The organism is Anaerovibrio lipolyticus (genome assembly GCF_021531495.1).
Lineage (GTDB): Bacteria > Bacillota > Negativicutes > Selenomonadales > Selenomonadaceae > Anaerovibrio.
The window spans coordinates 1-56177 of sequence record NZ_JADYTY010000013.1 but is presented as its reverse complement, the minus strand read 5'-3'; the positions used below and the strand labels follow the sequence as shown (position 1 = coordinate 56177).

The following is a 56177-nucleotide window of genomic DNA, read 5'->3' as shown; positions in this document are numbered from 1 at the left end:
TTGAGGAAGAAATGCTTGCAGTACTTACTGCATAAAGGTTCGCCGGGTGTTCAACTTATTATTGCAATTCGGGTAGAAAAGAACCTGCCTAAAATGAAAAACAGAGGCAAATTTTCCTTAGCTATATTTCCTCAAACATTTTTCGCACTGAGGGAGCGTTTTTGGTCAGCTTCTTGATGCTCAAATCCTCCGCCTTATTGTTGGCCAACCGTAACTGGTTTTCAGAAGAAAGTAACGCATCCTTGGTCTTTTGCAAATGGGTGATGGTTTTGTCTATTTCATCTATGGCTGTTTTGAATTTTTTGCTGGCAATTTCATAATTGCGGCCAAAGCCCTGCTTAAAGGCATTCATATTTTCCTCAAAATGGGCTATATCCAGCTGCTGATTCTTGGCTGCTTCCAGCTCCTGACGATATTTTAGACTATTCAGAGCTGCATTCCGCAACAGAGTAATCATAGGGATAAAAAACTGGGGACGAATTACATACATTTTTTCGTAGCGATAGGAAACATCCACAATACCATTGTTGTATAATTCATTGTCCATTTCCAACAGGGATACCAGAACTGCATATTCACATTTCTTTTCCCGGCGATCCTTATCCAGCTCCTTGAAAAAATCCTCATTTTTATGCTTGGTGGCAGTTTCATCCATCTCGTTTTTCATTTCAAACATAATGGAAATAAATTCTGTGCCTTCCACACTTTCCCGGAAGATAAAATCCCCCTTGCTGCCACTTTTGGCATCATTATCCTTCTCAAAATAGGCTGTCGGAAAGGCCGTCATCCGCAGGGAATTAAACTGTGTCAGGCAATGCTGTTCCAGACTTTCTCCCACCATTTTGGTGGACTGACGAGCCTTGAAATCCTTGTAGTAATCAATCTGCTCGTCCTTTTCCTTTAGTTGCTCATCCTTATGTTTCAGCTTGGCCTCATATTCCCGTTTCAAGGATTCCTCTCCTAGCTGTCTTTCCGTATCCTTATTAGATAATTGATCTTTAAGACGGATAATTTCTGTATTCTTCTCTGCCAATTCCTTATCTTTTAACTGCCGTGCTTCGGAAACTGCCATCTTTTTCTCATTTTCGCCATTAGCAAGTTGTGCTTGCAGTTTTGCAATTTCTTTATCTTGCTCCATGTTCTTAGCAATATAATCCGCCTTTAGAGCATTGATTTCATCGTTTTTTTGTGAAATTTCCTTTTCCTTTGCATTTACAGCTTCTGACACTGCCAAATTCCTAGATATTTCATTGTTCTTAATGCAGGCCTCTAATTCCTGTATTTTTTTATCCTTTTCGGACAGCTCTGAATCCTTGGCCGAAAGAGCTTTATCTAATTGATTTTTCTGTTCCAGTCGAACTAAATCCAAATCCTTTTGTTGGGCGTCTTTCAGCTCTTCCTCTCTTTTTTGTAGTTCCTTGGCAAATTCTTTATCCCGAACCTGCTTCACAATATTAGCATAGCCAGACTCATCAACCACAAAAACCTCGCCACATTTTGGGCATTTAATCTCCTGCATCTCCCCACCTCCTAATTTAATAACTAACAAAAAAATGTTTAACACCATTTATGTAGATTATACTGCATCATTTCTGGATAGAATATATACACAATATTGATTCATGCTAATACCTTCTCTTTGAGAATGCTCTGCCAGTGATCTGTGCAGGCTTCTAGGAATTCTTAATTTAAACTGCCCTGAATAGTCTTTCAGACTGTCTGGCTCTCTGATAACTGTTTTTTCTTGTTGTCAATTAAGTCTCTTGATATTATCACCTCATCCAAAACGCAATTTTACTATTTTATTCTGTACCTATGTAATAAACTTAACATATTCTGTGTTATCTACTGCACTAAATATTGTATAATTAAATGTCCTGTATCTTTGATAAATTAACTATATCATTTTTTATAATCAAATTGTGTTATTTCCAATATATAATTATATACTAACTTACATAAAAACTCTGTTCTTTTTGCAATATTAAATTCTTTATTCTTATATCTTTTGGTAATACCCCTAGCCGTAGCAAAATCCGAATTTTCATAAATTTTATACTTTTCTTCCAGTCTCTTATTATCACACTTAGTATTCAATTTCATTTCCAATGGTATTAAATTACCAATATGTGCATTTTCTTCACTTTCAGAGTCAGGTAAAATATGTTCAATGGTAAATTCTGGTATTTCAAATTTTTGCGACATATATTTTTCTATTATCTCAAGTGTAATCTGAACTCTATGCTTGTTTTTATTACCTTTAAACATCTCGGAATGATTTGACCAGCCTAAATTACGAAATGAATTTAAAAACCAGTCATAATTTGGAATCTTCCCTTTCAAAGTATGACCAAATTCTTTCAGATTATCATAAGAATAATTGTTTTCTAAAATAACAGCATATTTATATATTACATCTTGCAATTTATTTGATTTCTCCTCACCAATCAACGTGTAACATACAAAGAAATTGTATATAAATTTTAACGACTGTTCATATAACGATTCTGATAAATTCCCTAATTCTTTTTGATGTAATAAGCTTAATACTACAGGTCGAAATTGTTCTTGCCTCTTTTTCTTAAAAAATGAAAATACCTCATATTCTATTTCCGTACAATTTTTATCTTCTCCTTGAATTTGAGGATTCACAAATTTCAAATAGTATTCTGATTTAAGTTTTATGTCATTTAATAACGCATTTATATCTGAACCTTTAGTATTTTTATATATTATTCGATAATCTGAATCCTTATCTCCTTGAGCTTTTCCAAAGCGATGCCTTGCATAATGACTTATATACCTTTTGTAATAATTTCCTAACTTTAATTCCATTTCTTCCCATTTTGTTTTTGCTATATCTCTTCTATCCACAGGTTGAATGTATCTCATTATATAGTTTTTTAATAACTCATGATCCTCTAATTCTTGTCCTCTTGCATTTAATATTTCAAAAATAGTGTATGAATCTTCTTCTGAGGTAGAGACAATGCAAACAATTGTCATATTAATAATAGCATTACGTATTTCTAACAATTTGTTAGTATGGTCATTACTATTTTCACATATTCGTTTTATTTCATTATAATAATATTTCAAAGCGTCACCTAAAATTTTATCTTTCTTTTTTGATAAAATTTTTGTATCTACAAAAGCGGCCATTGTCTGGTTTGTAATTATTTTTTTCTCCTCAATTCCTTCAATTAAATTTACCAATGAAATATGATAATCAGACACAATAATTGGCCTCTTTTGATTTCGATTATTCTTAACTCTTATATAGTCTAATGTACCATAATAATCATCATCCATTCCATATTCCACTAATAATTTCATTATTGCAATTAATGCTAGAGCAATAGTTGTTATTCGCTGTTGACCATCTATAATTGTATAATAATCTAATCCATCTTTTTTCCCTTTGTTCTCTAAAACTATACTTCCCATAAAATGGGGTGTAACATCTTTTCTACATGAAAATACAACATCTTCAAGTAATTCTTTCCAATTATTTTCTGTCCACACATATTTTCTTTGATTTCTAGGAATATCAAATACCACTCTATTCAATATTTCACCTATTTGTTTATCATGTGCATCAAAAGACATTTCTTTTCCTCCTTAAATAAACACCTTTTTCATTACTCCATTTTCCATATCATCAATACTATAAATAGTGTCCATAACCTCAAATGTTTCTCGCAAATTGCCTCTAGCACTCTTCCAGCCAATTCCATCTGTAAACCAAACAAATGTAAATCCATCTATTGTATCTGCTTCCTGCGAAAGCATCTTATAACTTCTTGCCGTTTCATTTAACTTTGAACCACCACTCTCATAGAAATTGGTTTCAATTGCATATATCATCTTATCCGTCTTAATCACAAAATCAAATCTCTTTGTTGCTTTCCCCTGATTCGAAAGTGCTGATAAATCAATATTCCATTTGACTTCAATGTCCTTCAGATACATTTCTTTAAAATAATTTACATCCTTTTTAAATCCTGCTGCCACGATGTATTTTTCAACCAGATTCTCCATCTGATGACCACTACGATTTTTACGACCATTAGAGTCCAGACCAGTTTCAATACCTAATGCATAGTCAACTAGGTTATTCACAATATGATTTGCAATCATATCAAACAATCCAGTCTTACGCATAAATACCTTGTACTGCTCCACGCTGTAGTTCATCTGCTTGAAATTATATAGAAATGCCCCTTCCTCATCCTGTGCATAAATCTCATTTCCACGAACTGCAAGCAATAATGGAATGCATTTTAATGTTTCTGGATACTTGGTTATAATTTTTTCCAAACTCATTTTCTATGTTTTTAGAACCGATTAATGAATTCAGAATGTTAAGCTCTACCTTAATTTCATCGATATTCTTAATTACCTTTGCAAAATCTATGTAATAATCATAGATTGATATACTTGGTCTGAATTTACTCATCCATTCATCAAAATATCTCATCTATCAATGCTCCTTTATAGTAATATCTATTTTATCTTCAGAAAATTTCCAAATTGCCTTACATGGATTGTACGAACCATCCTCAGCTATTAATTAAGATTTCTTATACAAATCTGTTACACCTGCAAGATATCCTCTATTCTTTGCTACCGTTAATTCTTTAGGTGACAGACCATTAAATATCACTTTAACTTTATGTACGTCTTCTGGTAACCGATTTGTAATAGCTTTTGGTAATCTTAATATTCTTGCTCGAATGTCATTAGCCGAAATCTGTTTATCCACAACCAGCTTAATCTCTTCGTTTTCTTCAGCGTTTGTTCTATCTTCTTTTACTAAATCATCTGTTTCATCTTTTAATGCATCCATTACATCTTTACTGAATACAGGTGTAAATACAAAACCAATCTCGTTATCAATGCAACTTTCAACAAGTGATTTTACATCTATAAGTATTATCAGACGTGATGAATCTGCTTCTATAAATTTTTCTGTCTTTTTTGAGTAACTTGCAGTTGTTATAAATATCCCTTTACTGCCTGATGGCATCACACCTCTAAGCGCCCTAACTTTTTCAATAGGAATCGTAGTTCCTGGTTTATTTTTCTTTGCCTGAACAAAATAATCAACAGCATCCGCCCCATCAAAACCACCAACACCATATCTTACAGCCTCTAAATCAATTCCACCATCTGAAGAGCGCTGTGTGACACTAACCTCATCTAAACCAATCTTTTCAAGATACACTTTTAAAAAATTACCCGAATACATATTCGCTTTTGAAATAACCATAAAACTGTTCCAAAAATTCACTTATCTTTTCATTCGATATTTCAATATTCTTTCTCACTTTCTAGTACCTTCTCCAATCTTCTCTTAGATATCTCTAAGTATTCTTCACTGACATCAATTCCTATAAACTTTCGTCCGAATCTTACTGTCTCCACCCCTGTGGTTCCTGAACCACAGAACGGATCTAATATAACCTGTCCCTCTTCCGTAGATGCCAATACTATTCTTTCCAGCAAATATTCCGGCTTTTGTGTTGGATGCTTTCCTTCTCTTTTTTCAGAAGGTTTTGTCAGTGTTCCTGTCCATACATCCTTCATCTGCTTGCCGCCATTCATTTCCTTCATTTTATGATAGTCAAAAAAATAACGAGACTTCTTGTCATTCTTCTTTGCCCATAAAATTGTTTCCGTAGAATGCGTAAAGCATCGACATGCTAAATTTGGTGGTGGATTGGTTTTCTGCCATATTATATTGTTGATTATTTTAAAATCTTCCTGCTCTAGTGCCATCCCAATAGAATATATATTATGCAATGTTCCCGATATCCATATTGTGCCATTTGGTTTTAAAACTTTCTTACATAAATTAATCCATTTTCTGTTAAACTTATGTTTTTCTTCAATGCTGGTTCCATTATCCGAAAGCCTATCCCATGAGCCTTTATTTACTGAAACCATTTTTCCACCCTGGCATGTAATACCATTGTTACTTAAAAAATATGGCGGATCAGCAAATATCATATCTACAGATTCTCTTTTCATCTTTACCAGAATCTTAAAGATATCACCTAATATTAATTGTGATTTTTCTGCTTCGTAGTATAATGGCACTTTCTCAATAAATAAGTTATCCATTACCCAACTCCTTTTACCACATAATGATACACGGTGTTATGATCATGAGTAATTGCATATAATTACTTCTTCACCAACTCTATTAGATGCATCCGAATTAATCATGCGCTTAACGCTTACAATATCTATTCTATACCCCTTGTTACCATATAACTCATTAATCAAATCTGTATTATGATTTGTAAGCATACAATAGCAACCTCTGGCTGTTAATTCATCAAATAGTTTTGCAAGGCGTTTATGACTTTCTATATCGAAGCCCTCTTTAGTATAGGATTCAAACGATGTAGGGTTTAATGGTGCATATGGGCTATCAATAAATACGAAATCTCCCCCCTTAGCCTCTTTACAAGCAACTTCAAAATCTCCATCCATAATTTTTACACTCTGTAAATACTCAGAAATTTCCATAATAAGATTTTCATCAACAGAAACTCTACGGCTATTATTATACGGAACATTGAACAGCCCCTTGCCATTTACACGATACAAGCCATTAAAGCAGTGTTTATTTATAAATACAAACAATGCCGCCAACTCTACATCAAACTCCGTCTTCATCAATTTGTCATTGTAATGCTCTCTGAGAAAATAATAATATTCCTTACCGTCCTCCCACATTTCATTGTCCAGCTTCTTTATAGCCTTCAAGAATACTTCTGGTGCATTACAAATCTGCCTATAAGCATTGATCAATGCTTTGTTTATATCATTTATCAGCGCATTTTCAGGTAACAATGCAAATGTTACTGCACCTCCACCTACAAATGGCTCAAAATAATTATTGTATTTTTCAGGCATTCTCTCCTTTATCTGAGTCAATAACTGACGTTTGCCACCAGCCCATTTCACAAATGGAGCAATACTTGAATTACTCATTTATATGTCCTCTTTTCTATGTATGATCAATCTCGTTGGAATACAAATATATATTCATGTGCCAATAGGAGAAAACTATTGCTTCTTTTCTCCCAATAATCCATGGAATGACAATTATGTTGCTCCTTGATAATAATTTCTTTATTAACAAAACCCTCTTGCAAAAAGCATTCCATAGTACGAAATCCTAATGGGATAACCTTCCCGTGTTTTCTTATATCGCCAATCATAATAGCGCATATTTTTCCTTTTTTCAATACACGAAAAGATTCTTTCGCCACTTTCTTCATCTCTGCCAAAAATTCATCTACACCAAGCAGTGAAACATCCCCTTCTATTCCTTTACTGTATTTAATAATATTAGCATAAGGCGGATGGGTACAGATAAAATCTATATGGTTATCCTTGATGAAATGTAATTCCGTAGCACTGCCATTTCGCATAAATATTTTTGAATTTGATTGACATTGAAATTGTAAATTTCTTGCTGAAATTGAAACTGCTTGCGGATTAATATCAATCCCTACTGCATTGCGTCTCAGTAGCTTTGCCTCAACCAAGGTGGTTCCACTACCCATAAATTGATCCAAAATCCACTCGCCAGGATTAGAATAACGAAGTATCAAATTTCTGGGTACATATGGTGACCAATTTCCACGGTACTTTCCTGAATGTGTTGCCCAACTACCTCTGTCCGGAAACGACCAGACTGTCTTTGATTCAAGTTTAAAATTATTGGGATGTAAAAGTATAAGCCATTCCTCCCTCAAATGTTCATCGTTTCATACTATTCTTCTTTCACAATAAGTGAATTTATATAAATATCTTCTTATGAGATAATATTCACAAATAGTGAAAGAGGTGTTTGTATGTATTTCAGCAATGATGCTAGCCTATATAGTACTATAGGTGCGAATATAAAGCATTATAGAGAACAAGCAAACTTAACACAAGTACAACTTGCGGAACAAACAAAAATTAGCATTAGCTACCTTTCTAAAATTGAAGCCGAAGGATGCCATAAAAGTTTGTCCATATCCATTTTAAATCAGATTGCAAATGTACTTGATGTTGATATTGCCGAATTTTTCAAGGAGGTGTCCGATTGATGAAACTTATCGAAGCACAAACTAGAATAGAAAAACTTGCTTATGTCCCGTTCAAAGAATACCTATTGCCCAACCAAGTTCAAGATGCCATGATGAAAATCAATAAGGGAAAAACAGGACAATTATTGGAGCTTACTATTGGATTAGAGCTTTCCAATACACCTCTTGATTTTGAAGATGGAGAATTGAAAACCAACAAATGTGACCGATCAGGCAAACCTTTAGAAACAATGTTTATTACACAAATCGCCTCCATTATCGATGAATTACTAGCTAAGCGCAAATTTCAAGAGACTAAATTATATAAAAAATTTCAACGTTTGCTATACGTCCCGATCAGCAAAGATGGAAATCCAGAAGATTGGATGTATCTACCTCCTATTCAGATTGACTTATCTTTACCAAAATATCAATTTCTTGCCCAGCAACTTGAATCAGACTACTATGACATATGTGACCAGTTAAATCAACAATTATCGGAATCAAACAGATCAACTTTGCATACTGCAAGTGGTAAATTCATTCAAATTCGTACAAAGGATTCCAAACCATATCATCCTATATTTTCCAATATTTACAAACGCGAAATATCAGATAAAAACCGTGCATTTTATTTTAAGAAAGAATTTATGAAATATATTACCGAAATCTCCCACCACCTATAGAGGTAAGGAATATAAAACACCTCGTTATACCTATTTTTCTAAAAAATCCCTATAAAGTCCATAAATACAGACTTTATAGGGATTTTGTGCTATTTACTCAAACTCAATAGTTGCTGGTGGTTTGCTGGTGCAATCGTACATTACGCGATTGACGCCCTTTACCTCGTTGACAATACGGTTAGTTACCTTGTGGAGTACCTCCCAAGGCAGCTGAGCGCTTTCAGCTGTCATAAAGTCGCTGGTCATTACAGCTCGCAGGGCAATAGCGTAGTCATAGGTACGGAAATCACCCATAACCCCTACAGAACGCATATTGGTCAGGGCTGCAAAATACTGGCCCAGATCCTTATCCACACCAGCCTTGGCTACCTCCTCGCGATAGATAGCATCTGCTTCCTGAACAATCTTTACCTTTTCTGCAGTTACTTCACCGATAATGCGGATACCCAAGCCTGGACCTGGGAATGGCTGGCGATTTACCAAATAATCTGGAATACCCAGCTCACGGCCAGCCTTTCTTACCTCATCCTTAAACAAAAGACGCAAAGGCTCTACGATTTCCTTGAAATCCACAAAATCAGGCAGACCGCCTACATTATGGTGGGACTTGATTACAGCAGATTTACCCAAACCACTTTCGATAACGTCTGGATAAATAGTGCCCTGTACCAGGAAGTCTACGGCACCAATCTTCTTGGCTTCTTCCTCAAATACGCGAATAAACTCCTCACCGATAATCTTACGCTTCTGCTCAGGCTCTGTTACACCCTTCAGTTTTTCATAGAATCTATCCTGTACGTTAACCCGGATAAAATTCAGATCATAAGGGCCTTCTGGGCCAAATACAGCCTCAACCTGATCCCCCTCATCCTTACGGAGAAGTCCATGATCTACAAATACGCAGGTGAGCTGCTTGCCAATAGCCTTAGACATAAGAACTGCGGCTACAGAGGAATCAACGCCACCGGACAGAGCACACAGAGCCTTGCCGTCGCCAATCTTTTCCTTTAGCTGCTGAATGGTAGACTCCACAAAGGAATCCATTCGCCAGTCCCCAGCACATTTACATACATTGTAGACAAAATTGCTCAGCATCTTGGAGCCCTCTACAGTATGCAATACCTCTGGATGGAACTGCACTGCATATAGTCCCTCTGCCTCGTTTTCCATAGCTGCCACAGGACATACAGGAGTGCTGGCGGTTACGCTAAAGCCCTCAGGAGCCTGAGAAATATAATCAGTATGACTCATCCAGCAGATAGTTTCCTCAGAAACATCCTGAAAGAGCTTGGAGCCTGTAGAAGCGATCTTTACCTGAGTCTTGCCGTATTCACTAACAGGAGCAGTTTCTACCTTACCTCCCAGAAGATGAGCCATCAGCTGAGAACCATAACAGATACCCAATACAGGCACACCTAATTTAAATACTTCTGTGCTAATAGTAGCAGATTCAGGGGTATAAACGCTGTTAGGGCCGCCAGTAAAGATAATACCCTTCAAATTCTTCATAGCCTTGATCTTGTCCAGACTCAAGGTGTTAGGATGTACCTCGCAATATACATTGCACTCACGTACACGACGTGCAATCAACTGATTGTACTGACCACCAAAATCCAGGACGATAATCATTTCATTAGTCACTCTCTATATTCCTCCTCATGCGTTTTGCAATAACCATTCCATGTCTAAAGACACAGTTTTCACGCTTCCTTTATCCCAATAATTATATCAAAAAAACCACCTGTCAGCAATTTATTCGTCAGCTTCCTTTTCCCATGTATAAAGCAAATCTTCTACAGCATTTCTTGCCACATCATAGTCAAAGCCTTTCATGCAAAGATGCTGGTAAATCTTCTGCTTATCCGCTCCCGGCTTGAATTTGCGACTGATAACCTTATAGGCAGCCTTATATTCCCGTTCCGTAGTATCATCAGGCACAAAGCTTTGCACCAAATCCTTATCATAACCCTGCTGGCGCAGCTTCACCACAATCTGCCGCAGGCTATAAATAGTATTCTGATACATATGCTCAAACCTTCGCTGACAGCCATCCTCTTCCCGCAAAAAATGTTTTTCCTGCAGCCAGTCAATAGTTTCCTGAATTTCTTCATCTGTATATTCCTTACGCTGCAGCTTTTCTGTCAATCGTCTGATGCTTTGATCACTTCGAGCCAAAAAATCCACAGCCTTAGCCTTGCAGGAAGGACGGGGACGCTGGCGCTTAGGCCCTGCTGCTTCCATTAATCCTCAGCACCTCTTGCCTTCTTGGTTGGAGCATTTAATCTCTGCATCACAGCCTCATTCTTCAACATTTCATATAGCTTACCTTCAATTTCTGCCATAAGCTCAGGCTGGTTCCGCAAAATATCCTTAACAGTATCCTTACCCTGGCCTAAGCGATTGCCATTGTAGGAATACCAGGAACCACTCTTGTTGAGAATATCCAAATCTGCAGCAATATCAATAAGACTGCTTTCCTTGGAAACACCTTCACCATACATAATATCAAATTCTGCTACCTTGAAAGGAGGGGCAATCTTATTCTTCACTACCTTAACTCTGGTTCTATTACCCAAAATATTAGTCCCCTGCTTAACTGTATCGAATTTGCGCACATCCAGACGGACAGAGGAATAGAACTTCAAAGCACGACCGCCAGTGGTGGTTTCTGGATTACCATACATGGTGCCTACCTTCTCACGAATCTGATTGATGAAGATAGCCGTAGTTCTGGACTTGCTGATAATACCTGTAAGCTTACGCATGGCCTGACTCATAAGCCGAGCCAGCAAACCTACATGGGCATCACCCATATCTCCCTCGATTTCAGCCTTTGGCACCAAGGCAGCCACAGAGTCCACTACAATAATATCAATTGCACCACTGCGTACCAGAGCCTCTACGATTTCCAAGGCCTGCTCACCAGTATCAGGCTGGGAAACCAGCAGATTATCTATATCTACACCTAGATTTCTGGCATAAATAGGATCCAGAGCATGCTCTGCATCAATAAAAGCTGCCACACCGCCCTGACGCTGGGCCTCTGCTATCATATGCAAGGTTACTGTGGTTTTACCAGAGGACTCAGGACCATAAATCTCAATAATACGGCCTCTAGGAATACCGCCCACCCCAAGAGCAATGTCCAGGGGCAGAATACCGGTAGAGATAACCTCCACATTCATATTGGCTGCGGCATCTCCCAAGCGCATAATGGCCCCCTTGCCGTAGTCCTTTTCTATCTGCTTCATGGCATTTTTCAGGGATTCTTCTCTTTCCTTCTCCATATACTTAAATCTCCTTACTGTCAAACATATTTTACTAATATTATAACAAACAAAAGTTTTTTAGGCAAGAATAATTTCCATTATTTTTCGCTTTTTGTTCTATATAAATATATATAAAAGAACAGTACCCCAGACTTTCCTAGAAAAATCAGAGGTACTGTACTTTACACGCTTATGACTTCTCTAGCGAGCTGTCATAAGACAGTCATATTAAATTTACATATAATCCTTGGAGGTCTTTTTCTTTTCCGTTTTTCGAATACCCAAGGATTTGGCAATATACTCTGTCATTACATAGAAGGCCGGAATTATGAATATAGCCAAGCCTGTAGCAAAGAGCATACCGCCTACTACTGCCACGCCCATACCATTACGAGAGGCAGCACCAGCGCCGGTGGCTGTAGCCAGTGGCAGACAGCCGATAATAAAGGCAAAGGAGGTCATAAGAATTGGACGCAGACGCAAGCCTGCCGCCTCAATAGCCGCCTTCAATGGATTCATGCCTACATCTACTCGAAGCTTGGCAAACTCTACAATCAGAATTGCGTTCTTGGCTGCCAAGCCGATAATCATAATAACACCAATCTGCATGTATACACTGTTCTGCAGACCAGCATTTGGCACGCCATCCAAAGCCTCCACAATGGACATGAAGTACTCTGAGAACAGGGCACCAAAAACACCTACAGGTACGGAAAGCAATACCGCAAATGGTACACTCCAGCTTTCGTAGAGAGCTGCCAAGCACAGGAATACAAAGACCAGTGCCAAGGCCAATACCTGAGTTGTGGAGCTGCTGCTCTTCTTCTCCTCACGAGCCTGACCAGACCATTCAATGCCATAGCCATCAGTTGCTATCTCTCTAACTACTTCCTCAATAGCAGTCATAGCCTGACCAGAGGAATAACCGTTACCAGCATTACCCTGAATGCTGATGGAGCGGGAGCCGTTAAAGCGGCTGATGGTGCTGGCACCAGTTGTCTCTCTTGGCTTCAACAGAGAATCAAGAGGTACATTCTGGCCAGTCTTGCTGCGAACATACATAAAGCGCATACCATCCACACTGCTGCGGAAGCTTTCGTCTGCCTGTACCATTACCTTGAAGGTACGGCCAAATTCATTATAGTCATTTACCTGGCTGCCACCGTAGAAAATCTGCATGGCTGTAAATACATCAGACATGCTGACACCCATAGCCTTAACCTTTTCTCTATCAATATCGTATTGATAAACAGGAGAATTAATGGAGAAGGTGGAACGCACACCCTGCAGCTCAGGCCGCTGATTGGCTGCAGCCAAAATCTTTTTGGTTACCTGATCCAGCTCTTCATCTGTATGGCCGGACAAATCCTGCAGCTCCATCTGCCAGCCGCCTACGGTACCCAAGCCAGGCAAAGCAGGCATATTAAAGGCAATTACTCTAGCCTCTGGTGCTACCTTGGCACCAACGCCAAAGGTCTTGTTAATAATAGCATTAATCTGAGTTTCGGCTGTGGTTCTATCCTCCCAGCCATTCAGGCCTACGAACATGGCACCAGCACTGGACTTACCACTAAAGGCCATAATATCAAAGCCAGGAATACCCATAACACTCTCAACGCCATCCACCTGCTGCACAGCACCAGACAGCTTCTCAATAACCTTTTCGGTCTGGTTCAGAGAAGCACCTTCTGGCAAGTTAACAGCTACAGCATAGTAGCCCTGGTCCTCATTTGGTACAAAGGTAGAAGGAACTATCTTGTACAAAAGACCAGTCAAGCCACAGACAATAACAATAAATACTACTGCTACCTTGATATGGCCGATAAACCAACCAACTACACCCTGATACTTCAAACGGACTACGTTAAAGGCCGCATTGAATTTGCAGAAGAATCTGCCCAGCAGTCCTTCATCATCCTCCTTGGTATGAGGCTTCAGAATAGTGGCACACAGAGCAGGAGTCAATGTCAGCGCCACGAAAGCTGACAAAGCCATGGATATAGCAATAGTCAAGGCAAACTGACGATACAGCACACCCATCATACCACCCAGAAAGGCTACTGGTATAAATACTGCAGCCAGTACAAAGGCAATGGCTACTACAGGACCCTGTACCTCATCCATAGCACGCTCAGTAGCATCCACAGGATTCAGGCCCTTTTCCATGTGAGCTTCTACATTCTCGATAACTACAATAGCATCGTCAACTACCAGACCGATAGCCAATACCATGGCAAACAGAGTCAGAGTGTTGATGGAGAAGCCTAGGAAAGTAAAGGCAATAAAGGTACCAATCAGGGATACTGGTACAGCCAGCAGCGGAATCAAGGTTGCCCGCCAATTCTGCAGGAAGACAAATACTACCAGCACAACCAGCAGCAGAGCTTCAACAAAGGTTTCCACAACCTCGGTAATAGAAGCATGAATAAACTTGGTGCTATCTACAATCTCGTCAGCCCGCAAATCTGGTGGGAAGTCCTTCTGGGCTTCTTCAATAATTTCTTTAACTTCGGCTACAGTAGTCATGGCATTGGCATCACTGGTTAACTGAATACCAAAGCCTACAGCTTCCATATTATTGTAGGTGGTACCAAAGTTATAGTCCTTGGCACCGGTTTCTACTCTGGCAATATCCTTAATGCGGACATACTGTCCATCATTGGAAGCCCTGATAATAATATTGCCAAATTCCTCTGGTGTAGTCAAACGGCCATCAATTTTACCGGTGGCCTGCTTCTCCTGGCTTTCTGCCAAAGGAGGAGCACCTACAGTACCAGCAGGTGCCTGCACATTCTGCTCATTAATAGCAGCTACAATGTCAGAGGAAGTAATGTTCAACTCTGCCATCTTAGCAGGATTTACCCAGATACGCATGGAATGATCTGCACCAAATACCTCTACAGAACCTACACCGCTAACACGCTTAATTTTGTCCAGCAGATAAATATCTGCATAGGTTTTCATCCATACTCTGTCATAGGTCTTATTTGGTGAGTACATGGCAATCATCAAAGCCATATCGCTGGAGGATTTGCTGGTAACAACACCATTGTTTTTAACAGAATCTGGCAGACTGGCATTGGCAATGGCAACATTGTTCTGCACCTTTACAGAATCCATATCGCCATCGGTGGCCAAATCAAAAACAACACTCAGACTATAACGACCGGAATCTGCTGCAGTAGAGGACATATAGTCCATACCCTGAGTACCATTTACCTGCTGCTCAATAACCTGAGCTACTGTCTCATTTACAGTTTTGGCATTAGCACCTACATAGGTAGTGCTTACAGAAATTGTCGGTGGTGAAATCTGAGGATACTGTGCGATTGGCAGCTGTACTGCCGCCAATACACCGATAATAACAATCAGCAAAGAGATAACGATTGCAAATATCGGCCTATGTATAAAAAACTTAGACAAGTGGACGCCTCCTTACAAATTGCTTTCAGTCAGAGAGAAGCCCATATCCTCAGGTGTTACAGTGGTAACATTCATGTCCATACCCTCAGTCAAGGAGGTAAGACCTTCTACCACAACCTGCTCATTGCCGGTAAGACCACTGTTGACAACATAATAGCTGCCTACCTTGGTACCTAGCTCTACATTAACAGCCTTGGACTTGCCATCCTCTCCTACAATCATAACAAAGGACTTGCCCAGCAGCTGCTGAACAGCTCTCTCAGGCACCAGCTTGGCGTTGTGCAGAGTATCACCTACCAGCTTGGCTCTAGCAAACATACCTGGTACCAGAATACCATTTGGATTATCGAACTGGGCCTTAACAATCAGGGAACCGGAATTATCCTGCATAGCACGGTCAACCTCCACAATATGACCATCTACAGGATATTCAGAGCCATCACTGAGCTCAATACGTACAGACTTGCTTGGCAAAGCATTGCCTGGGGTAACATTAGCCCCTACATACTTCAAGTATTCACTTTCACTGATACTGAACTGAACAAATACAGGGTTGCTGGAGCCAATGGTTACCAGCACAGTATTACCTGCTGCAGCATAAGTGCCCTCAGCCACATCGTCAACAGCCAGTTTGCCGCTCATAGGGGCATAAACTACAGTATCATCTACATTCTTCTGGGCCTGCTCTACCAGGGCAGCCATAGCATTAACATTGGCCTGCTGAGCCTCTGCCTGAGCCCGCATAGTAGTAACAGTCTGCTCGGAAACAGCAGCAGATGCCAGCAGCTGTTCATTCCGCTGCAAATCAATCAAGCTGTTGTTATAGGTGGCCTGAGCCTGAGCCAGATTGGCCTGAGCCTGCAAAAGAGCGGCTCTATAGGTACGATCATCAATTTTGTACAGAGGCTGTCCAGCACTAACATACTGACCACCCTTAACATATTTTGCCGTAACTGTACCAGATACTCTGGCCTGTACCTTAACCTCATCTTTACCCTTAACAGATCCAGCGTATGCCAGCTCCAATGGGGTATCCTGCACCAGCACGTTCATGGCCTTTACCTGAGCACCGCCAGCCATTTTCTTAGCCTGCTGGCCTCCCATGCCACTAAACATTACAACTGCAGCAATGACAGCTATGGCAATAACTGCCCCTACTATCAGTTTTCCTTTCTTAGATAACAAATCTACCTACCTCCTATTAATATATATCCAACATAAAATAAAAACATACATCCCCATACATGATACATTCGCCAATGTTAAAAGTCAACATGATATATGGGATTCATGAAACCACAGTATAGTATACGTATTTATTATGAAAAAAACTTGAAAGATACAAATTGCCTTCTACAAAGCATAAAATCTTAAAGGCTTATCCTAAATTAATAACCTCTAAATCCTCTGGTACATACACATTACCCTGGAAATATTTGCTGCATTCTGCCCCATATTCTTCCTTGCGAGTAGCCAAGGTTTTATCCTCTGTATGATAAAGCACCACATTTTTTACTCCCAGCTCCTGAGCCAGCTCACCAGCTTCTTTAGATGTACTGTGATTTTTCTCATAAGGCTTGAATCTGTCCCTATCACCGTATTTGCAGAAGGCCTCAGACAGAAGCCAATCCACACCCTGGGCATATTGAATACATTTAGGATTATATGGCTCATCTCCTAAGCAGGTCAACACCTGACCATCATCGGCAAATTCCATGCGATAGCCAAACTGCTTGGCCTTGGTGGAGAAAATATCAAAGGCTGTCAGCTTTAGCTGTGGCAATTCCACCACTTGACCATCCTTTACTTCGTGAATAAGAATATCCCTGCCTACATTAGCCAAATCCTTTTTCTTCAACATCATGGCACACATGGTATTCAGCATATCTGCCACTACATCATGACAATAAATATGCAACTGCCCCTCATATTTGCCATTATTCATCAGAGATGCAATTTTACGAATCATCCACACTGCACCTAGAATATGATCTGTATGACCGTGGGTAACAAACATATGATGAATGCGGCTATAATCTGCCTCAGCCTGCTCCATCTGGCGCAAAATGCCATTGCCGCCGCCAGCATCTGTCATAAACAGCTCTCCATCAGGCAATTCAATCAAAAAACAGGTATTAAAAATCTTTGTTACCATAGCATTGCCAGTTCCCAGCATAATCAATTTCTTCATATACATCGCTCCTAATCATCTCCACTAAAGAGAAACCTTTTCCCTTGCCAGCTTCTCTAAAATATCAATTTATTTCATTATACAAAAAAAGAAGCAATTATGCTTCTTTTTTTATACGTTTATTCAAAATTTCTAAAGCTTGGCGAGCTGCCTGTTGTTCAGCCGCCTTTTTACTTGGACCCTTACCTGTTCCTAAAACTTCGTTATTAAGCTTCACAGCAAATTCAAACACCTTGGCATGATCAGGCCCGCTGGCACACAAAAGCTCATATACCACATGGCTATCAGCCTTGCGTTGTACCAACTCCTGCAGCATGGTCTTGTAATCCCTGACCTTGGTGCTGCCATCCTCAACCTTGTTGAGGTGATCTTCCAACTGTCTCAATACATAGCTCTTAGCCTTTTCCCAGCCCTGATCCATGTAGATAGCACCAATTACAGATTCAAAGGCATCCTCCAGAATAGATGACCGCCTACGTCCACCGGATGTCTGCTCTCCATGTCCTAACAACAGGTAATCTCCCAAATGCAGCTCCGCTGCCCTGCTGGACAGGCTGGCTTCACATACCACCGCTGCCCTGGCCTTTGTCAGATCACCCTCAGGAAGTCCAGGAAAATGATTGAAGAGATAGGTGCTGATAGCAAGCTCCAGCACCGCATCTCCCAAGAATTCCAAGCGCTCATTATGCTGTACCTTGGTTCTAGCCTCATTGGCATAAGAGGTATGAGTCAAGGCCTGATGTAGCCAGCCGATGTGCCGAAAATTCACTCCCAATCGTCTGGATAGTTCCTCCAAACGACGACGGCGTTCAGCTGTAATCCGATCATTTACTCGATCATTCATAATAAAACACTTCAACTCTAATTCATTTCCTTATATTCAATTATTTTGCGTATTTCTTCAGAACCAGACAAGCATTGTGACCACCAAAACCAAAGTTATTGGAAATAGCAGCACGAACAGTCTTAGCCTTAGCCTTATTTGGTACATAATCCAAATCCAGACCCTCATCTGGAGTCTCATAGTTAATAGTAGGAGGCAGCATATCATTCTCTACAGCCAAAGCAGTAGCAATAGCCTCTACACCACCAGCAGCACCCAGCAGGTGACCAGTCATGGACTTAATGGAGCTTACGGATACATCCTTAGCAGCCTCGCCCCATACAGTCTTGATAGCCTCAGTCTCACCCTGATCATTCAGATGAGTAGAAGTACCATGAGCATTTACATAATCAACCTCTGCTGGCTCCAAGCCTGCATCCTTCAAGGCCAAAGCCATGCACTTAGCCTGCAGCTCACCATGAGGAGCTGGGCTGGTAATATGATATGCATCAGAGTTAGAACCATAGCCTACAACCTCTGCATAGATATGAGCACCACGCTTCTCAGCGTGCTCCAAAGTCTCCAGGACAACAATACCGGAGCCCTCACCCATAACAAAACCACTGCGGTTAGCATCAAATGGACGGGAAGCATGAGCTGGATCATCATTGTGGTCCATGCACAAAGCCTTCATAGCACAGAAGCCTGCTACAGCAGCAGGAGAAATACTTGCCTCAGTACCACCTGCCAGCATTACATCTGCATCACCACGCTGCAATACACGGAAAGCATCACCAATATTATTGGTGCCAGTAGCACAGGCAGTTACAACACAGCTGCTTGGCCCCTTCAAACCAAAAGCGATGGATACATGACCAGCAGCCATATTACCAATCATCATTGGAATGAAGAATGGGCTGATACGGGAAGGTCCCTTGTCAAACAGCTTCTCATACTGGCCATGCATAGTTTCAATGCCGCCAATACCGCTGCCTACAAAAGTACCAATTCTCTCCAGATTTTCCTGCTCCAAATCCAGCTTGGCATCCTCAACAGCCAGTTTGGCTGCTGCCATAGCAAACTGAGCATAACGGTCAATGCGCTTGGATTCCTTCTTGTCCATATAATCGGCTGGGTCAAAATCCTTAACCTCGCCGGCAATCTGTGCCTTGTACTCTGCTGCATCAAAGCGGGTAATTTTATCAATACCATTCTTGCCGGACATCATGGCATCCCAGAATGCCTCTTTGCCGGTACCTACAGGACTTACAACGCCCAGACCGGTAATAACAACGCGATTAGACAAAAATAACACCTCTCAATTGATTCAAATTAAATAGCTGCCAGCTCTGCCTGAAGCTGCTGGAAGATTTCCTCCACAGTCAAAATCTTATCGATTGTAGGCAGATACTCGCCGGTAAATACAAGACCTGTTTCTACATCGCCCTGCTGAGCACGGCTCAGAGCACGAATAATACAGAAATTATGCTTGCAGGCCTTGAGACAGTTGTCACACTTAGTTGGCGGTACAGGACCTTCCATGATGCGCTCGGCCCACGGATTACGAACTGCACGTCCAGGCAAGCCTACAGGGCTGTGGATAACCACTACATCCTCTGGCTTAGCCTTGAGATAAAAATTCTTTAAGGCAGGGGCGCTATTAGCCTCTACACTAGCGGCAAAACGAGAGCCCATCTGGACACCGCTTACACCCATGTTTATTAAATCAGCAATATCCTGGCCACGCAAAATACCACCGGCGGCAATAACAGGAATATCCACAGCTGCCACAATATCAGGAATAATCTCCTTGATAGACTGGTCAGTGCCTAGATGTCCTCCTGCCTCCTTGCCCTCTACCACAATGGCAGCCGCGCCAAGACGCTGAGAAATTTTCGCTAATTTTACTGATGATACAATTGGAACCACCGGCGTACCGGAAGCCTTGCCCAAGGCAAAAATATCCCTTGAAAAGCCTGCACCTGCCACTACTAGGTCGATACCCTCATCAATGGCTGTATTAACCATTTCAGCAAACTTCTTTGCCGCAAACATGATGTTGATACCAATAACACCCTTGGACAGTGACCGAGCCATCCTGATTTCATAACGGAGTTCCTGTGGTGTCATGCCAGAGGCAGCAATCAAGCCTATTCCACCCTGATTAGCCACAGCGGCAGCCAAAGCACCAGTGGATAAACGAATAGCCATACCACCCTGCATAATCGGAACCCTTGCAATCTTAGTACCAATTTTTAGTTCAGGAAGCTTCAAACTTATTCCTCCATTCTTAGGCCACTTGCCTTTGTCAGAAAATCCCGCGAAATACATCACGGGACTTTCCCAAAGGTAAGACACTAATTATTTGTTCTGGTCAATGTAGGAAACAACGTCCTGAACGGTCTTAATCTTCTCTGCAGCCTCATCAGGAATCTCGATACCGAACTCCTCCTCGAAGGCCATAATGAGCTCTACGATATCCAGGGAATCAGCACCCAGGTCATCAATAAAGGTAGACTCGATAGCAACCTCGTCTGGCTCAACGCCCAACTGATCAACTACGATATCTCTTACTTTCTCAAAAGTAGACATGTGTGTTTCACCTCCTCTTAACAGATCTCTATATATCTTTTATTACATAACCATGCCGCCATCAACGTTGATGACCTGGCCAGTAACATAAGATGCACAATCAGAAACCAGGAACAATACTGCATTGGCTACATCCTCTGGCTTACCAGGACGTCCCATAGGAATACCTGCCACCATAGCCTCTTTTACCTTATCGGAAAGAACAGCAGTCATGTCGGTTTCGATAAAGCCTGGTGCTACCATATTCACAGTAATACCACGGCTGGACAGCTCCTTGGCCATGGACTTGGAGAATCCAATCAGTCCTGCCTTGGCAGCTGCGTAATTGGCCTGGCTGATATTGCCAGTAAGACCAACTACAGAAGTCATATTTACAATGCGGCCATAACGCTTCTTCATCATCAGCTTAGTTACAGCCTTGGTGCAATAATATGCGCTCTTCAGGTTAGTATTGAGAACAGCATCCCAATCCTCTTCCTTCATCCGCATCAGCAGATTATCTCTGGTAATGCCTGCATTGTTCACCAAAATATCTAAGCCGCCTAATTCATCTACTACGGTTTTAATCATAGCATCTACAGCCTGGCCATCAGATACATCAGCCTGAACAATAATCGCTTTGCCCCCCTGAGCCTCAATCATAGATTTAACCTCTTCGGCAGCAGCAGTATTACCTGCATAATTAATAGCGACAGCAGCACCCTCCTGAGCTAGGCGCAAAGCAATGGCTCGTCCTATACCGCGAGAGGCTCCTGTTACCAGCGCAACTTTACCCTCTAAAAGCATATTAGCGAACCTCCTTGAAATAGTCAAGAGATTTTTCTAAAGAAGCTACATCTTCCACATTAAGACTGGTAATCGTCTTATCAATGCGACGGTTAAAACCGCAAAGAGTCTTGCCAGGACCTGCTTCTAACAGTACATCAGCACCAAATTCCTTCATGCGGGCTACACAGTCCTCCCACAGTACAGGGCTGGCAGCCTGAGCTACCAAGCTAGCCTTGATATCCTCAGCCTTGGTAAGAATCTCAGCACTTACATTGGCTACTACAGGAATCTTAGCATCGGAAATAGTTACCTTATCCAGCTCTACAGCCAGCTTCTCAGCAGCAGGCTTCATAAGAGTACTATGGAATGGAGCACTTACTGGCAGGATAACAGCTTTTTTAGCACCTGCTGCCTTCAGCTCCTCTACAGCCAGCTCTACACCCTTGGTGGCACCAGCAATAACGATCTGGCCAGGGCAATTGAAGTTTACGGCCTGAACAGGGCTCTCAGCAGAAACCTGCTGACAAACCTCTACAATCTTATCACGATCCACACCGATAATAGCAGCCATGCCGCCCTCTCCTACAGGTACAGCCTCCTGCATGTAAGAACCTCTCTTGTGTACCAGAGCAACTGCATCCTGGAAATTCAAAACGCCAGCTGCCACCAGAGCAGAATATTCACCCAGGCTATGACCACCAGTAATCTCTGGCTGAATGCCATTTTCTTTCAAAATCTCATTGGCAATGCAGCTAATGGTCAAAATAGCTGGCTGAGTATTAGCAGTCAGCTTCAGGTCCTCCTCAGGTCCCTCAAAGCACATCTTCATGATGGAATAGCCAAGAGCCTCATCGGCCTCCTTGAACATCTTCTTTGCCACATCATAGTTGTCATAGAAATCCTTGCCCATGCCAACCTTCTGTGCACCCTGTCCTGGGAATACAAAAGCTAATTTACTCATTTTTACCTCTTTCTTATTACATCAACCCACCCTCAAAGATAGGCCGGGAGCTATAATCCCTAAAAGCACTCCCTTATGATAATTGGTAATCTATAGAAAAATTACTTTAATGTATTGTGAACTCTTTCACCTACGGCTGGAATGCCGCCAACCAGCTCCTCAATAATGGTAGCAACTGGCTTAATCTCATGGAACATACCACTAATCTGACCAATCATAACAGAACCATTCTCCACATCACCCTTATGGGTAGCCAGATTCAAACGGCCAGCGCCAAATTTCTCCAGCTCTTCTACGGAAGCATTGTGGCTTTCCATTTCTGCATACTCACGAGTCATCTTGTTAGCCAAAACGCGCACAGGATGGCCAGTGGAACGACCGGTAACAACAGTAGAACGATCCTTGGCCTTCAAAACCAAATTCTTGTAGTTTGGATGAGCAATACACTCCTCAGATACTACGAAGCGGGAGCCCATCTGTACAGCAGAAGCACCCAAAGCAAAGGCTGCCATAATACCACGGGAATCACCAATACCGCCGGCACCAATAACAGGTACATCTACAGCATCTACAACCTGTGGAATCAAAGCCATAGTAGTAATCTCACCTACATGGCCGCCAGACTCAGTACCCTCAGCAATAACAGCATCTACGCCAGAACGCACCAAACGCTTAGCCAAGGCAACAGAAGCTACTACAGGAATAACCTTGGTACCTACTTCCTTCAAAGCTGGCAGATACTCAGCAGGATTGCCTGCACCAGTAGTAACTACGGCTACACGCTCATCAATTACTACCTCCATAACCTCTTTGACAAAAGGAGACATCAGCATGATGTTTACGCCAAATGGCTTGTCAGTCCATTTCTTAGCCTTCTGAATCTCTGCCCGAAGCAGATCAGGAGGCATATGGCCGGCACCAATAATACCAAGGCCGCCAGCATTGGATACAGCGGAGGCCAGCTCAGCAGTACCAATCCAGGCCATACCGCCCTGGAATATAGGATATTTAATATTTAATAATTTACATATTGGATTTTGTTCAAACATCTTAATCCTCCTTAGACCATCTGATAATGCAGGAGGCCCATGTCAAGCCTGCACCAAAACCAGACAGTGCTATGATGTCTCCCTTTTTAAACCGCTTAGCTGCAGCTGCCTCTGCCAGCGCAATAGGAATACATGCCGCTGACATATTACCATACTTGTGAATATTCACAATTACCTTGTCCATAGGCATGGACAAACGCTTGGCTGCAGATTCAATAATGCGGATATTAGCCTGATGAGGCACCAGCCAGTCAATCTTCTCCTGTGGCATATCAATCTTTGCCAAAGAATTTTTGACGGTCTTGCCCATTGCCTTAACAGCAAATTTGAATACATCCCGGCCATTCATGTGAATCAGATTTAGTTTCTGATCAATGGACTCCTTGCTAACAGGCATCAAACTGCCGCTGGAAGGAATCTGGATGGCATCTCCGCCGGAACCATCACTGCCCAGATCAAAGCTAAGAATGCCATAGCCTTCCTCAACCTGTCCCAGTACAGCTGCACCAGCACCATCACCAAATAATACGCAGGTATTACGATCTTCCCAGTTAATGTACTTGGAAAGAGTCTCTGCACCAATTACCAGTGCCTTCTTGTAGGCACCAGTCTCAATAAACTGGGCTGCCACACTGGCAGCATAGGCAAATCCGGAGCAGGCTGCAGACAAATCAAAGGCCGCCGCATGCTTGGCTCCTAAAAGATTCTGAATCATACACGCAGTAGACGGAATAATTCTATCAGAAGTCAAGGTAGCCACAATGATTAAATCCAAATCCTCAGCAGCTACACCGGCATCAGCCAAAGCAGCCTTAGCTGCTCTTAGAGCCAGATCAGACATAGGCTGATTATCCTCAGCTATACGACGCTCCTTGATACCGGTTCTTTCTACAATCCATTCATCACTGGTTTCTACAATCTTCTCCAGATCTGCATTGGTCATTATTTTCTCAGGAACATAAAATCCAGTTCCCAGAATACCTGCATTACAAAGTTTCGCTGTCATTCGCTAGCAACTCCTCCTCTGCGATACTGTCACGGATATGTCCCGTAACATCATTCCTTACGCACTCTATAGCAACGCCGATAGCACTGCATATAGCCTTAGCGTTGGAAGAACCATGACATATAATACAACAGCCGTTAACACCCAAAAGTGGTGCACCGCCATATTCGGAAACATCTAGTCGCTTGCCTAACTTCTTCAATGCCGGCATAACCAGCACTGCACCCAGCTTGGCAAAAATGCCTCCTTGTTTAATTGCATCCTTGATTAGCTGGAACAAAGTTACAGCCAACCCTTCTGCAAATTTTAGCACAATATTGCCAACAAATCCATCACAAATTACAACATCTGCCTTGCCAGTAGGAATATCACGGCCCTCAATATTGCCGATAAAATTCACATCCTTGGCCTGCTTCAGCATAGGATAGGTGGCCTGAACCTTTTTATTGCCCTTGGTTTCCTCCTCGCCGATATTCAACAAACCAACAGTAGGATTCTCCAAGCCATAAACATATTTGCTAAAGATGGAACCCATCATGGCCATTTCAGTCAGATCCCTGGGTTTGGAATCCACAATAGCACCTGAATCCAAAAGCAGGGCTACACCATGGGTGGAGGGCAAAGGGGTAGCAATAGATGGTCGATCAATGCCCTTAATCATCTTTAGAAACATCTTGGCTGCTACAGTAGCAGCTCCGGTGCTGCCTGCTGACACAACGCCATCACAGTCACCAGTCTTAACCAATTTGGTAGCTACTACCAAGCTGGCATCCTTTTTATGACGGATGGCCTCCACAGGATGCTCACCCATCTCTATAGCCTGACTGGCATGCTGTATAATCAATCTAGGCTCATCCTTGATACCGTTTTTGTCCAGCTCAGCCTGAATCTTATCCTGATCGCCAACCAAAACTATTTCACATTCTTCATATTTATGGACGGCCTCTATCGCACCTAGCACAATCTGCCCAGGCGCGTAATCGCCTCCCATTGCATCAACTGCAATCCTCACAAAAAAGCCTCCTAATTCACCTCTGCCAGCGATACCATAATGAACTTAGCACGAAAAACCTCCTGCTTTTCATTTCTGGTCTTAACCCAGACAAAGAATTTGTTACTTCTTTGCTTGATTACCTCAGCCTTGGCTATCAGCATCTCCCCTACCTTTACAGGAACCTTATACTTTATATTGGCTACACCTGTAACGGCCAGTGGGGAATCTATAATGGCCAAAGCCAGAGAATTAGCCTGGGAAAATATATAATGCCCCTTGGCAATCTTGTTTCTGGCAAATACCATATCTTCGGTTATCTTCAACAGTGATATGCCGGAATGACCTCTCTCCAAGTCAATAACATCCCCTACCACTTCCGTCTTTTCCAGAGCTGTTATATTATTCTGGGCTTTTTCGGCTACCTGCCGGATACGCTCCCGTACCTCGGGAATCCCCAGCTCCATCCGATCCAGGCGGATGGTCTGTATGCTGACTCCGAACAGCCCTGCCAGCTCCTCATCCGTCAGGAAAGGCTTATCCTGTACCTGACGTACCAGGATTTCATGTCTTTCTTTTTTTTTCAATCTTGCCATCTTTTTCACCTGTACATAAAAACACGACATGTGGGAAGCAATTCACCCCCATATGTCATTTTTTAAAATTAGTACCAGCTCATATAACTTGATTGCAATTATACAAAATTATGCAAAAAAAGGCAAGCCCTAAAATACAAAATCTGAAAAATAGTCTACAGACTACATATCACCTTCAAAACCATTATAATAAAAATCATCTGCTAAGTACAGTATTTTTTTACCTATGGCTTACGGCTTTATTTATATATCAAATCAATCACAATATTGACAAAAACTCTTTCTCACAACAAAGTAAAATGAGCAGAATCTCCACCCGAAAGTAGAAATCTGCTCATATTACTCAATTATTCAGCTGCGGAAACAACTTCCTTGCCATCATAGTAACCACACTCTGTGCAAACATGATGAGGCAATTTTGGCTCGTGGCACTGTGGACATGCTACGTAACCAGGAACTTCCAGCTTCCAATTAGCACGACGGGAATCACGACGAGCCTTGGACATCTTACGCTTAGGTACTGCCATTTCAGGATACACCTCCTTAAATTCTCTGTAAAATTGAATTATTTATTTGCCTTGTATCCCAATAGCCAGGGCTAGGAATCTTACGGCTTTTTTAATAATTGCTGCAATGCCGCCAGTCTGGGGTCAATAACAGTACGGTCACAGCCACAATCGCCATGATTGAGGTTGGCACCGCACTTCAGGCACAAACCGCGACAATCAGCGTTGCATATATTATTCAATGGTTGATCTGACAGAAGCACATCCCGCATCACAGGGGCCAAATCTATCACATCGCCACTAAAATAATTCACTATTCTGGTTTTTTCACCATTTTTTGCTGGCTCACTGCCCCGCTGAAACTCCTCATTAAACTCGTGAACCTGCTGTAGCGTAGACGGCTCCAGACAACGGTCACAAACAAAGGATTTGGTACAGGAAATACTACCAGTAAACCGGTAACAGCGCCCAGTATTTACATATTCTCCCTTGATGATAATATCACCCTCAAAGGAATATGTCTCTGTCTGGGCATCCAGCTCCTGAGCATTGGTTACAAACTCAAAAGGCACTGCCTCACCCAAACGATCTTCTAAATCGGAGATATTTATTTTCATAAAAGTATCAACCTCATTAATATTTACACCACAAAAATAATTATGGGCACAATTGTAGTTTTGCGGCACTGATGATAATTATATCTATCCCCTAATGCTTTGTCAAGTAAAAGTTCTTGACAGACAATTTTTTATCTGGAGTCAACACATGGGATTTTAACTTATCCACAGAGAAAATTATCAAAGATCAGTCAACATCTCTACAGTCTTGCCTGCAGCCTCGCCAACAGAAACAGTAACAGTCTCACCAGTACGACGAACCTTCAGCTCCAGCACATCCTCCTCTACTGTCTTTGGACCAACAGTGATACGAATAGGATAGCCAATCAAATCTGCATCCTTGAACTTAACACCAGCTCTATCCTTGCGGTCATCCAGCAAAGCATCCACGCCGGCATCCTTCAGCTCTTTGTATACCTTTTCTGCCAGCTCCATCTGCTGAGCATTCTTGCCATTAACTGGTACTACTACTACCTCAAATGGAGCAATAGCCTTTGGCCAGATAATACCGTTTTCGTCATTATTCTGCTCAATAGCAGCAGCCATAGTACGGCCTACGCCAATGCCATAGCAACCCATCATCATAGGCTTCTCACGGCCATTTTCATCCAGGAAGGTAGCATGAAGTGCCTCAGAATACTTGGTGCCCAGAGTAAATACCTGACCAGCCTCAATACCTCTGGTCATCTTCATATGACCATTGCAGTGTGGGCAGCAATCTCCCTCCTGCACCATGCGAATATCAGCTACTACTACATCCTTGAAATCCCGCTTTGGATTTACATTAATGTAATGGAAATCCTTTTCGTTAGCACCAGCACAAGCGTTATACATTTCCATAACAGTATGGTCTACAATAATCTTGGTGCCTTCCTTGATGTCAATAGGGCTCATAAAGCCAGGACAGCCACCAACGGCACGAATAGCATCATCCTCAGCCATACGCAGCTCCAGAGCGCCCTCCACCAGATTAATAACCTTTACGTCATTTACCTCGTGGTCACCACGAACAAAGCACAGCACTACTTCGTCAGTATCTGTCTGGAAAGCCACAGCCTTAATGCACTTCTCCATAGGCAAGCCAAGATATTCAGCCACCATTTCAATAGTGGAGCAATCAGGAGTATTCTTTTTCTCCAGAGGCAGGATTTCCTCCTCAGCAGCCTTGATAACCTTCAGCTCTGCCTTTTCATCACTGGCTGCATAGTCACAGGTATCGCAATAGGCAATGCTGGACTCACCAGCCTCAGCCAGAACAGTAAACTCATGGGAATGACCGCCGCCAATAGCGCCGTTATCAGCCTCAACAGGACGGAAATTCAGGCCCATGCGATTGTAGATATTGGTATAAGCGTCATACATCTTCTTGTAGGACTCATTCATACCCTCTTCATCCTTATCAAAGGAATAGAGATCCTTCATAATAAATTCTCTGCCCCGCATCAGGCCAAAGCGAGGACGAATCTCATCCCGGTATTTGTTCTGAATCTGATACAGCATCAGAGGAAGCTGCTTGTAGGAGCGAACCTCATCCCGAACCAGAGTAGTAACCATTTCCTCATGGGTAGGGCCTAGGCAGAACTGACGACCATGACGGTCAGTAACTCTTACCATCTCTGCACCATATACAGGCCAGCGGCCGCTTTCCTGCCAGATTTCAGCTGGCTGGAGAATTGGCATGGAAATTTCCTGCCCACCAGCAGCATCCATTTCCTCACGGATAATCGCCTCTATCTTTTTGATGGTGCGCCAAGCCAAAGGCAAATAGCTATACAGACCTCCCGCAGCCTTGCGAATCATACCAGCCCGCAGCATGAGCTGATGGCTTCTTACCTCTGCCTCAGCAGGAGTTTCTCTCAAAGTTGGTGCATAAAGATTAGTTGTACGCAATTTTATTTTTCCTCCTCAACCAGAATAGCATCTATTTCCTTGAAAAGCTCATCCACAAGATCTTTTTCATCCACCTTGCGGATGATTTCTCCCTTGCGGAATACCAGACCAACACCATTGCCACCGGCAATGCCTACATCAGCCCCCCTAGCCTCTCCTGGGCCATTAACCACACAGCCCATAACGGCTACAGAAATAGGTTCTTTTATATCAGATAATCTTTCCTCAACCTGCTCAGCAATACCGGCTAAATCTATACAGGTACGTCCACAGGTGGGACAGGAAATCAAAGTAGGGCCATATTCCCTCATCCCCAAGGATTTCAGGATTTCGTTGGCTACCTTTACCTCCACCACAGGATCTCCTGTCAGGGAGATACGGAAGGTATCACCAATGCCCTGGGCCAGCAAGGCTCCAATGCCTACAGCAGATTTTATCATGCCTGTACGGGCTGTGCCTGCTTCAGTAATGCCCAAGTGCAAAGGATAATCCACCTTTTCAGACATAAGCTGATATGCCTCCAAGGTCAAAGGTACATCATGAGCTTTCAAGGATATTTTCATATCATAAAACCCCTGCTGTTCCAAAATTCTAACATGCTGCAGGGCAGATTCTACCAAAGCTTCTGCCGTAACACCGCCGTATTTCTCTAGGAGAGTCTTATCCAGAGAACCAGCATTGACACCGATGCGAATAGGAATATGATGAGCCTTGGCCTCCTTAACCACAGCCCTTACCCGTTCCTCACTGCCAATATTACCTGGATTCAATCTCAGGGCGGAAATTCCCTGATTAATAGCCTCCAAGGCCAAACGATAATCAAAATGAATATCTGCCACCAATGGCACCTTTACTTTGGCTATAATATTGCCAAGATTTTGAGCTGCCTCCATATCTGGCACAGCCAGGCGGACAATATCACAGCCAGCAGCCTGCAACGCATTAATCTGGGCTACAGTAGCCTCTGTATCGGTAGTTTTGGTATTGGTCATGGACTGAACAGAAATCGGTGCTCCATCACCAATGGCCACATTGCCAATATATATTCTTCTGGTCTTTTTCCGATCTATCATTTTTATCTGTCACTTCCTATTTGGTCAGATCATTAAATGTGGTAAATAGCATCAAGCTAACAAGAATTACAACGCCTGTTACCTGAATATAGTACATAACTACCGGCTTCATAGGCTTGCCTCGCAGGGCCTCCAGCACCAGCATAATAAAATGTCCACCATCCAAAGCAGGAATAGGCAAAAGATTAACTATGCCCAAATTCAGGCTCAAAAAGGCAGCAAAGCCCAGCAATGGCCAAATACCCTGCTCAGCCACCTGACCGGCCATCTGTGCTACACCAACAGGACCAGACAGCTCTGCTGTACTAACTGTACCCTGAACCAATTGAACCAGACCGCCAACCATTGCTCCTATCAGATATATCTCTTTGGTAACAGCCAGCTTAGCCGCCTCTATAACCCCAGGCTGATAATACATAGCACTGCTAGTAATACCAATAACAGCTCTATTGGTAGCGGCATCCTCCTCTGGTATCAGAGTGGTAGACAATTCCTTACCATCCCGCTGGTAGGTTACCTTAAAAGGATGCTCTGCCTTTCCCTGCAGCTGCTGAGAAATCTCACTCCACTGATTAACCGGCTGTCCGTCCAGAGTCATTATCCTATCTCCTGCCCGCAAACCTGCCATAGCTGCTGGCCTGTCCTCGATAACAGCACCAATTACTGGCTCTGGAGAAGGAGTAGCCACTCCTTGAGTTAGGAAAAGGCCAAAGAAAATGAACAGTGGCAGAATAAAATTCATAATAGAGCCTGCCAGAATCACCGCCATACGAGCCCAGATAGGCCGACGGAAATATGCTCTCTCCCCGGCATCCTCCTCATCAGGTACCACGAACACCTTCTCCTTGCTCCGGCCACCCTCTCTGTCCATATTCTCGATTATCTCATAATCCATACCAGCGATGCGATTAAAGCCTCCCAATGGAACTGCTCGCAGAGTGTACAGCGTTTCACCATGTTTTTTGCTCCAAACCTTTGGCCCAAAGCCTATGGCAAATTCATCTACCCGCATCCCCGTAAGCTTAGCCACCATAAAATGCCCCAGCTCATGCACAGATACCAAAAGGCCGAATACAAACATCGCTCCTATTATCTTAATTATCATGGAATCACCTCTTAGATTTGAGCCAACTGTTTTCTAGTATAATCTCTGGCCCATTTGTCAGCAGCCAGCAGCCGTTCCAAATCCGGCTTATACTCTACCTGGCCAGCCTCCATAGCTTTTTCAATCAAACGATATATATCCAGGAAGCCTGCCTGTCCCTTCAAAAAGGCCTCTACTGCCACCTCGTTGGCACCATTCATAATACATGGCATAGTTCCTCCGGTACGGCCTGCCTCAAAGGCCAGCTTCAAGCCACGGAAGGTTTCCATATCCGGCTTCTCAAAGGTTAGCTTCCCCAGCTCATAAAAATCAACCCGAGGAAAATGAGAGGCTACTCTATCAGGATAAGTCAAAGCATATTGAATAGGCAATCTCATATCGGTACAGCCCAGCTGAGCCATAACCGTGCCATCCTGATACTGTACCATGGAATGTACAATACTCTGAGGATGAACCACTACCTGAATCTGATCATAGCTTACATCATAGAGCCATCTGGCTTCAATAACCTCCAGCCCCTTATTTACCAAGGAAGCGGAATCTACCGTAATCTTCTGTCCCATATTCCAGGTTGGATGAGCCAATACATCCTTCTTGGACACATTGGTCAGTTCCTCTGCCTTGCGTCCCCGGAAAGGCCCACCAGAAGCAGTAAGAATCAGCTTTTCTACAGCCTTTCTATCCTGTCCCTGCAAACACTGGAACAAAGCACAATGCTCACTGTCTACTGGCAAAATAGCCCGGCCCAGCTCCTTAGCCTTAGACATAACCAGCTCGCCAGCCACCACCAAGGTTTCCTTGTTAGCCAAAGCAATATCCTTGCCAGCCTCCAAAGCTGCCAAGGTAGGCTCCAAACCAGCAAATCCCATCAAGGAGGTTACTACCACCTGAGCCTCTGGATAAGCTGCCGCCTCTATTACAGCCTGACGGCCTCCTACCAACTCTGTTTTACCGCTATATCTCTGCCGCAATCTGCTGTAAGCTTCCTCATCAGAAAGCACCGCCAGCTGTGGCTGAAATTCCTCTATCTGCTTCTCCAGCAGCTCATCACTGCGATTGGCTACCAGCACAGACACATGAAACAAATCCGGATGCTCCCTTACCACATCCAAGGTCTGAGTACCAATGGAACCAGTAGAGCCTAATATTACAAGATTTTTCATTTTACATTACCTCTATTTGGCTGCTATATCCACAAACTGTACAAAATAGTAAACAAAAGGTACAGTATAAATTACACTATCAAATCTATCCCAGATACCGCCATGACCAGGAATCAAATGACTGGAATCCTTAATGCCTGTATAACGCTTAGCTACAGATTCTACCAAATCCCCCAAGGTAGCCACTATACAAATGCACAGGCCCAGAATAGCCATAGTCTCCACATCGAAATTAAAGAGGATACCCAGACCTGCCACTGAAGCAGTAGTGCCTATCAAACCGCCAATCAGTCCCTCAATGGTTTTGCCTGGGCTGATAGCTGGACAAAGCTTGTGACTGCCCAAAAATGAACCAGCAAAATAAGCAAATGTATCACTAGCCCAAGTACCAATAAGAGCAGTCCAAATCAAAGCACAGCCTGGCTCCAACACTCCCAAAGAAGTAGTCACTGCCGAAAAGCCATGATCCATAACCCGCAGTCCTATCAAGTGAGCAAAGGACAGTCCCAAATAGGACACTCCCGCTACAGATACCGCCGCGGAAGGCACACTAAAGGAGCCATGAAGCAGCACTGTCATCAAAAACAACAGCAGGGTGCCTCCTGTCAGTATCAGCACCAGCATATTGGTATCAAGACCATACCAGGCAGTATAGCACATACCTGCAATCAAAAGGCCTCCCACCAACAAGGCTGGACGATAGCCCTTCCGGTCAAAGGCATTGCAATATTCCACCCAGGCTCCCACAGCCAGAACCATACAACAAACAGCAAAAACCAAGCCACCAGTCTGAATTACATAGGCGGCTGCCCCAATACCGATTATACCGGTGATTATTCTTGTTAACATGAAGTACATCCCTTCCAGCTCTGACTGCCTTCTTTCCACAGCCAGCAGCTATCTTACTTTTTGGACAAGCCCCCGAAACGTCTGTCCCTACGACAATATTCATACAAGGCCCTGCCAAAATCCTCTGGCGTAAAATCAGGCCAATTTATATCCGTAAACCAAAATTCTGCATACGCTGTCTGCCACAGCAGGAAATTGCTAAGACGCATATCCCCGCTGGTGCGAATAACCAAATCCACCGGAGGCAAACCATAGGTATCCAGCTGAGCCTCTATCATCTCTGCTGTAATCTCCTCTGGCTTAATCATGCCCCGCTGACTCTGGGCGGCCAGTTCCTGCACCATTCTAAGCAGTTCATCCTGCCCACCATAATTTACGGCAACCGTAAATTTTACCCCCGTATTATCCCTGGTTCTATGTCTGGCATCTGCAATCTGCTTCTGCAATCCCTTGGAAAGCTCCCAGGTACGGCCGATAAAATCAATTTTCACATTATCCTGATCCATCTCGTCAATTTCCTTAGCCAGATACTCCGAGAATAGATTCATCAGAAAGTCCACCTCTGCATGGGGACGTTTCCAGTTTTCAGTAGAAAAAGCATATACTGTCAAGGCATTCATTCCCAAAGCAGTACAGGTTTTAACAATTCTTTTTAGTGTTTTAACACCGGCCTTATGACCGGCAGTACGTATCAGCCCCTGGCCAGTAGCCCATCTGCCATTGCCATCCATAATAATAGCCACATGCTGTGGCAGCTGATCCTGTACCAATTCATCCAGATATGATTTGTCCGAAGCATCATCATTTTTCTGCATGCCGGAAAATATTTTTTTCCACACGATGATAACCTCCTGTATCAAGAAAATAAGCCCCTCCAAAGGAACTTCAGAGGGGCATTTGCTTTTCGTCCTGGTACAACTCCAGGTCAAAAATTCATCAAGGAGCTACAATAGCACCTACAGGGCAGCCTGCTGCGCATGCACCGCACTCTACGCAAGCCTCCTCGTTAATCTCATAATGAGACTCACCCTCGCTGATAGCCTCAACAGGGCAAGTACCTGCGCAAGAACCGCAGGAGATACACTCATCACCAATCTTGTAAGCCATTACTGAACACCTCCTTCAGCAGACGAGCTGCTAATGTTACAACTAACTCTCCGTCATCCAGATACTTCTGCTTAATGACGTAATATCCATTATCCTTCAAAGGGAAAAAACTCTTTGTGGGATAAGTGATAACTGAATTATACCTTATATTGGCCTGATTTAGCAAGTCCTTGGCCAATTCCCAAGGCATTCCGATTATATCAGGCATCAAACCTCCATAATCTCCTTATCCTTAGCCTCTTTCAGAGTATCCACAGTCTTGATGTATTTATCAACAATCTTCTGGATATCTTCCTGAGCCTTCTTGCACTCATCCTCAGTAATCTCCTTGGCCTTCTCCAGCTTCTTCACAGACTCATTGCCATCACGACGAATGTTGCGAATAGCAACCTTAGCCTCCTCAGCCTTCTTGCCTACAGTCTTTACCAGCTCCTGACGGCGCTCCTGAGTCAGCTGTGGAATAGACAGACGAATAGCAGTACCATCAGAATTTGGGGACAATCCCAAATCAGACTTCATAATTGCCAATTCGATATCATGAATCAAATTCTTTTCCCAAGGCTGAATCACAATCATGCGAGGCTCAGGTACAGAAACCTTTGCCACCTGATTTACAGGAGTTGGTGTACCATAATAATCTACCATAACCTTATCCAACAGGGATGGGGTAGCACGACCTGCCCGCAGAGAACCGAATTCTCTTCTCAGAGCAGCAATGGACTTCTCTAGACGTTCCTCATTATTTGCAATAATCTCTTTTACCAAAATCAATTACCTCCTACGGTAGTACCGATAACCTCACCGATAGCTGCCCGGTAAATATTTTCATAATCCTCAATGTTGAATACTACCAAAGGAATATCGTTATCCATGCAAAGGCTGGTAGCAGTAGTATCCATAATGGCCAAACGACGGGCCAAAATCTCAGAATAGCTCAGCTGGTCAAACTTCTTGGCATTTGGATTCTTATTTGGATCAGAATCATAGATGCCATCAGTACCCTTTTTACCCATAAGGATTACATCAGCCTTAATCTCTGCTGCCCGGAGAGCTGCTGTAGTATCAGTGGAGAAATAAGGATTACCAGTACCAGCTCCAAAAATAACTACTCTGCCCTTTTCCATATGGCGGATTGCCTTGCCCCGAATATAAGGCTCAGCCACCTGACGCATTTCAATAGCAGTCTGTACACGGGATGGAACTCCCACCTGCTGGAGGCCATCCTGCATAGCCAAAGCATTCATACAGGTAGCAAGCATACCCATGTAATCAGCCTGAGCTCTATCCATACCCTTGGCACTGCCGGAAAGTCCACGCCAGATATTGCCACCGCCTACAACGATAGCCACATCCACACCCTCTTCATGAACCTTCTTAATCTGCTTGGCAATAGCTTCAACTACTGTTGGATTAATGCCAAACCCCTGGTCACCTGCCAGAGACTCACCGCTTAACTTCAGGATAATGCGCTTGTATTTAGCTGCTCCCACTCAAATCCCTCCTAAAAATGAGAAATAACTATCCTACCTTATTATACGCTTTTAAAAAGCAGAGAACAACAGCGTGTCCTCTGCTTTTAGAAAACTTTTCAGTTTTTATTTCATCTGAGCTGCAACTTCTGCTGCAAAGTCCTCATTCTTCTTCTCCAGGCCCTCGCCCATCTCGAAGCGTGCAAAACGACGAACCTCTACGCCAGCCAGAATGTCCTTAATGGTCTTGTCGGAATCCTTAACAAACTCCTGCTCAACCAGGCAAACTTCCTTGTAGTACTTGTTGATACGGCCATCAACCATCTTCTCAACGATCTTCTCAGGCTTGCCCTCTTCCAGAGCCTGCTTGCGGAGAACTTCACGCTCATGAGCCAAAGCTTCCTGATCTACATCCTCACGGCCAATGCACTGAGGCTTAGCAGCTGCAATCTGCATTGCAACATCCTTGCCCAAAGTCTTATCGCCACCGGACAGCTCTACGATAACGCCGATCTTGCCGCCCATGTGGATGTAGGTAGCCAGCTGGCCATCCTCAGTGGTATAAACCTCAAAACGACGGAGGGACAGCTTCTCACCGATGGAAGCAACAGCCTCAGTCATAACCTCAGCAACAGTCTTGCCATCCATCTGGGAAGCATTCAGAGCATCCATATCAGCAGGCTTGCAAGCAACAATGTGCTCAGCAATCTTCTTTACCAGTGCCAGGAAGTTCTCGTTCTTGGCAACGAAGTCAGTCTCGGAGTTAATCTCAACGATGCAAGCAGTCTTGCCATCGGAAGCAGCAGCTACAACACCCTCGGAAGCAATGCGGCCAGCCTTCTTAGCAGCCTTGGCAATACCCTTCTCACGGAGATAATCAATAGCCTTGTCCTTGTCGCCCTCGCACTCAACCAGAGCCTTCTTGCAGTCCATCATGCCTGCGCCAGTAATCTCGCGCAGCTCCTTAACCAATGCAGCAGTAATCTGTGCCATTATGTATATCCTCCTCAAAATCTCTAATGTAAAAAGGGGCAAAGGGATAAATAATGTCCCTTTACCCCATCAATTCTTATTTAGCCAGGTATATTACTCAGCGTCCTCAGCAACAGCCTCAGCAGCCTCACCCTGACGGCCCTCAATGATTGCATCAGCAATCTTGCCGGTCAGCAGACGAACAGCGCGGATAGCATCGTCGTTACCAGGGATTGGGTAATCAATCTCATCTGGATCGCAGTTGGTATCAATAATAGCAACGATAGGAATGTTCAGCTTGTGAGCCTCTGCAACAGCAATGCGCTCCTTGCGAGGATCTACGATGAACAAAGCACCTGGAAGCTTATCCATGTCCTTGATACCGCCGAGATACTTCTCCAGCTTCTCCATCTCATGCTTCAAGCCCTGAACTTCCTTCTTGGTCAGAACCTCGAAAACGCCCTCAGCTTCCATAGCCTCCAGCTCCTTCAGACGGTTTACACGCTTCTGAATGGTCTGGAAGTTAGTGAGCATACCGCCCAGCCAACGCTCGTTTACAAAATACATATCAGCCTTCAGAGCCTCGTCCTTAATAGCCTCCTGAGCCTGCTTCTTAGTACCAACGAAGAGTACGGACTTGCCTTCCTCTGCTACGCTGCGTACAAAGCTATAAGCCTCCTCAGCCTTCTTTACGGTCTTCTGAAGATCGATAATGTAGATACCATTACGCTCGGTGAAGATGTACTTAGCCATCTTAGGGTTCCATCTTCTAGTCTGATGTCCGAAATGAACACCAGCCTCTAATAACTGTTTCATAGAAACAACTGCCATAGTGGTGCACCTCCTGTTTTTCTTTTCCTCCGCCAGCCTCATCCTTTGTTAAACCCAATGGGCACAGTACAAATATCAGCCAGCGTGCGTTTTTATAATTACACCGTGAGTTAGTATATCATAAACACTTCTACCATGCAAGCGTTATTTTTAGACAAATCACTGCTGATTATCTTCCAACTTTCTAGCTATGTACTTCAGCATAATATGGGCACTCTTTCTATTAGTGGCCAAAGGTATATTATGCACATCGCACAGACGCAGCAAAGCATTAATATCTGGCTCATGAGGCTGGGAAGTCAAGGGATCCCGCAAAAATACCACAAAATGTACCTTCTCCGTAGCCACCATAGCACCAATCTGCTGATCTCCTCCCAGAGGGCCAGACATCATAGTCTCCACATTCAAATGGAATTTCTCATTAATCAAGGTACCAGTAGTTCTAGTAGCCACCAAATGAAATTTGCTCAGCAAATCCTTATGATGCTCCACAAAATCCAGCATCTCTTCCTTTTTCTTATCGTGGGCAATCAAGGCTATAGTTTCCATACAAAATCCCCCTTTGCATTCTTCAATCTTTTTTCTAGCACGGCTTTATCATAAGTCCATTCAACCGACTTGTAAAGTAAGTTTTTTGTAAAATTAAACACATTATGCATAGGCTGCAGCTTAATTAAACAATCTTTTGCATGGCTCCCTTGACAATCTCTTCCGGTACATTGCTGTTACCGCAAACCTGGCCAATGGACTCCATCAAAATCCACTTTACCTTGCCCCCTACGGTTTTCTTATCATGGAAAATATCCCTATACAAATCCTCCACAGTGCAGCCTTGAGCCTTTATAGGCAAATGTAGTTTGAGAATCAAGCTGATAACTCTATCCACCACACTCTGGTCTATCATTCCCAAAGCCTTGCTGATATAGGCTGCACATACCATGCCAATAGCCACAGCCTCCCCGTGGTTATACTTAGTATAGCCTGTATTCTTCTCAATGGCATGAGCAGCAGTATGGCCAAAATTCAAAATGGCCCGCAGTCCCAGCTCCTTTTCATCCTGACTAACCACATCCGCCTTGATTTCGCAGGAACGGGCTGTCATATGAGCGGCAGCCTCATTGGCAAGGCTGGCAACCTGCTCTATATTATCCTCTAAATACTGGAAGAACCGGGCATCATAAATAATGCCATATTTAATAATCTCTCCCAGGCCGGTATAAATTTCCCGCTTAGGCAAGGTTTGCAGCGTATTCAAATCCATGAATACAGCCTTGGGCTGATAAAAGGCTCCAATAAGGTTTTTACCCAAAGGATGATTTACAGCCACCTTGCCGCCTACACTGGAATCCACCTGAGCCAATAGACTGGTAGGCACCTGTACAAAAGGGACTCCTCGCATATAGGAAGCTGCCACAAAGCCAGCCAAATCACCTACTACACCGCCACCCAAGGCAAAAACAGGAGATTTTCTATCCATACCTGTTTCAATACATTTGGTAAACAGCTTCTCTGCCATCTGCATGGATTTGGAGCTTTCACCAGCTGGAACCTCATATACTTCCACCTGCAGGCCTGCCTGCTGCAGCAAATCCTGCAGCCATTGTCCATAAATAGGCCCCACGTTGGTATCTGTAACAATCAATCCCTTGCCAGAAAAACATGCCTGCTGACAAAAATCCCTTATCTGCTGCTCCAACCCATTACCAATATATATATCATAGCTGTTCTTTCCCAGCTCTACAGGTACAATTCTCATTTTTCAACCCATCTTTCCTGTTAACCCTGTTTTTCCTCTATCAGACCTAGATTTCTCATTACCTCTTCCACCTTGTCTGTATCAACTGGCTTGGAAGCATATGCATCACAGCCCTGACGGAAAGCCTCATCCACATAGCCCACATCAGCCAAAGCGGTCATCATAATAATCTTTAAATGGTTCTCTTGGGATATGCCATGCTGCTTCTCCAACTGACGAATTACCTTCAAAACCTTCAGACCATCCACCTTTGGCATCATAATATCCAGGCACAGTAAATCATAACGATTATTCTGCTTAATGGAATCCATATACAAATCTACAGCTTCCATGCCATCTACAGCTATATCCACTTCACCATAGGACTGCATGAACTTTTGCAAAAAGCTGCGGCTAATACGATCATCCTCGGCTATCAAAATTCTCATTCTTCATCCTCCTAGCTGTTGAGCTTATCCTCACAGTACTTAAGTAAATCCATTATATCATCATCTGGCCCTAAGCTTACAGATTTTTCCATTTTCTCAGAGCTTTCTAATTTTTCCAATTCCGGAGGCAAAGCCTCTGCCTTAATATCATTCATATAGGGATTCAGGAAAACAGATTGATCCTTCAGCTCCATATCTGCCTTTTCCGCTTCTTTCAACGGTATAACAAAGGTAAATCTGCTGCCTACGCCTGGACTGGACATTACATGGATTTCTCCATACATGGCTGTTACCAATTCCTTGACAATAGTCAGTCCCAAACCAGTGCCCCCAAATTTTCTGGTGGTGGATCCATCCACCTGGCTAAATGGTTTGAACAGTCTTTCCTGCTCCTCTCTGGACATGCCGATACCAGTATCCTCCACATAAAATTCCAGCATAGTCCTAATACCTCGTCTGGCAATGGTACAGCCCAAGGTAATAGTGCCTGCACTGGTAAACTTAATGGCATTGGTTAAAAGATTGTGAAGAATCTGTCTCAACCGCAAAGGATCTCCCTTTATATAATGTGGCAAATTCGTACAATCAGGCCCCATAAACCTCAAGCCCTTGCCCTCAGCCAAATTAGCATGGACAGCAGCCACTCGATGCAAAAGGCCATGTAAATCCAAGTCTATATGCTCTATGGTCATTTTGCCATTTTCCAGCTTGGCATAATCCAAAATATCGTTAATGATTTTTAGCAAATCCTCAGAGCATTGCTTCGCCGCCTGAAGATTTTCCCGCTGCTCAGGATTCAGTCCTGTCCGCAGGGTGAGATTAATCATGCCAGTCATACCATTAATAGGAGTCCGTATTTCATGGCTCATATTAGCCAAAAACTGGGTTTTGGTATTACTGGCCTCCTCTGCCATACGGCGAGCCTCCATAAGCTCCTTTTCCCTCTGCTTGCGGCGGGATATGTCAATCATGGTAAGCACAATCTGCTTCTCATTTTCCTTCCATACCTGAGTCAGAAAAAACTGCAGCCACACCGGCTCTTCGGAAGCCTTGGTAATAACCGCAGCCACATACTCTGAGGAAAAACTATCGTCCAACACCGCAGCTTCAATATTATTGCGAATAATGCAGAATTTGCACTTATCCCCCTTGCCGCAGCCATAGGGCATACAATTAACGCATTGAAATACATCACCGAACTGTCTGCCAATAACCTCCTTATAGGTGCCTCCCAATATCTCCAGGGCAGATTCGTTTACCTCCACAATCTCGCCTCGAATGTTAAGACTGCAAATACCTATTTTGGCTGCCTCAAAAACAGACCGCATATAATATTGGTCACTTTCCACCTTATGAGCAATCCCCCGCAGCTTGGAAATATCTCTAAATACTGCACTGCAGCCTATAACCTCCCCCTTTTTGTTATGACGGGGAGAGCAGGTAGCAGATAGAAATACCGGCTCATCCTGATGCATAAGACCAATATTTTTACTAAGACCTACCGTTTTATCTTCCTTAATAGCTCTAGTCACAGGGCAAAAAAAGCTTTCCTGGGTTTCCAGATTCATCAATTTGCCTATCTGTTTAAAAAGAACAGGATTATCCGGCTGAAAGTGAAATTCGAAGATATCCTCTGCTGACTTATTCATATAGACAACTCTGCTGTCCTTATCTGTCAACACAAAGCCATCTGCCAAATTTCCCATAATGCCTTCCAGTTGATCAAAGGAAATATCCTCCGTCTGAACCGCCGAGTTTTCCACACTAACGCCTCCCCTGCCCATGCGCAACTGTAGTAATCATAGACGCAATGCCTGACAAAGGCAGCTGTCTTTCCACAGCTCCCTTTTCGTAGGCCGCCCGAGGCATACCATAAACCACACAGCTGGCCTCATCCTGCCCTATAGTAGCAGCCCCTTGCTGCCGCATTTTCAACAAGCCATTGGCTCCATCTGCTCCCATACCTGTAAGGATAACCCCCAGAGCATTGTTGCCTATCTGATCTGCCACGGAATCAAAAAGCACATCTACAGAAGGACAATGTCCATTAACCTTAGGCCCATGATTCACATCCAGCTGCATATTGCCACCAAAGTTCTTCACCTTCATCTGTTTATCCCCTGGAGCTACATAGGCCCAATTAGGCTCCAATTTATCACCATTTTGGGCTTCCTTAACAGAAATATGACATTCATTATGCAATCTATCGGCAAATAACTTCGAAAACATAGGAGGTATATGCTGTACAATAACAATAGGTGGCAGAGGTGGTACCAATTCCTTCAGTACCTTAGCCAGAGCTTCTGTTCCACCTGTGGAAGCACCAATAGCTATCAAATCTATCTTAGCACTGGTTTTTCCCTTAACCTCTACAACAGGAATCTGCTTTGATGTAGGTCTAACATGAGGATTTTCTTCACCATACTCCAGGATAGCATAGTCAACCTTGGGCTTGTTACAGGCATCTGCCTGCCGCACCAGCTCCTCCACCTGAGCCATATCCATCTGGCTTTCTATTTTCCTTTGTCTAACCTGGTCAGCTGACAAATCTCCATATTCCTTAGCCATCTTTACCTCAGCAGCCAAACCATCCAAATAAGAACCACTGCCCAAGGTTGTAGAAGGCTTTTCCAGAAATGAAAAGGCTCCTGCCTCCATAGCCAAGGATTTGTAGACAGGTCGCGAGCTAGATACCACTGTAGGTAAATTATATTGAACTATCAAACGCCGCAAAAACTCAATACCATTCATATTAGGCATTTCCACATCCAGAACCATTACATCTGGATCAAAGGAAAGTATCTTATCTCTGGCAGCAAAAGGATCCCCAGCTTTCTCTACCTGGGTTCCCACAGGCAAACGGCTTTTCAAACCTCTTGCCACAACCTCCCTGAACAACAAGGAATCATCCACTATCAAAATTTTTATTGCTTCCATATTGGGCTCACTTCTTTCGATAAACTGACGGCATCACATACTCAAAAGGAGCCGACTGTCTGTCAATTACCTCGGAGTGTCCCACAAACAGAAAACCTCCCGGTTCCAGGAAGTCATAAAATTTCCGCACCAGGGAATCACGAGTCTCGGTATCAAAATATATCATTACATTGCGACAAAATATTACATGAAAAGGCTTTTTAAAAGGAAAAACCGGATTCATAAGATTAAATCTGCGATACAGCACCTGCTGTTGCAGATTTTGCGAAACCTGCCAATCTCCAGTAGCAAGCTTGTGAAAGAACTGCCCCTTCCACTGAGGTGGCAGTCCCCTCACAGCCTCGTCTGTATAAATCCCTCTACGGGCTGTATCCAATATTTCCTGAGATAAATCTGTAGCCAAGAGAGTGGTATCCCACTGAGGTCCCTGCAAAGCAAAGAATTCTGACATAATCATAGCCAAAGTATAGGATTCCTCTCCGCTGGAGCAGGCTGCACACCAGGTCCGGACATCTCCATCCTTTATGGTGGAAGCCAGATATGGCAACACCTGCTTGCTATAGAAATTAAAATGATCCGCTTCCCTCATAAAGAAGGTATGATGGGTAGTGATAGCCTCCGCCAGCAGATTCATGGCTGTGCCGGAGGCATCCTCCCTAACATAATGCAGGAAATCTGTTTCGTCAGCAAACCCGGCTTCATTTATATGATTGTTCAATAGCTTGAACAACCTTGACTCCAACAAAGCCTTTTTTTCTATAGGCAGCTGAATACCAAAATTATCCTGTACCACCTGAGCATACTGTTGGAATAAAGCTTCCTGCATATATCAACCACTCCTATTTAGTCCCTTGGTAAAAAGCTTTAATACTTACCAAAGCCCTCATCGTCAGTCAGGGCAATGGTTCTTGGCTTTACGCCTGGCTTGGCAGGCACAACAGCCGGCTGTCTGCCTGCACTGGTCAAATCCGGCTTCTGAATAGCGTAGCCTCCATTGCCACCATAGAAGCTGCCTCCGCTGTTGGACAGACGGAATTTACCTACACTGGCTCTCATAATATCTGCCTGCTGGTTCAGATGCTGGCTAGCAGTAGCTGCCTCCTCAGAAGTAGAGGAATTAGCCTGGACAACCTGAGATACCTGCTGTACACCCTGATTAATCTGCTCCAAGGCCAGCTTCTGCTCATTGGAAGCCTTGGCAATATTAGCTACAATATCAGCTACAGAGGATACATCCCCCACAATAGCATTCAGCGCCTCGGCAGTCTTGTGAGCAATCTCCCGGCCAGTCTCTACCTTTTCCATAGAGCCTTCAATCATATCAGTAGTTTCCTTGGCAGCCTTGGCACTACGGGCGGCCAGATTACGAACCTCCTCAGCCACTACAGCAAAGCCCTTACCATGCTGGCCAGCACGGGCAGCCTCTACAGCGGCATTCAAGGCCAAAATATTGGTCTGGAAGGCAATTTCATCAATAACCTTGATAATCTTGGAAATATTAGCAGAGGAAGCATTAATCTCCTCCATAGCAGAAAGCATTTCCTGCATATCCTCATTGCCCAGCTGAGCCTTCTCCTTGGTGCCTACAGTCAAATCATTTGCCTTTTCAGCATTCTGAGCATTGCTGGCAGTCTGAGAAGCAATCTCCGCAATGGAAGCAGACAACTGCTCTACAGAAGCAGCCTGCTGAGAAGCACCCTGAGAAAGAGCCACGCTGGCATCGGATACGTTACGAGCACCTGCAGCTACCTGATCTGCTCCCTGATTAATCTCTAACAGTACCTTATGCACACGCTGACGCATAATCTCAAAGCTGGCAGCTACATCTCCCAACTCGTCACCGGTACTGGTAACAACCTCAGTGACCAAATCACCTTCAGCAATTCTATCTGCAGACTGGCCCAGCTGACTTAAACGCTTCTTTACATCCTGATTAAACAGGAACCCTGCTGCAGAGGATACTACCAGCAAAAAGAGAGTAATCAGTATAATATTTCGCACATCGGAGTTCATCTCCTCAGTAGCAGCCTTATCCCGGCTCTGCGCTGAGGAATACCCCATATCTGCTATTTCCTCTAACTGGTTGGCTATATCTCCCTCCAGCTTGGCAAACTTGGCAGAAGCTGCTGCCTGAGCCTCTGGGCTCTGCACCTGTCCTGCCTGCTTTGCCTTCAAGGCTGCCACAGTCTCCTGACGGAAAACATTATAGTTATTGGTAACATTGGCAATCATAGCCTTAGCAGAGTCACTACGAGCAGATTCCTGCAGCTTCTTTAGATTTTCCTCTGTATTATCCAAATCCTTTTCCATAGCAGCAGTAAACATCTGCATCTTGGCTGGGTCCTGTGCATTCAATCCCAACAGCATATTTACTCTGGCATCATTGAAATGCATCCCCATTTCATAAGCATTACAGCTAGCCATAACATCATCAGCCATAATTGCCTCATAGGTAGTATCATTTTCCTTAACCACAGATATACCATAATAAGCAATACCAGCTATCAAGAACTCCAGAATGACCATAAAAACCATTAACTTAGTGCCGATTTTCATATTCTTAAAAAACATCATGTTATATATCCCCCTCAATCCACATTATTTCAGCTGACCTCCCTGTCAACCGTATAAGAGGCAATTTTTACCTCGCCTTAAGCCTGTGCTTCATTTTCTGTGGCTGCATCCTCATACTCACCGGCTGTATTTCCCAAGATTTCTTCGTCCTCACCAGAAAACAGCTTTTCCCAATCCAGCAGCATAACCACATTGGAAGCCAGCTTGCCGATTCCCCGAATATATTTATTCTGAGATGCCTTTAAATCTGGAGGTGGTACTACATCCTGTTCCCGAATGTCCAATACCTCAGCCACTCCATCTACAATAAGGCCAATAAGCACATCATGGATTTCCACGACCACAATACAGGTTCTATCTGTATATTCCCGGAACTGGCGGCGGAATCTCAGCCGCATATCCACCACGGGGATAATCTTGCCTCGCAGATTGATAATTCCCTTTACATACTCTGGCACCTCTGGCACGCTGGTAATCTTCTGAATGCCAATGATTTCTATCACCACACTAATGTCAATACCATAAACCTCATCCCCTAATGTAAAAGTCAGGTATTTATCCTTAAGCGTGTCCTCCTCTTCCAGAATATTCTTCTCATCCTCCACAAAAATTCCTCCTTCCCAACATTTAGGAATAAATCATGTGGTGCAGCCTTTGAGGATCTAATATCAAACTGATACTGCCATCTCCCAACAAGGTGCAGCCACTAATGCCTGTTGTATTCATTACTTTGCTAATATAGGCCGGCACAGGCTTAACCACAATTTCCTGTACTCCCAGCAAACGGTCTGCCAAAACCCCAAAGGTTCTATCTCCTGCCTCCAAAAGCATGACAACACCCTCTGTAGGCTCTGTAACGGCATCTTCAATATTGTACAGCTCATTAAGGCGAACCACAGGACAGCACTTCTCCTGTACCATAATCATTTCCTGTCCCTCTGGATCTCTAAAAATCTGTCCTGGAGCAGGCCTAAAGGAGCGGCTGATACTACTAATAGGTATGGTAAAGCTGGACTGGCCTACAGTAACAGACATACCATCAATAATCGCCAAGGTTAAAGGAATCCGAATGGTAGTTAAACTGCCCTGACCTGGGTTGCTATCCACCAATACATGGCCTCCCAAGGCCTTAATATTGGAAACCACCACATCCATGCCAACACCACGACCTGAGAACTCTGTTACCTTTTCCTTGGTAGAGAAGCCAGGAGCAAAGATAAAGGAATAAATCTCCCCATCTGTATATTCCTCCTCTGGTCTAGTCAAAAGACCATTCTTTCTGGCTCTATCCAAAATCTTTTCCTTGTTCAGGCCGCCGCCATCATCCTTGATTTTGATAACAACCTCGCCGCCAGCATTTTCAGCTGACAGCACAACAGTACCCATTTCGTTTTTGCCAGCTTCCTTACGCACCTCTGGCATTTCAATACCGTGGTCAATGGAATTGCGGACAATATGCATCAATGGATCAGAAATATGCTCATTAATATTTTTATCAACCTCAGTATCCTGACCAACCAATACCAATCTGGCCTTTTTCCCCAGCTTCTTGGTCATATCCCGGACAATGCGGTTCATCTTCTTGAATGTACCATCCAAAGGCACCATGCGGAGAGACATAACACTATCCTGCAGCTCTCCATTTATCTTGTGCAACTGGCGGGCTGCCTTTTGGAAATTATCCAGTTCAAGGCCTGCCAAATCTGGATTCTGTACCACCATAGCCTCAGCAATAACCAGCTCGCCAACCAAATCCATCAGCCTATCCAGCTTGTCCACCCGAACGCTAATCATCTGACTGCCTTCCCCATGATGTACTGGCTTGTTGCTGCCCTGGGATGGCATAGGTGCTGGCCCAGAGGTCTGGCCTGGCAATATGGAAGCAGGCGGATTAGCGTTATCGGCCTCCTCTTGTGCTTCATTTTCAGAAGAAGTTGGCAATTTCGGCTTGATAGGATCTGTATTCTCTAGAGCATTAATAGACACTGTCTCAGGACTTGGCCAATATTCGCACTCCGCTATGCTATTCAGTTCTTTCAGCTCCAGCTTCTCCAAGAAGATGGTCTGATCCAATTCCTTTTCTATCTGCTCATAATTCAGCTTAGTGGTAAAGAACAACCGGAAACCTAGAGATTTTATCGTATCTGCTGCTGTATCATCCTCCAGAATTTTTTCTGGCAGATTATGTATCTCTATAACCTTATCCTTTAAGTTGTTCAACACACCAAAAGCCCGGACTTCTTCCATTTCACAGCCATCCTGAAAAAACACGGTAGCTGCAAAAATATGAACACCCTCTCCTGGACTACCATCAGCATTGGTCCCCTTGTCAGGCTCAGGCTGTTTAGCCGCACCAATGTAATACTGTTTTGGCTTTGGCTTCTGCTGTCCGGCATTTTTCACCTTGCGCAAATCCACATCTGGATCATCGCCGTTAGCAATTTTCATTTCCCGCAGGAAATTCTTCGTATACTCCCTTAGCTCCTGGCTGCTGGCATCAGGCTGAGCCCCGCCATCCAGCTTGTCCATTTCAATACGGATAAAATCTACTGCATTCAGCACAATATCCGTAATAGCAGTTGCATCCACCTTTTGCGGATGCAGCTCTCTGATGTAGTAGAATATATCCTCTACTGAGTGTGCCAAGGTTGACACCTCATCAAACATCATCATGGCTGCCGATCCCTTTATGGTGTGCATTGCACGAAAAATCTCATTTACATCATCTACACTGAAACCACCATTTTCTTCACTAGCCAAAGATATTTGCTCCAGCTGCTCCAAAAATTGTCTGGTTTCGTAGATAAACACTTCCACCATAGGTTCTGCCACACACTCATCCCCTATCTATTTTCTATATTTCCATCCTATACAGATTGTTGTACATTCCGTACAAATTACATTATACAATAAATCATCCTAAAAGCCCAAATTTTTATGCTATAATTTTATATTCAACAATAAATAAAAAAATCCTGCTAATTAAATAAAATTTTAAAGGATTTTAGCAACAAAAAAAGTATCAAAATTTTAGGAATACTACCCTCCCAGATTTTGATACTTTTTATGGATTTTTAGCTATATGTTTTTATTTTCTACTTGAATCACAAAGCAGCATATAAACCTATTGTCTCACAATCACAGAAACACCGTCAGGAATCACCACTACCCCTGCATCCTTGCCTTTCAATTCAAAGGCACGCTGCAAAGCATCCTCAAAGGTATAGGCATGCTCCATATGCATTTCCTTTATCATCTCAGGACTGCACATATCCGTTACCATAATAACTGTGAATTTATCCAAAATTCTAGCCAGAATCTGCATTTCCCACTGATCCGGAATAGTCTCATTCCGTGGCACTTTGGCTATGCGATCCAGCAAGGCACGAGGACTTTCTACATCTCGCAAATTTTCATAGAAAGACTGTCCACCATGGCCATCATTGCAAGCAGAAACCATAATAATAACGCCGTCTTTCTTGCAATTAGCCTCAGCAGCTGTCATTCCCTTAACGGACTGATAGATATTCTGATCCAGAGGGTAACCTCCATTGGTAGTAACCACAATATCCGCTGGCTGGGCCTTAACCTCTGCCATCTTCAAAACATATTCACATCCCGTAAGATGTGCCTTCTCGCTATCCCCTGCAAAAGCAGCAATAACCTTCTTCTCTGCATTAATAACCACATTCAAAATAAAGGCCAAACCTGCCTGCTGAGCCGCATAAAGCATATCCTTGTGAATAGGATTATTCTTCAAAATACCAGTTCTGGCATAAGGACTGGCAATAAATTCACTGCAATGATTGGCCATTACCGTAGTGGCAGAAGCAATACCTGGCAATACGCTCTTCCGTCCCCCTGAGAAGCCTGCAAAAAAATGTGATTCTATAAAGCCCTCAGCAATCAGTAAATCTGCTTCCACTGCCAATTTGTTAATCTTCAAAGCTCCACCGGAAGGCAGCTTGCCCAAATCTGCCATAGCTGCATCATCCTGAGAATCATGCACCACGATTTTCTCCTCATTAACTATTTTCTCACCGTATTTCTGTACCAACTCCTCATGGGTAGTAGCACGATGAAAACCTGTAGCAATAAGAATGGTAATATCTATATCCGGATTGGCTTCCCGTAGTCTTCTCAACAATATAGGCATGGTAACATGACTAGGTACAGGTCTAGTATGATCACTAGAAATAATAACCACATTTTTCTTATCTTTGGCCAGCTCCTCCAGAGATGGACTACCTATGGCATTATCCAGTGCCCGTTCCACAATTTCCTGCTCTGTCCCCTCCATAACGCAATCAGCTGGATGGCTCTCCAACACTCCCTGAAAATTAGCATCTGGAATTTCAATATTCATTTGGATTTTGTTGTAAGGAATCTGTAACTTCATCATCTCTAACCTCCTATAAAGAAACTGTATTGCATTCACGCTCGCTTTATCTCATTATATATTTATTTCCTTTTTTTAGCAACAAAAACACAAATTGTTTTGAATTACTTTAGAGATTTTTATTTTCTTTAGCCAATCTAACTTCCTGTAGGAAATTTTCCCTAATGGTTTCTACCAAGGTCTGAAACTGGCTATCTGTCCCAGTAAAAGGCACAAATCCTCCTGCCATAATCTGATGTCCTCCACCAGAACCAAGCCCCGCCAAGGACTTGGCTGTTATCCGCCCAGCATCCAATCCATTAATAGAGCGAACGGAGTACTTCAAACCCTTATTCTTCCGGGAATATACCACACAGAAAGAAACCTCCCGCAGACTCAGAATAAAATCTGACACCGAAGCCACCAAAGCCTCCTGGCAATTCTCTCCGGCAAAGGCAAAGGCTACATTGCCATCATAAAGCTGAATACTTTCAGTAGCCTTGGCGTAAGCCTGCAAATCCGAAAACTCCAGCTCAGAATTTTCCAAATAATAAATAACATCCTTATCACAAAGAGGGAAAAGCTTATTCAGCATATCCATATCCAGTTGGCTGACACCTCTGGAAAGCTTAGCCGTATCACTGCGAATGCCAAAGGCTAATGCCAAGGCTGTTTTATTGTCCATAGGCACATCATTATCAAAAAAATAACTGGCAATCATGGAAGCACAAGCTCCTACCTCTGGCCGAATATCTGCAAAGCGGTATTCTGCCGGAATAAAGATAGGATGATGATCTATACTAGCTATTTCCTCCCCGGTAATATCCTCAATATTGCCGTTGAATTTCTGGGCATCCACTAGAATAACCTCGTCATCCCCCTGCAAAGCCTCATTTATATCCACCAGCTTACTGAACTTTATATTTAGCTTATCTATAATATAATTAGTGTTAAATCTCTCTATGGCGCCCTGATAACAAACCGTAGCCTTCACATCAAAATATTTCAACAACTGCTGAAGTCCATAGGCCGAAGCAATGGCATCTGGATCTGGAAAATTATGCGTCTGTATATAAACATGCTTGTGGGTAATAGCCTTTAACAGCTTTTCCAAATTCTCAGTCATATGGTTCTCCTTTTAATTTCAATATAAAATAATACACTACCGAATATTATACATCATTTCTCCGGATAATACCTCAAGTTTTTATTTTGTTTTACTTTTTTAACCATTTTTCCTATCTTAATAAACTTTGCGGAAAAATATAGGCCGAGGATTTTCAAACAGTGACAAATTTGCTATAATATTTCTATATATTGAAAAAATACTTTTGAAGGAATGTGATCGAATGATACCTGAGAAATTTATGCAGATTGGTGCCGCCATTATGCAGAATCCAGAAATGCTTCAGAAGCTTTCTGCTGCCAAAAGCCCACAGGAGGCATTTGAGGTTGTACAGCCACTTCTAGGCGATATGACTCTGGAGGAATTTTTAGCTGCTGCTGCCACCTTGGCTCCTATGATTCCAGCAGACCTGACTGATGAACAGTTAGATGCTATGCCTGCTGGCAATATTATCCGTGCCTTCCGTGGCTGGGTAAAGGAATTATAATAATAAGGACTTCCACCAAAAGGCGGAAGTCCTATTTTTATACCTTAAATTATAAATTTTCCAATAATTTGATTTCATTCTTTACCAGATATTCATCATATCGAGGCTGACGGCCATTAATCAGATATTCAAAGGCCACCTCCATAGCTCTTCTGCCCTGACGATATGGATGCTGATAGATAACAGCTGTAATAATGCCATTTTTCATCATTTCTACAGTGGTGGGTACGCTATCTACGGCTATGACCATTGGCCTTTTGGCCACTGGCAATTCCATAACAGCACGGCAGGCTCCGTATACACCGCCAGCAGCCAGATAAAGGGCTGTAATATTGGGATTCTCTGCCAGCATAGCCTTGGTTCTATCGTAGGAACAAATATCATCATCCTCATTTTCCACCACTGCGGCCACATGAAAATCAGGCAATGAATCCATGCGTTGGCAAAACCCTTCCAATCGTTTGCAATGGCCTAATACCTGTCTATCTCCCAGCACAATACCAACATTTGCCCTGGCCTTAGTCAAAGCCGCCAGCAAAGCACAGGCTGTAATACCACTATTCTCATAATCAGCCCCTACATAGCAATGTCTTTTGGTAGTAGAGGCATCATTATTCACCGTAACTATGAATTTTCCCTCATCCACCAATTTATCCAAGGCCTCTCGAATAGACTCATCATCAATAGGATTAATAATTAAGGCCTCTACACTTTGGCTAACCCTATTTAGTATATCAAGCTGAATTTTGGCATTATATCCCTTCATGGTGTATAGCTCCATCTTTAACCCATAGCTGCTATAAAATTCAGCAGAGGTCTGCAGCCCTCTGATTACCTCATCAAAAAAGGGATTTCCCTCAGAAGGTAAAATAACCGCCACATGAGACTGTTTTTTGCGGGCTGCCAGCGCCTTGCCAGCGGGATTTGGCTCATAGCCCAGCTCCTTGGCAATCTGCATGATATGAGCAGCGGTTTCGGTGCTAACCCTGCCCCTGCCATGCATTACTCTATCTACTGTACCACGAGAAACACCGCACAGCTCGGCAATTTTTTGCATTGTTACCATAAAAATACCCCTTTCATCATTTGACACTCCCCATGCCTAAAGGCAGGGGGTTCTTGGTTCCTTGAGCACTGCATATAGGCCGTGGCATATATGTCTTACACACTCTCCCCAAGCGTAGATTTCCGTGTGTCCCACGGTATTTTATTCTTTAGCTTATGCTGATTTCTGCATTTCCAAGGCTTTTCTTAAAATATTCCTAGCGGCGTTTACATCCCTGTCATGCTGGGTATTGCACTGTGGACAAGTCCATTTACGAATACCAAGATTCTTTGTAGCCTTATTCTGATAGCCACAGCAGGAACAGGTCTGGCTTGACGGATAGAAAGTATCCACCTTCACCACATCACAGCCATAGAACTTGGCCTTGTATTCCAGCATACGGAAAAACTCAGCCCAGCTTACATCAGATATGGCCTTGGCCAATTTGTGATTTCTCAACATATTCTTAATCTTTAGGTTTTCTACTGCAATCAGCTGATTTTCCCTTACAAGCTTAGTTGATTCCTTATGCAGGAAATCTTTGCGGATATTGGCTATCCTTTCTTGTAATCTGGCCACCTTGATTCTAGCCTTGTTGCGGTTATTACTGCCCTTGGCCTTTCTTGACAGGCTTCTATGCAGACATTTTAGCTTTTTCTCCATTCCTTTCAAAATACGTGGATTGGCTACAGTATTTCCTTGGTCATCGGAACAGAAGTCTTTTATACCAACATCAATGCCAATCTGTTGACCATTATTCCTGCCCAGCAACAACTCAATATCCATCTCTACGCACAATGAAACAAAGTATTTTCCCGATGCGGTACGGCTGACTGTGGCATTTAGGATGCGCCCCTCAAATTCTCTTGATAGCTTGGTTTTCACTATGCCGATTCTGGGGAGCTTGATATTGCCATCAATGATACGGATAACCCCTGACTGGTTTCTGGTACGATAGGACTGATTGTAGCTGTGCTTAGACTTGAATTTTGGATAGCCAGACTGCTTTTTAAAGAAATTCTGAAATGCTCTGTCCAAATTTCTCAGGGCTTCCTGCAAAGCCATACTGTCAACAGATTTCAACCATACGAAGTCTGGATGGCATTTAAGTTCTGTCAGCAAACGGCTTGACTTTACATAGGTTACAGACTCACGCTTTTCCTGCCAGCTATCTCGTCTGACAGCAAGAAAATGATTATACACAAAGCGCGCACATCCCAATGTCTGATTTATGAATTTTTGTTGCTCTGCATTTGGATATATTCTAAACTTGAAACCCTTTGCGTACTTCATTTTCTCACCTCTTTCAGAAATTATGTTTGTGTGTATATTTTATCATATTTACAGAAAACATACAATCGAACAGCAAGAAAAATCACTAGCATTTTTTTGTCCACCGTCAATTGCTTACGCAAATTAGGTGGACACGCCTTATATCCCCATGTCTAAAGCCAGGGGTTTTACGGCGTTTTCTGATAAACATCCTTACTCTAGCAGCACGCTTTTCTGCTGCAGCATTAACATTTTCTCTCATTTTATTAACCCCTCTAAAAAATACACACTTACTACAACTTACAGCTGAGCTAACTCCTCATAGCAGTCCTTAAGCTGTACATACAACTTCTTGTACAGGGCATGGCCCTTTTCATAATATGCCTTGCTAGCTGGCTCTGGCTGACAATAGGTTTCCTGAGCAATAAACTGACGGCAGGCACTCTGAACATCGTTAAAGATACCAGCTCCTACACCAGCCAGAATAGCTACCCCCAAGGCTGGCCCCTCCTGAGCTTTAATGGTCTTAACCTCACAGCCGTACATATCTGCCAGCATCTGGCGCCAGATTTTGCTCTTGCCACCACCGCCACAGGCCATCATTTCGCTTACGTCCACCTGCATTTCTCTCAATATATCCAAACAGTCAGACAGCGAATAACTTACACCCTCCATAACTGCTCTCAGCATATCTGCTTTGGTATGAATAGCAGACAAACCAAAGAAGACGCCTCGGCAATTCGGATTAAGATGTGGAGTACGCTCTCCCATTAAATATGGCAGATAAAGCAAACGACGGCTGCCAATAGGTACATTCTCCACGTCCTGATTGATTAAATCATAGGAATCTACACCCTGTTTCTCAGCCTCTTCCTTATAAAATTCGGCTAGGTTATCTCTAAACCATTTCAGGGAAAGACCGGCTGCCTGAGTAACCCCCATAACGTGCCAACAACCAGGTACAGCACAGCAGAAAGTGTGAACTCTGCCCTTTGGATCAATCCGTGGCTCACTGGTATGAGCAAAAACTACACCGCTCGTACCAATGGTGGTAAAGGCCCTGCCATCTTCCACAATACCAGTACCTACAGCAGCAGCAGCATTATCTCCTGCACCACCTACCACTACAGTGCCAACAGCCAAGCCGGTTTTAGCAGCAAATTCGGAAGTTATTGTACCGGTAACTTCTGGAGATTCATATACCTTAGGCAGCAGATCTGCATCAATTTCCAGCTTGTCCAGAATCTCCTGAGACCAGCAACGATTTGGTACATCGAGAAGCTGCATACCGCTGGCATCTGATACCTCTGTAGCATATTCCCCGGTCATGCAGAAACGAATATAATCCTTTGGCAACAGGATGTGACGGCAACGGCGATAATTTTCTGCCTCGTGGTTTCTTACCCACAGAATCTTGGAAGCTGTAAAACCTGTCAGGGCAGGGTTAGCTGTAATCTCAATCAGACGCTGAGCACCAACCTTTGTAGTTATTTCCTGACATTCCTTGCCAGTACGCTGGTCACACCAGATAATAGATGGCCTGATAACCGTATTGTCTTTATCCAGCATAACCAAACCATGCATCTGACCAGAGAGACCAATGCCTTTTACATCCTCCTTGGCTACACCGGATTCGATCATAATCTTTTTGATGGTGGCTTCTACAGCGTTGGCCCAATCTGTAGGCTCCTGCTCAGCCCAGCCATTTTGTGGCTGATAAAGTGGATATTCCTGAGATGCAGATGCTACTACTTCACATTTTTCATTGAATAAAACTGTCTTGGTAGCTGATGTACCAATATCAATGCCGATTAAATATCTCATTGTTCCTCTCCTCTACTAACCCAAAAATTAAAGCGTGAATTAGGCTGTCCCCCGACTTTAGCATTTTTGCTTTGGCATTAGCAGTTTACCCTGACTTTGGCATTTCTGCTTTGCGTTCCCGTGCACGCTTTTTATGTAAAAGAATATACCACACTAGTAAACAAGAGTCAACAATTTATTTTTTTCTTTTGCAAAATTTTGATTTATCGAGCTAAATGCTAATCTTAGCAATGGCATACATATACGATTTCTGTAGGCATGGCATATACCCTTACAGGCACGCTCGCGCTATATTGATGTGCAAAACTATCCCCTATTAA

General features: G+C 43.3%; 57 protein-coding genes. 3 read left to right on the top strand and 54 right to left on the bottom strand.

Annotation, left to right across the window (positions count from 1 at the left end):
* Positions 1-121: 121 nt before the first annotated feature.
* The 9 genes from I6E26_RS06325 to I6E26_RS06290 form a co-directional block, all read right to left on the bottom strand.
* Positions 122-1519: a DUF2130 domain-containing protein gene (locus tag I6E26_RS06325; RefSeq protein ID WP_235321004.1), complete on the bottom strand. Its 1398-nt coding sequence runs from the start codon at positions 1517-1519 to the stop codon at positions 122-124.
* A gap of 57 nt (positions 1520-1576) precedes the next feature.
* Positions 1577-1714 carry a toxin-antitoxin system HicB family antitoxin gene (locus I6E26_RS06320; protein WP_268824831.1) on the bottom strand — a complete coding sequence of 46 codons (138 nt, stop codon included), beginning with the start codon at positions 1712-1714 and terminating at the stop codon, positions 1577-1579.
* A gap of 188 nt (positions 1715-1902) precedes the next feature.
* A complete protein-coding gene (locus tag I6E26_RS06315) occupies positions 1903-3609 on the bottom strand; it encodes a DUF262 domain-containing protein (protein WP_235321003.1) in 1707 nt (568 codons plus the stop codon).
* A gap of 12 nt (positions 3610-3621) precedes the next feature.
* Positions 3622-4326, bottom strand: a complete 705-nt coding sequence (locus tag I6E26_RS06310; RefSeq protein WP_268824825.1) for a type II restriction endonuclease — start codon at positions 4324-4326, stop codon at positions 3622-3624.
* Positions 4247-4480, bottom strand: a complete 234-nt coding sequence (locus I6E26_RS11225) for a DpnII family type II restriction endonuclease (RefSeq protein ID WP_268824824.1) — start codon at positions 4478-4480, stop codon at positions 4247-4249. The genes I6E26_RS06310 and I6E26_RS11225 overlap by 80 nt, the downstream gene beginning before the upstream one ends.
* Positions 4481-4573: 93 nt before the next feature.
* Positions 4574-5272, bottom strand: coding sequence for a restriction endonuclease (locus tag I6E26_RS06305; RefSeq protein WP_235321002.1), 699 nt, complete (start codon positions 5270-5272; stop codon positions 4574-4576).
* Between the two features lie 41 nt (positions 5273-5313).
* Positions 5314-6126 carry a DNA-methyltransferase gene (locus tag I6E26_RS06300; protein WP_235321001.1) on the bottom strand — a complete coding sequence of 271 codons (813 nt, stop codon included), beginning with the start codon at positions 6124-6126 and terminating at the stop codon, positions 5314-5316.
* Between the two features lie 42 nt (positions 6127-6168).
* Positions 6169-7005, bottom strand: a complete 837-nt coding sequence (locus I6E26_RS06295) for a DNA adenine methylase (RefSeq protein WP_235321000.1) — start codon at positions 7003-7005, stop codon at positions 6169-6171.
* Positions 7006-7031: 26 nt separating this feature from the next.
* A complete protein-coding gene (locus tag I6E26_RS06290) occupies positions 7032-7775 on the bottom strand; it encodes a TRM11 family SAM-dependent methyltransferase (protein WP_235320999.1) in 744 nt (247 codons plus the stop codon).
* 99 nt (positions 7776-7874) lie between these two features.
* On the opposite strand from I6E26_RS06290, the gene I6E26_RS06285 reads away from it, so the two are divergent.
* On the top strand, positions 7875-8114 hold the full coding sequence (locus I6E26_RS06285; protein ID WP_235320998.1) for a helix-turn-helix domain-containing protein: 240 nt from the start codon (positions 7875-7877) through the stop codon (positions 8112-8114).
* Entirely contained in the window at positions 8114-8779 is a 666-nt protein-coding gene (locus tag I6E26_RS06280) for a MutH/Sau3AI family endonuclease (RefSeq protein ID WP_235321008.1), read from the top strand. Before I6E26_RS06285 ends, I6E26_RS06280 begins: the two co-directional genes overlap by 1 nt.
* 93 nt (positions 8780-8872) lie before the next feature.
* Here the strand turns inward: I6E26_RS06280 and guaA are convergent, their stop codons facing one another.
* The 41 genes from guaA to I6E26_RS06075 all read right to left on the bottom strand — a co-directional run bounded on the left by guaA (position 8873) and on the right by I6E26_RS06075 (position 51229).
* Positions 8873-10408 carry a glutamine-hydrolyzing GMP synthase gene (gene guaA, locus I6E26_RS06275; protein WP_235321007.1) on the bottom strand — a complete coding sequence of 512 codons (1536 nt, stop codon included), beginning with the start codon at positions 10406-10408 and terminating at the stop codon, positions 8873-8875.
* A gap of 123 nt (positions 10409-10531) precedes the next feature.
* Positions 10532-11020, bottom strand: coding sequence for a regulatory protein RecX (locus I6E26_RS06270; RefSeq protein ID WP_235320997.1), 489 nt, complete (start codon positions 11018-11020; stop codon positions 10532-10534).
* Complete coding sequence (recA, locus tag I6E26_RS06265; protein WP_235320996.1) at positions 11020-12066, bottom strand: recombinase RecA; 1047 nt, start codon at positions 12064-12066, stop codon at positions 11020-11022. The genes I6E26_RS06270 and recA overlap by 1 nt, the downstream gene beginning before the upstream one ends.
* A gap of 216 nt (positions 12067-12282) precedes the next feature.
* Positions 12283-15471, bottom strand: coding sequence for an efflux RND transporter permease subunit (locus I6E26_RS06260; protein WP_235320995.1), 3189 nt, complete (start codon positions 15469-15471; stop codon positions 12283-12285).
* Positions 15472-15483: 12 nt separating this feature from the next.
* Complete coding sequence (locus tag I6E26_RS06255; protein ID WP_328228024.1) at positions 15484-16656, bottom strand: efflux RND transporter periplasmic adaptor subunit; 1173 nt, start codon at positions 16654-16656, stop codon at positions 15484-15486.
* 193 nt (positions 16657-16849) lie between these two features.
* Complete coding sequence (locus tag I6E26_RS06250; protein WP_235320994.1) at positions 16850-17662, bottom strand: MBL fold metallo-hydrolase; 813 nt, start codon at positions 17660-17662, stop codon at positions 16850-16852.
* Between the two features lie 97 nt (positions 17663-17759).
* Complete coding sequence (gene rnc / locus I6E26_RS06245; RefSeq protein ID WP_235320993.1) at positions 17760-18506, bottom strand: ribonuclease III; 747 nt, start codon at positions 18504-18506, stop codon at positions 17760-17762.
* Between the two features lie 40 nt (positions 18507-18546).
* Positions 18547-19791, bottom strand: a complete 1245-nt coding sequence (gene fabF / locus I6E26_RS06240; RefSeq protein ID WP_235320992.1) for a beta-ketoacyl-ACP synthase II — start codon at positions 19789-19791, stop codon at positions 18547-18549.
* A gap of 26 nt (positions 19792-19817) precedes the next feature.
* A complete protein-coding gene (locus I6E26_RS06235) occupies positions 19818-20759 on the bottom strand; it encodes an NAD(P)H-dependent flavin oxidoreductase (protein WP_235320991.1) in 942 nt (313 codons plus the stop codon).
* An 87-nt stretch (positions 20760-20846) separates the two neighbouring features.
* On the bottom strand, positions 20847-21077 hold the full coding sequence (locus tag I6E26_RS06230; RefSeq protein ID WP_235320990.1) for an acyl carrier protein: 231 nt from the start codon (positions 21075-21077) through the stop codon (positions 20847-20849).
* 42 nt (positions 21078-21119) lie between these two features.
* Positions 21120-21863, bottom strand: a complete 744-nt coding sequence (gene fabG, locus I6E26_RS06225; RefSeq protein WP_235320989.1) for a 3-oxoacyl-[acyl-carrier-protein] reductase — start codon at positions 21861-21863, stop codon at positions 21120-21122.
* A gap of 1 nt (position 21864) precedes the next feature.
* Positions 21865-22806, bottom strand: a complete 942-nt coding sequence (fabD, locus tag I6E26_RS06220) for an ACP S-malonyltransferase (protein WP_235320988.1) — start codon at positions 22804-22806, stop codon at positions 21865-21867.
* Positions 22807-22907: 101 nt separating this feature from the next.
* A complete protein-coding gene (gene fabK, locus I6E26_RS06215) occupies positions 22908-23855 on the bottom strand; it encodes an enoyl-[acyl-carrier-protein] reductase FabK (RefSeq protein ID WP_235320987.1) in 948 nt (315 codons plus the stop codon).
* A 1-nt stretch (position 23856) separates the two neighbouring features.
* Positions 23857-24861, bottom strand: coding sequence for a beta-ketoacyl-ACP synthase III (locus I6E26_RS06210; protein ID WP_235320986.1), 1005 nt, complete (start codon positions 24859-24861; stop codon positions 23857-23859).
* Complete coding sequence (plsX, locus tag I6E26_RS06205; protein WP_235320985.1) at positions 24842-25873, bottom strand: phosphate acyltransferase PlsX; 1032 nt, start codon at positions 25871-25873, stop codon at positions 24842-24844. Before plsX ends, I6E26_RS06210 begins: the two co-directional genes overlap by 20 nt.
* A gap of 11 nt (positions 25874-25884) precedes the next feature.
* Positions 25885-26448: a transcription factor FapR gene (fapR, locus tag I6E26_RS06200; RefSeq protein ID WP_235320984.1), complete on the bottom strand. Its 564-nt coding sequence runs from the start codon at positions 26446-26448 to the stop codon at positions 25885-25887.
* A 347-nt stretch (positions 26449-26795) separates the two neighbouring features.
* Complete coding sequence (gene rpmF, locus I6E26_RS06195) at positions 26796-26975, bottom strand: 50S ribosomal protein L32 (protein ID WP_235320983.1); 180 nt, start codon at positions 26973-26975, stop codon at positions 26796-26798.
* Between the two features lie 80 nt (positions 26976-27055).
* Positions 27056-27571, bottom strand: a complete 516-nt coding sequence (locus I6E26_RS06190) for a YceD family protein (protein ID WP_235320982.1) — start codon at positions 27569-27571, stop codon at positions 27056-27058.
* A 180-nt stretch (positions 27572-27751) separates the two neighbouring features.
* The gene (locus I6E26_RS06185) at positions 27752-29461 is read right to left on the bottom strand and encodes a proline--tRNA ligase (protein ID WP_235320981.1); all 1710 of its coding nucleotides are present in this window, start codon (positions 29459-29461) and stop codon (positions 27752-27754) included.
* 2 nt (positions 29462-29463) lie between these two features.
* Positions 29464-30534 (bottom strand): flavodoxin-dependent (E)-4-hydroxy-3-methylbut-2-enyl-diphosphate synthase, encoded by a 1071-nt coding sequence (ispG, locus tag I6E26_RS06180; RefSeq protein ID WP_235320980.1) that lies wholly within the window; start codon positions 30532-30534, stop codon positions 29464-29466.
* A gap of 16 nt (positions 30535-30550) precedes the next feature.
* Positions 30551-31639 carry an RIP metalloprotease RseP gene (gene rseP / locus I6E26_RS06175; RefSeq protein ID WP_235320979.1) on the bottom strand — a complete coding sequence of 363 codons (1089 nt, stop codon included), beginning with the start codon at positions 31637-31639 and terminating at the stop codon, positions 30551-30553.
* Positions 31640-31650: 11 nt separating this feature from the next.
* Positions 31651-32802 (bottom strand): 1-deoxy-D-xylulose-5-phosphate reductoisomerase, encoded by a 1152-nt coding sequence (locus I6E26_RS06170; RefSeq protein WP_235320978.1) that lies wholly within the window; start codon positions 32800-32802, stop codon positions 31651-31653.
* Between the two features lie 12 nt (positions 32803-32814).
* Positions 32815-33651 (bottom strand): phosphatidate cytidylyltransferase, encoded by an 837-nt coding sequence (locus tag I6E26_RS06165; protein WP_235320977.1) that lies wholly within the window; start codon positions 33649-33651, stop codon positions 32815-32817.
* Positions 33652-33704: 53 nt separating this feature from the next.
* The gene (locus tag I6E26_RS06160; protein ID WP_235320976.1) at positions 33705-34490 is read right to left on the bottom strand and encodes an isoprenyl transferase; all 786 of its coding nucleotides are present in this window, start codon (positions 34488-34490) and stop codon (positions 33705-33707) included.
* Positions 34491-34587: 97 nt separating this feature from the next.
* Positions 34588-34758 carry a DUF362 domain-containing protein gene (locus I6E26_RS06155; RefSeq protein ID WP_235320975.1) on the bottom strand — a complete coding sequence of 57 codons (171 nt, stop codon included), beginning with the start codon at positions 34756-34758 and terminating at the stop codon, positions 34588-34590.
* The gene (locus I6E26_RS06150) at positions 34739-34966 is read right to left on the bottom strand and encodes a PASTA domain-containing protein (RefSeq protein ID WP_235320974.1); all 228 of its coding nucleotides are present in this window, start codon (positions 34964-34966) and stop codon (positions 34739-34741) included. The genes I6E26_RS06155 and I6E26_RS06150 overlap by 20 nt, the downstream gene beginning before the upstream one ends.
* Positions 34966-35526, bottom strand: a complete 561-nt coding sequence (gene frr / locus I6E26_RS06145; protein WP_442862513.1) for a ribosome recycling factor — start codon at positions 35524-35526, stop codon at positions 34966-34968. The genes I6E26_RS06150 and frr overlap by 1 nt, the downstream gene beginning before the upstream one ends.
* Positions 35526-36248, bottom strand: a complete 723-nt coding sequence (pyrH, locus tag I6E26_RS06140) for a UMP kinase (RefSeq protein WP_235320972.1) — start codon at positions 36246-36248, stop codon at positions 35526-35528. Before pyrH ends, frr begins: the two co-directional genes overlap by 1 nt.
* 105 nt (positions 36249-36353) lie before the next feature.
* Positions 36354-37220 carry a translation elongation factor Ts gene (tsf, locus tag I6E26_RS06135; protein ID WP_235320971.1) on the bottom strand — a complete coding sequence of 289 codons (867 nt, stop codon included), beginning with the start codon at positions 37218-37220 and terminating at the stop codon, positions 36354-36356.
* Between the two features lie 93 nt (positions 37221-37313).
* On the bottom strand, positions 37314-38030 hold the full coding sequence (gene rpsB, locus I6E26_RS06130) for a 30S ribosomal protein S2 (protein ID WP_235320970.1): 717 nt from the start codon (positions 38028-38030) through the stop codon (positions 37314-37316).
* A gap of 159 nt (positions 38031-38189) precedes the next feature.
* Positions 38190-38579, bottom strand: coding sequence for a methylglyoxal synthase (locus tag I6E26_RS06125; protein ID WP_235320969.1), 390 nt, complete (start codon positions 38577-38579; stop codon positions 38190-38192).
* A 124-nt stretch (positions 38580-38703) separates the two neighbouring features.
* Entirely contained in the window at positions 38704-39786 is a 1083-nt protein-coding gene (gene aroB, locus I6E26_RS06120) for a 3-dehydroquinate synthase (protein WP_235320968.1), read from the bottom strand.
* A 20-nt stretch (positions 39787-39806) separates the two neighbouring features.
* Positions 39807-40214: a response regulator gene (locus tag I6E26_RS06115; protein ID WP_235320967.1), complete on the bottom strand. Its 408-nt coding sequence runs from the start codon at positions 40212-40214 to the stop codon at positions 39807-39809.
* A gap of 11 nt (positions 40215-40225) precedes the next feature.
* Entirely contained in the window at positions 40226-41977 is a 1752-nt protein-coding gene (locus tag I6E26_RS06110) for a PAS domain-containing sensor histidine kinase (RefSeq protein ID WP_235320966.1), read from the bottom strand.
* 1 nt (position 41978) lies between these two features.
* Complete coding sequence (cheB, locus tag I6E26_RS06105; protein ID WP_235320965.1) at positions 41979-43151, bottom strand: chemotaxis-specific protein-glutamate methyltransferase CheB; 1173 nt, start codon at positions 43149-43151, stop codon at positions 41979-41981.
* A gap of 7 nt (positions 43152-43158) precedes the next feature.
* The gene (locus I6E26_RS06100; protein WP_235320964.1) at positions 43159-43977 is read right to left on the bottom strand and encodes a CheR family methyltransferase; all 819 of its coding nucleotides are present in this window, start codon (positions 43975-43977) and stop codon (positions 43159-43161) included.
* A gap of 38 nt (positions 43978-44015) precedes the next feature.
* Entirely contained in the window at positions 44016-45725 is a 1710-nt protein-coding gene (locus tag I6E26_RS06095) for a methyl-accepting chemotaxis protein (protein WP_235320963.1), read from the bottom strand.
* A 77-nt stretch (positions 45726-45802) separates the two neighbouring features.
* Complete coding sequence (locus I6E26_RS06090) at positions 45803-46330, bottom strand: chemotaxis protein CheW (protein ID WP_235320962.1); 528 nt, start codon at positions 46328-46330, stop codon at positions 45803-45805.
* 22 nt (positions 46331-46352) lie between these two features.
* Positions 46353-48557, bottom strand: a complete 2205-nt coding sequence (locus I6E26_RS06085) for a chemotaxis protein CheW (RefSeq protein ID WP_235320961.1) — start codon at positions 48555-48557, stop codon at positions 46353-46355.
* A 292-nt stretch (positions 48558-48849) separates the two neighbouring features.
* On the bottom strand, positions 48850-50127 hold the full coding sequence (larA, locus tag I6E26_RS06080) for a nickel-dependent lactate racemase (protein WP_419179909.1): 1278 nt from the start codon (positions 50125-50127) through the stop codon (positions 48850-48852).
* 106 nt (positions 50128-50233) lie between these two features.
* Positions 50234-51229 (bottom strand): DHH family phosphoesterase, encoded by a 996-nt coding sequence (locus I6E26_RS06075; RefSeq protein ID WP_235320960.1) that lies wholly within the window; start codon positions 51227-51229, stop codon positions 50234-50236.
* 223 nt (positions 51230-51452) lie between these two features.
* Here I6E26_RS06075 and I6E26_RS06070 point away from each other — a divergent pair, with 223 nt between their 5' ends.
* The gene (locus tag I6E26_RS06070; RefSeq protein WP_235320959.1) at positions 51453-51716 is read left to right on the top strand and encodes a hypothetical protein; all 264 of its coding nucleotides are present in this window, start codon (positions 51453-51455) and stop codon (positions 51714-51716) included.
* A gap of 49 nt (positions 51717-51765) precedes the next feature.
* Here I6E26_RS06070 and I6E26_RS06065 read toward each other — a convergent pair whose 3' ends face one another.
* The 4 genes from I6E26_RS06065 to xylB all read right to left on the bottom strand — a co-directional run bounded on the left by I6E26_RS06065 (position 51766) and on the right by xylB (position 55857).
* Complete coding sequence (locus I6E26_RS06065; RefSeq protein ID WP_235320958.1) at positions 51766-52782, bottom strand: LacI family DNA-binding transcriptional regulator; 1017 nt, start codon at positions 52780-52782, stop codon at positions 51766-51768.
* Between the two features lie 153 nt (positions 52783-52935).
* Positions 52936-54054, bottom strand: coding sequence for an IS200/IS605 family element RNA-guided endonuclease TnpB (tnpB, locus tag I6E26_RS06060; RefSeq protein WP_235320957.1), 1119 nt, complete (start codon positions 54052-54054; stop codon positions 52936-52938).
* A 106-nt stretch (positions 54055-54160) separates the two neighbouring features.
* Entirely contained in the window at positions 54161-54295 is a 135-nt protein-coding gene (locus tag I6E26_RS11220) for a hypothetical protein (RefSeq protein ID WP_268824821.1), read from the bottom strand.
* 38 nt (positions 54296-54333) lie between these two features.
* The gene (gene xylB, locus I6E26_RS06055) at positions 54334-55857 is read right to left on the bottom strand and encodes a xylulokinase (RefSeq protein ID WP_235320956.1); all 1524 of its coding nucleotides are present in this window, start codon (positions 55855-55857) and stop codon (positions 54334-54336) included.
* Between the last annotated feature and the right edge of the window lie 320 nt (positions 55858-56177).

What these genes read in the sequence shown, in the direction of transcription:
- I6E26_RS06190 (WP_235320982.1), bottom strand. Translation starts at nt 27,571, where the DNA reads ATGAAAATAAATATCTCCGATTTAGAAGATCGTTTGGGTGAGGCAGTG.
- I6E26_RS06295 (WP_235321000.1), bottom strand. Translation starts at nt 7,005, where the DNA reads ATGAGTAATTCAAGTATTGCTCCATTTGTGAAATGGGCTGGTGGCAAA.
- rpmF (WP_235320983.1), bottom strand. Translation starts at nt 26,975, where the DNA reads ATGGCAGTACCTAAGCGTAAGATGTCCAAGGCTCGTCGTGATTCCCGT.
- I6E26_RS06170 (WP_235320978.1), bottom strand. Translation starts at nt 32,802, where the DNA reads ATGAAAAATCTTGTAATATTAGGCTCTACTGGTTCCATTGGTACTCAG.
- aroB (WP_235320968.1), bottom strand. Translation starts at nt 39,786, where the DNA reads ATGAGAATTGTACCTGTAGAGCTGGGAAAGAACAGCTATGATATATAT.
- I6E26_RS06115 (WP_235320967.1), bottom strand. Translation starts at nt 40,214, where the DNA reads ATGAGAATTTTGATAGCCGAGGATGATCGTATTAGCCGCAGCTTTTTG.
- I6E26_RS06230 (WP_235320990.1), bottom strand. Translation starts at nt 21,077, where the DNA reads ATGTCTACTTTTGAGAAAGTAAGAGATATCGTAGTTGATCAGTTGGGC.
- rnc (WP_235320993.1), bottom strand. Translation starts at nt 18,506, where the DNA reads ATGAATGATCGAGTAAATGATCGGATTACAGCTGAACGCCGTCGTCGT.
- rpsB (WP_235320970.1), bottom strand. Translation starts at nt 38,030, where the DNA reads ATGGCAGTTGTTTCTATGAAACAGTTATTAGAGGCTGGTGTTCATTTC.
- I6E26_RS06125 (WP_235320969.1), bottom strand. Translation starts at nt 38,579, where the DNA reads ATGGAAACTATAGCCTTGATTGCCCACGATAAGAAAAAGGAAGAGATG.
- I6E26_RS06315 (WP_235321003.1), bottom strand. Translation starts at nt 3,609, where the DNA reads ATGTCTTTTGATGCACATGATAAACAAATAGGTGAAATATTGAATAGA.
- I6E26_RS06100 (WP_235320964.1), bottom strand. Translation starts at nt 43,977, where the DNA reads ATGCAGGAAGCTTTATTCCAACAGTATGCTCAGGTGGTACAGGATAAT.
- I6E26_RS06270 (WP_235320997.1), bottom strand. Translation starts at nt 11,020, where the DNA reads ATGGAAGCAGCAGGGCCTAAGCGCCAGCGTCCCCGTCCTTCCTGCAAG.
- tsf (WP_235320971.1), bottom strand. Translation starts at nt 37,220, where the DNA reads ATGGCACAGATTACTGCTGCATTGGTTAAGGAGCTGCGCGAGATTACT.
- I6E26_RS06075 (WP_235320960.1), bottom strand. Translation starts at nt 51,229, where the DNA reads ATGACTGAGAATTTGGAAAAGCTGTTAAAGGCTATTACCCACAAGCAT.
- cheB (WP_235320965.1), bottom strand. Translation starts at nt 43,151, where the DNA reads ATGGAAGCAATAAAAATTTTGATAGTGGATGATTCCTTGTTGTTCAGG.
- I6E26_RS06305 (WP_235321002.1), bottom strand. Translation starts at nt 5,272, where the DNA reads ATGGTTATTTCAAAAGCGAATATGTATTCGGGTAATTTTTTAAAAGTG.
- rseP (WP_235320979.1), bottom strand. Translation starts at nt 31,639, where the DNA reads ATGATAATTAAGATAATAGGAGCGATGTTTGTATTCGGCCTTTTGGTA.
- fabG (WP_235320989.1), bottom strand. Translation starts at nt 21,863, where the DNA reads ATGCTTTTAGAGGGTAAAGTTGCGCTGGTAACAGGAGCCTCTCGCGGT.
- I6E26_RS11225 (WP_268824824.1), bottom strand. Translation starts at nt 4,480, where the DNA reads ATGAGATATTTTGATGAATGGATGAGTAAATTCAGACCAAGTATATCA.
- xylB (WP_235320956.1), bottom strand. Translation starts at nt 55,857, where the DNA reads ATGAGATATTTAATCGGCATTGATATTGGTACATCAGCTACCAAGACA.
- I6E26_RS06095 (WP_235320963.1), bottom strand. Translation starts at nt 45,725, where the DNA reads ATGATGTTTTTTAAGAATATGAAAATCGGCACTAAGTTAATGGTTTTT.
- I6E26_RS06310 (WP_268824825.1), bottom strand. Translation starts at nt 4,326, where the DNA reads ATGAGTTTGGAAAAAATTATAACCAAGTATCCAGAAACATTAAAATGC.
- I6E26_RS06070 (WP_235320959.1), top strand. Translation starts at nt 51,453, where the DNA reads ATGATACCTGAGAAATTTATGCAGATTGGTGCCGCCATTATGCAGAAT.
- I6E26_RS06250 (WP_235320994.1), bottom strand. Translation starts at nt 17,662, where the DNA reads ATGAAGAAATTGATTATGCTGGGAACTGGCAATGCTATGGTAACAAAG.
- recA (WP_235320996.1), bottom strand. Translation starts at nt 12,066, where the DNA reads ATGGAGAAGGAAAGAGAAGAATCCCTGAAAAATGCCATGAAGCAGATA.
- fabD (WP_235320988.1), bottom strand. Translation starts at nt 22,806, where the DNA reads ATGAGTAAATTAGCTTTTGTATTCCCAGGACAGGGTGCACAGAAGGTT.
- I6E26_RS11220 (WP_268824821.1), bottom strand. Translation starts at nt 54,295, where the DNA reads ATGAGAGAAAATGTTAATGCTGCAGCAGAAAAGCGTGCTGCTAGAGTA.
- fapR (WP_235320984.1), bottom strand. Translation starts at nt 26,448, where the DNA reads ATGGCAAGATTGAAAAAAAAAGAAAGACATGAAATCCTGGTACGTCAG.
- I6E26_RS06150 (WP_235320974.1), bottom strand. Translation starts at nt 34,966, where the DNA reads ATGCCTGATATAATCGGAATGCCTTGGGAATTGGCCAAGGACTTGCTA.
- I6E26_RS06065 (WP_235320958.1), bottom strand. Translation starts at nt 52,782, where the DNA reads ATGGTAACAATGCAAAAAATTGCCGAGCTGTGCGGTGTTTCTCGTGGT.
- ispG (WP_235320980.1), bottom strand. Translation starts at nt 30,534, where the DNA reads ATGATAGATCGGAAAAAGACCAGAAGAATATATATTGGCAATGTGGCC.
- tnpB (WP_235320957.1), bottom strand. Translation starts at nt 54,054, where the DNA reads ATGAAGTACGCAAAGGGTTTCAAGTTTAGAATATATCCAAATGCAGAG.
- I6E26_RS06280 (WP_235321008.1), top strand. Translation starts at nt 8,114, where the DNA reads ATGAAACTTATCGAAGCACAAACTAGAATAGAAAAACTTGCTTATGTC.
- larA (WP_419179909.1), bottom strand. Translation starts at nt 50,127, where the DNA reads ATGATGAAGTTACAGATTCCTTACAACAAAATCCAAATGAATATTGAA.
- I6E26_RS06300 (WP_235321001.1), bottom strand. Translation starts at nt 6,126, where the DNA reads ATGGATAACTTATTTATTGAGAAAGTGCCATTATACTACGAAGCAGAA.
- fabK (WP_235320987.1), bottom strand. Translation starts at nt 23,855, where the DNA reads ATGTTTGAACAAAATCCAATATGTAAATTATTAAATATTAAATATCCT.
- I6E26_RS06155 (WP_235320975.1), bottom strand. Translation starts at nt 34,758, where the DNA reads ATGGCTTACAAGATTGGTGATGAGTGTATCTCCTGCGGTTCTTGCGCA.
- I6E26_RS06285 (WP_235320998.1), top strand. Translation starts at nt 7,875, where the DNA reads ATGTATTTCAGCAATGATGCTAGCCTATATAGTACTATAGGTGCGAAT.
- I6E26_RS06210 (WP_235320986.1), bottom strand. Translation starts at nt 24,861, where the DNA reads ATGACAGCGAAACTTTGTAATGCAGGTATTCTGGGAACTGGATTTTAT.
- I6E26_RS06165 (WP_235320977.1), bottom strand. Translation starts at nt 33,651, where the DNA reads ATGTTAACAAGAATAATCACCGGTATAATCGGTATTGGGGCAGCCGCC.
- guaA (WP_235321007.1), bottom strand. Translation starts at nt 10,408, where the DNA reads ATGATTATCGTCCTGGATTTTGGTGGTCAGTACAATCAGTTGATTGCA.
- I6E26_RS06325 (WP_235321004.1), bottom strand. Translation starts at nt 1,519, where the DNA reads ATGCAGGAGATTAAATGCCCAAAATGTGGCGAGGTTTTTGTGGTTGAT.